Here is a 57,671-nt window from a genome sequence, read left to right as displayed (position 1 = left end):
TTCCAGTAGTCAGGGTTGCCGTCGAAACGAATCGTCGCGTCTTTCGTGTAGCTGACAAAGATGAAAGGACCGGTGCCAACGGGGTAAAGGTTGATGTCGGACGCCTTGCCAGCCTTCATCAGCTGATCAGCGTATTCGGCGGAGATGATGGATGCGAATGGCATTGCCAGTTCCGAGAGGAAGGGCGCGGTCACAGTCTTCATGGTAAAGCGCACGGTGTATGGATCGGGCTCTTCGATCCTGGAGATGCTCTTATCGAGTCCCATGTCTTTGAAATACGGAAACTGGACGGGGTACGCTTTGCGAAACGCATTGTTTGAGTCGAACATTCGCTCGAATGTCAGGACGACGTCATCGGCATTGAATTCGCGCGTGGGCTTGAAGAAGGACGTCGTATGGAACTTGACGCCATGGCGCAGGTGAAACGTGTAGGTCAGGCCGTCTGATGAAATCTCCCACCTCTCGGCAAGACCCGGCTCGACTTTTGTACCGCCATGCTCAAATTCGACAAGGCGGTTGTAGACGGTGTACGACGCGGCAGAGAATTCGAGGCCAGTCGTGTATTGTGCGGAGTCGAAACCCGCTGGGCTGCCTTCTGAACAAAACACGAGCGTTTGGTCCGGCAATACGGCTGCAAACGATGATGCGCTCGATATCGTTGTGACAACCCAGAAAGAAAACAAAATCGGCGCTATACGCCAAAGACTCAGCCTGCGGAGCGATGACATGGGCATTCTCCCATACGTTATTAATTCAAAGCGGTGCTCGACCATTGCATCCAACCACAGTAGCTTAGTCAATATTCATCGCCGCGCAGCGCGGATCATGCTGTCGGAAAAGGTTGCGAAACCAGGACATTTCTACATTCCGTCAGCGAACCATAAATCATGGGGTGATGGGATTGGGTCATTGGGTTTAAAACGTAAGGCCACTCAGTCTGCGCCATGTGGCGGCAGGGCAATATGCATGCGAAGCGGTCCCCTCGAACCATCTTTGTATCGGCAAACAGGCAGCAGGTACGAGCGGCCGAATCTGATAAGTTTGGCAAGCGACAGTGGAGCACAACTTCTGATCCCAAGCACCGCGCGCCGATCGTACTGGCGGCTGAGCTTCCGCTCCTGCTCATGAGCCCCAAGCGCCTGGCTCACGTCGACTTCCGCTGGGCGGCCATTCAACGCATGCAACGGTTTACGATGGCGCTCTAACGTCCTGGTCCCACATCGCCATGGAACTCCGGCATCTCCGCTATTTCATTGCTGTCGCAGAATTGCGCAGTGTGCGCTCGGCTTCCGAACAACTGCACGTGACGCAGCCGGCGATATCCCGACAAATTCAGGACCTCGAACACGCCATTGGCGCGACGCTGTTCGAACGCACGCCGCGTGGCTTGATGCTCACGGCTGCGGGCGAGGCCTACCTGTCCGAAGCACGGGAGATTCTGGCCCGCGTCGATGCCGCCAATCGCCTGGCCCGCCAGATTGCCTCCGGCTCGCGCGGCCTGTTGCGTATCGGTTTCGTCGAAAACGCAGCGTGGAGTGGCCTTGTCTCGAGCGCGTTGCGCGAATTCGAACAGGCAGTGCCGCAAGTGGCGCTGGAACTGCAGCCGATGAATACGCCGGAACAACTCGAGGCGATTGCGGCGGGACGGCTCGACGGCGGTTTCTGCTATCGGGTCGGTGTGCTCCCCGAAGGCATCGTGAGCGTGCTCGTGCTCGAACAGAATGTCCTGCTGGCCGTGCCCGACGCGTGGCCGCTCGGCAAGGCGGAGGCCGTTTCGACGACGGACCTCCGGGACATCCCATTTATCGCCTTTCCTCGACGCGTCTACCCGGCGTACTACGACCGTCTGCTGTCCGCCTGCGCCGAGCGCGGCTTGACGCTCGACATCCGACAGGAGGCCAGCACCGAAACCGCCATTCTTTCGCTCGTGTCCGCGGGCATGGGGGCCGCGATCGTGAACGCGGCCAATCGCGATCGTCCCCCAGCACGCGTGCGCTTCGTCGATCTGAAAGATCTGTCGGTGCCGTTACCACTCGAATTCTGCTACGCCGCGAACGCAGCAAACGTCGCTCTGGTTCGTTTCGTCGATCGTCTCAGGTAGGCGACGCCTTGCCGTGGCAGGTCGATGGACGAGAGCGTAGACGATGATGCCTTCAAGGCATCACCCGAACAGAAAACGGCATTGGCCAGGCGCTCTATCGTCGGCGATAGTAAGGACAACGGGGCGCCGCCTCGCTCATTACTGGTCGCACCATGTCCAATCTTCCATCGCTTATCGCCACTGACGTTGATTTTGAGCGCACGGGTTTTCAGACCGGCACGCTCAGACTGCCCTGGTCGCACGACCGTTCGGCTTACGGGCACATACCCATCCCGCTCGCCGTACTCAACGCTGGCGTGGGGACAGGCCCGACGGTTCTGCTCACGGGCGGTAACCATGGCGACGAATACGAAGGCCCCGTGGCGCTCGCCAAACTATTGCAGCGGCTGCCGTCGATGACGATACGCGGGCGCCTGATCGTGATCCCAGCGCTGAATTTCCCAGCCTTCATCAACGGCTCGCGCACATCCCCGATCGACCGCGGCAATCTGAACCGGCTTTTCCCCGGTGCGCGCAATGGGCAGCCGACCGAGATGATCGCGCATTACGTCGAGACGGAGTTGCTTCCGCGCAGTGATATCGTGATCGATCTTCACGCCGGCGGCGCGTCGTTCGACCATGCTCCCACGCTTCTCGCGTCACCGCCCGCCGAGGGCGAGCGGCGTGACTTCTACCTCGACCTCGTGCGTGCGTTCGGGGCACCGAACACGATGATCATGGATCTGCTCGGCGAGGATCGCACTTTCGCGGCGGCCGCCGAACGCCACGGCAAGCTCTTCCTGTGCGGCGAATTCGGCGGCCACGCCGGGTGCGACGCTGCCAATCTCGCTATCGTCGAGAGCGGACTGCGTCGTCTCCTGCATCGGCTCGGCATGACACCTGAAGAGCGTCCATCGCCTGCGGGCGAGACACGATTCCTGCGTGTGGAGGGCGCACGCCACTATGTGTACTCGCCGATTGGGGGCGTGTTCGAACCCGCTTTCGCGCTTGGCGATCGCGTTCGCGAAGGTCAGATCGCGGGACGTCTCTTCGATCCGCATCAGCCTTGGCAGGCGCCGCGGGAAATCCGCTTTCGCGCGGGCGCCACCGTCATGTGCATCCGCACTTTTGCGCGCGTGGAACCCGGCGACTGCCTCGCATTGCTGGCCGCGGATGCCGATGCAAACTGAGCAGAAAACCAAAGAACGACTGCGACTGACGATTCACCGACTCATCCTCCGGAGACAGTGTATGAGCGCTTATCCCACTTTGACCCAGCCGGACGAAAACGCAGCCCGGCCAGCTCCAGACGCCGTGCGATACCCCGTCTACGTCGTGCTGTTGTTCTTCACGTGCTTCGCGTTCTCGTATCTGGATCGGCAGATCGTCAGCATTCTCGTGCAGCCGATCAAGCAGTCGCTCTCGCTCACCGATACGCAAATCGGCTTGCTGCAGGGGCTTTCGTTCACGATGTGTTACGCGACAGCGGGTGTCTTCGTCGCCCGGCTCGTCGATCGAACCAATCGCGTCAGGTTGATCGCCGCTTGTATTGCGATCTGGGCTGTCTCGACGATGGCATGCGGATTCGCTTCGAGTTTTTCCGAACTGCTCATCGCCCGCGCCGGGACCGCGATCGCCGAGGCGGGACTGAGCCCGGCTGCACTGTCGATCTTCAGCGACATCTTCCCACCGCGGCGCGTGGCGCGCGCGAGCAGTGTCTTCATGCTTGGGCCGTATGTGGGAGGCGGCGTCGCGTTGTTCGGCGGCGGCATGCTGTTGTCCGCCGCCCATGGCGACAATAGTGCCTGGCTCGCGGCCCATGGCTTTGAACCGTGGCAAATGGTGTTCGTCGCGGTCGGACTGCCCGGGCTCGTCTTGGCAGCGCTGGTGGCATTCTCGGTTCGCGAACCGGTCCGCCTGGAGACGCTGCATCATGCGACAAAAGCGGAAGACGCCATGCCGTCCCTGCGGCATGTCATCGTCGAACTGTTCGTGCGTAATCGCTTCTGTCTGGCCTACTTCGCGGCTTACGTCGCGTTGATCACGGTGTTTTACTCTCACTCGGCATGGTTTCCGACTTTGCTGATGCGGCATTTTCACCTCGCGCCGAAGACGGTGGGCCAGCTGGCCGCACCGGCTTACATGATCGGCGGGACACTCGGTGTCGCGTGCGCGGGCATGCTCGCGACGCGCGTGACCGACGAAAGTACCTTGCGCAGAGTGCTGGGCTTCTCCGGCGGTGCGGTTGCTGCGCTCGTGCCGGCCGCGATTGCGATGCCGCTTGTCGCCGACAGCAGCGTTGCGGTCGTGCTGTATGGTACCTGTGCGTTCGCGGCGAGCATTGCGATGGGTCTTGCGCCCGTGCCGCTGCAGATCGCCGTGCCGAACCGCATGCGTGGGCGCTCGCTGGCCTTGCTCGTGTTCATGACCAACGCGATCAGCGGAGGCGTCGGTCCTCTGGCCGTCGGCTTCCTGAACGAGCGCCTCGGGCACACCGACAACAGCCTGGGCGTGGCGCTGGCCGTGACCGGCGGGGTGGCTGCACTGATCGGTGCCGCGCTTTACCTGTTGGCCATGCGGCGCGTGCCGGTCGCGCAGACGATGACTGTAGCGTGAAGGACTACCATGACTTACGACAATCCAACATCGCCATTAAAGACGCTTCCAATACCCATCTCGTGGGCGAGGCAAGGATCACCCGGGTCGACGAAACGGCCTTCGCACTCGCTCCCGATGTCTTGTTTCCCGACTGGGATGCCGCAAGCGGCCAAGACCTGGAACAACACTGTTCTACCGCCAGCCTCGATCTGACCAATCGACGGGTATCGCTGAAAACGCATTTGTGGGTCGTGGAAATCAACGGCCTGACTATCGTCGTCGATACGGGAATCGGCAACGGGAAGGCGCGGCCATTTAGCGCGCTTTTCGATAAGCTCGACAACCCGGTGCTTGAGCGCTTCGAAGCGGCTGGCTTCCGGCGCGAGCAAGTCGACCATGTATTGCTCACGCACTTGCATGTCGATCACGTGGGCTGGAATACGCATTGGCAAAACGACCGCTGGACACCCGTGTTTCCGAACGCCACCTACGTTTTCAGCAAGCGCGAACGCGATTATTTTGAAACGCCCGAAGGGCAACCGCGGCGCATGGTATTCGAGGACAGCATACTTCCCCTGATCGAAGCCCAACAGGCTCGCGTCGTGTCCGATGAAGGGGAGGAGATCATCGACGGCATTCGCTTTCTCCCGACGCCGGGCCATAGCATTGGGCACATGGCTATCGAAATTCGCTCGCAGGGACAGACGGCGTTGTTCTCTGGGGACGTCATGCATAGTCCGCTGCAGGTCTATCGTCCTCAGTGGAATTCAACTTTTTGCCTTGATCAGCCGCAGGCGCGAGCATCAAGACAATCGCTACTCGACCATGCGGCGGCAACTGGGGCCATCGTGTTCCCCGCGCACTTTCCGGAAACGTCTTGCGGTACGGTGCATGAAGGCCCACGCGGCTTCGAATGGCACTACCTGGATGGCGCGAAATGAAAAGCGCTTGAGGAACGAAACGTTGCGGCTTGGGGGGTGTGCCATTTGATGAGCGCGGCGCCCGCAACGCAGCGGTCTGCGCGTCACCAACCGTTGTGCCAGTGGTGGTGTTCCCAGCCCCTGTGGCAACCGCCGCCCTGGCAACGACCATAGCCGTCGCCGATCAGTGGTCCATACACAACTGGCGGTGGACAGGACTGCTAGACATAGGTATCTGGCGCCCCAAAAGGCATCCGGGGGTGTCCGGGTAACGAGGCTCGGCGTTGCGGTGCGCAATCGATGTCAGCGCTGGTCCGCTACGTTCGGCGGCTTGCCTCGTGCTCTATTGCGCCCCTGTCGAATCGATCAGTTCGTCCGCCTTGCGATTCAATTCTTCAGCTTCAGCCGAACGTTGCGTGTGGGTTAGCAGCGCGCTGAGATTTCGCAAGGTGCGTGCTTCATCCTGCCGCCAGGCCGACGGATCGTCTTGTGCGAGTTTGCGGTACAGATCGAGCGCACGGCGCCACGCGTCTTCCGCTTCGCGCGGCCTGCCCGTGCGGCTGTAGAGGACGCCCAGATTGTTCAGTATCCGCGCCTCGTCAGGCTGGTACGTCGCAGGCATATTTCGTGAGAGGGTATGATCGATTTGCAGCGCTTGCTGATACGCCTGAACCGCTTTGGCCGGCTGCCGCTCGAGGCGGTACAGCACGCCAAGATTACCCAGAGTACGCGCGACGTCGGGCTGGTAAAGCGCAGGGCTTTCGCGGGCGAGTTGCTGGCGGATCTCCAGCGCATCCCGGTAAGCGCGTTCGGCTTCTGGCAGCCGCCCGTTTGCGCTGTAGAGGTTGCCGAGGTTGTTCAGCGTGCGCGCAAGCGCCGGACGCCAGGTCGCGGGATTGTCGTGTGCAAGTTCGCGTTGGATGCCGAGCGCTTCGCGATAGGCGAGTTCCGCATCGCGCGTGCGCTGTGTTGCATTGTAGAGAATGCCGAGATCGTTGAGCGTCGACGCGACCGCGGGCCGGTACATGGCCGGGTCCTGTCGGGCCAGTGCGCGGTCGAGGGCGAGGGCTTCGCGCCACGCGTCTGTCGCATCCTGAAGACGTTGCGTGTCGCGATACAACGTTGCGAGCCTGTCGATGGTGTCAGCCACTGCAGGACTATATGCAGAAGGATTTATCTGCGCCAGCGCCCAGTAGATTTCGAGCGCGTGCAGCCACGCGTCTTCGGCTTCCTTGTGCTGCTGCCGCATCACATACAGACCGCCGAGTTTGCCGAGGGTGAGCGCGATGGACGGCTGCCATATGGCGGGCTTCTGTTGCGCAAGCGTGCGATAACGGATCAGCAGGGCCTGATACACCGGCTCCGCGCGCTCAGGCTCGTGCTGAACGAGCAGCGTGTCGGCGAATGCGGTGGCAATGCCCACGTCGTCGGGTTGCAGCGCATGGGCCTTCTCCAGGTACGGCAGCGCGTTCCATGGCATGAAGCGAAGCAGTTCGACGACCGCCGCTTCGTAGCTGAGCGCCGCTGATAGCTGGGCGGCTGCGGGTGCTTTGGCAATTAGCCGCATGAGTAGCGCAGATGCTTCATCCAGGTCGAGGCGCCTCACGGCTTCCCCGAGCTGCAGCTCGATGGGATCCGCACTGCGTGTGATCGACAATCTGCGCAGCAGATCTTCGTAACGTGTGTTCCATTTCGACGCTTCGGCTCTGGTGTCGAAATCGGTGCGCGTCCTGATCTGCGACGCCAGGCCTTCGAGGATCAGCTCGAAGTTGATGAACGCGACTGCGCTTCCGGGTTCGCCGTGATCTGCCTGCGAGACGACCGCGTGCAGCATCACGTTGGCCGCTGTCGCAAGCGCAACACGTTGTGCTGCGGAGAGCCCGTCGCTCTTCACCGTGCGGTTCAGGCGTTCAGTGACACGCGCGAGCGCTGGCGCGGAGATAGTGCAGCGGGTCCGGATTTCGAGTCCCTTCTGGACGTCGACCTCGGAGAACGATGGCAAACACGCATCGGCCACCCCCGCAGCGGCGCACGCCGTGGACAGCGCGGCTATTGCGATGCCGCACAGAATCTTGCCTGAACTCATTTCCGGGCAGCTTTGCAGGGTTACTCGTAAGGCTTGCGCGACGCATTGATTCGCCTTGGACTCCGCAATGCCATCGCGTGTGCTTATTCTATTGAGAACGGTTGAGCCATTTTAAGCAGTACCTCGCATAGCAACTTCGCTCGCCTCGAGATCCTTGCGATGACAAAGCCCTTGACGGAGTCGATTTCGTATAAGCGACTGCATTCGATGAGTGGCGTGGATCAGCAAAGTTGTTCTCATACCGCCGGCTTCCTTCATCAAACTGCAGCCAGGACCGCCCGCCAGGACCCCATACATAGCGCACCCACCGCTGCCACCGGCTTTGCGGCGGCGTCTGCGAGTTGTGCGCAGACTGCGCTTCGCGGTCGCGCTGGACGGACTTCTGCACCTGTGCGTGGATCTGCCGCAAAGTCATGCCGCCAGGGCCCTTGAGTTTGTCGGGATCGGGAACAGGTTCGCGATCGGGATCGTCTGTCATGAAGGTCGACTTGATCTTGATACAGATGCGTAGTGGCAGCAAGCCGGACGCGGATTGCCGGCCGGCGCGTAGTCCGACAGGCCTTGCCGGCGCGCCGTTCGTGAAGTAGATTTTTTCAATGAGGTCCGAGGCTGGGGAACTGCCATGGAACTGAGCGTGGAACTTGTCGATGTTTGGGCCGCTACGATCGACGACAAACCGGGCGGCCTTGCAAAGGTATTAAGCGTGTTGCGGGATGCGGGTGTCGACTTGCAGTTCATCGTGGCACGCCGCGCGCCGGAGGCGTCGGGTAAGGGGGTCGTGTTTGTCGCTCCGATAGAGGGAGACAGTGCGATCCGTGCCGCCACAAAGGCGGGGTTCAGCGTCACCCCTGGCCTTCACTCCATCCGGGTAATGGGTCTGGACCAGCTGGGTGTCATCGCACAACTTACCTCGATGTTGGCTGATGGGGGAATCAACCTCCGCGGGGTCTCGGCCGCTGTACTTGGCACGCAGTTCGTTGCCTATCTCGCCGTCGACTCGTTGGGCGATGCCGAAGAGGCGATTGATATCCTGCAAAGGGCCTGAAGCGATAAGGCGGCGCGGCGGGGTCAGCCTGATTTCCTTCTGGTCATTTCCGCTCCCTGCAGAGCGACGAAACGCACGCGCGCCCGCGGCCGATCGCGATTTGCGGCATTCACGATTGCGGCTCCCATGGCCGCGGACGCGAGCGACAGGATCGCCGTTTCGGTGCTGGCCTCCTGCCGGATGTCGAGTGTGAGACTGCGCTCCGAGATAGCGTCACCTTCATCATTCGTGATCCTGATTGTTTGAGCGGGTCGACTGCGACCACCCCGACGCGAGTCGGCAACACGGGCGCACACATCGCCTCGTGGGTCGTGGTACGGCGAGCCAAGCCGTTTCCTTCGAAGCGAGAAGAAAGACGGATCGCAACTCGTTTTTGCTGCATTGCAAACAGTTGTTATACGAATTTTGGCCTTTGCGACGAGGGCGCATCCTGTGTGCGGGTTTATACCTGGTAAATGCCTGCACGTCAAAGCCGACAAGGCGTTTGCCGATGCGCTTATGAGACATGAAGCGGCTCCCACGAACAAACGATTGACATACGGCAACTCGACCTTAGAATGGTATTGTTGCATCGCACCACCGACTGCGTTCTGTTTTATTGTCCGTGAGCGGCTCTTGTGGCATTCGGACACTTTCGTCTTTTATGGAGCCATTGATGGGCACTCTGATCAATTCTACGATCCCGTAATATTAGTAGTACTTTACATATCGACATTGTTCGCTCCTCCCTACTGCGAGAAAGCCTGAGGCGCAGGCCCGAGTTCCTCGCGACGGCCACTACCATCAATTGATGATATGACATTACTGATTGGCATTCCTCTGGAGACAGCCACCGGCGAGCGGCGCGTTGCGACCGTGCCCGAGGTGGTCGAGAAACTGATCAAGCTGGGGTTCGCGGTAGCCGTGCAAAGCGGCGCCGGCGCAGGTGCGAACTTTGACGATGGTGATTACCGTGCTGCGGGTGCCGAGGTCGTCGCAACGGCCGCCGAACTCTGGGGCCGCAGTGACATCGTTTTCAAGGTGCGCCCCCCGAGCAGCGAGGAAGTCGCGCTGATGCACGAGGGCAGCACGTTGATCGGCTTTGTGTGGCCTGCCCAGAACCCCGAACTGATGCAGCAGTTGGCCGCGAGGCATGCCACCGTGCTGGCGATCGATTCGCTGCCGCGCACGCTGTCACGCGCGCAGAAGATGGATGCGCTCACCTCGATGGCCGGCATCAGCGGCTACCGTGCGGTGATCGAGGCAGCCCATGCGTTCGGCCGTTTCCTGAACGGTCAGGTCACCGCCGCCGGCAAGGTCCCGCCGGCCAAGGTCTTCATTGCTGGTGCGGGCGTGGCCGGCCTGGCTGCCATCGGCACCGCGGCCAGTCTCGGCGCGATCGTGCGCGCCAACGACACGCGCGCCGAAGTGGCCGATCAGGTGAAGTCCCTTGGGGGCGAATTCGTCAAGGTCGACTACGAGGAGGAAGGCTCGGGCGGCGGCGGCTACGCCAAGGTCATGAGCGAGGGCTTCCAGCAGGCGCAGCGCGCGATGTACGCTCAGCAGGCGAGGGACGCGGACATCATCATTACCACGGCGTTGATTCCCGGCAAGCCGGCTCCGAAGCTCATCACGGCCGAAATGGTGCAGTCGATGAAGCCGGGCAGCGTGATCGTCGATATGGCAGCGGAGCAGGGCGGCAACTGCGAGCTGACCGTGCCCGGCGAGGCGGTGGTGCGCCACGGCGTGACCATCGTCGGCTACACCGATCTTGCTTCGCGTCTGGCGAGGCAGTCGTCCACGTTGTATGGCAACAACCTGCTGCGCGTGGTCGAGGAACTGTGCAAGACGAAGGACGGCACGATCAACGTCGATTTCGACGACGACGCCATCCGCGGCCTCACGGTCATCAAGGAAGGCAGCATTACCTGGCCGCCGCCACCCATCAAACAGCCCGCCGCCGCGCCCAAACCCCAGCCCGCGGCTGCCGCGGCGGCGGCCGCGCCGAAGAAGGGCCACGGCAGCAGCGAGCCGATGTCGGCGAAGTCGCTGGCCATCGCGTTCGGCATCGGCGCGCTGGCCTTCCTGATGGTGGGGCTGTTTGCACCGGCCACGTTCCTCTCGCACTTCACGGTGTTCGTGCTGGCCTGCTTCGTCGGCTACATGGTGATCTGGAACGTCACGCCGTCGCTGCATACGCCGCTGATGAGCGTGACCAACGCGATCTCGTCGATCATCGCCATCGGCGCGCTGGTGCAGGTCGCGCCGCCGCTGGACGGGTCCGCCGTGGGCGACCGGCCATCGGGGCTGATCCTGGGCCTCGCCGTGGGCGCGTTGGCACTTACGGCCGTCAACATGTTCGGCGGCTTCGCAGTGACGCGACGCATGCTGGCGATGTTCCGCAAATGAGGGAACGACAACAATGACTTCCAACCTGACTACCGTTTCCTATATCGGCGCGGCGATTCTCTTCATCCTGAGCCTGGGCGGCCTGGCCAATCCCGAGACCGCGCGCCGCGGCAACCTGCTCGGCATGATCGGCATGCTCATCGCGGTGCTGGCCACGGTGCTTGGTCCGCGCGTGTCGGCTGCGGGCATTCCGTACGTTGTCGCTGCACTGGTCGTCGGCGGCGCGGTGGGCCTCCTTGCCGCGAAGAAAGTGCAGATGACGCAGATGCCCGAACTGGTCGCGCTGATGCACAGCCTCGTGGGTCTCGCGGCCTGCCTGGTAGGCTTTGCCAGCTACGTCGATACGTCGGTGCAGTTCACCGGCGCAGAGAAGGCTATCCACGAGGTCGAGATTTACGTCGGTATCCTGATCGGTGCAGTAACGTTCGCGGGCTCGGTCATTGCGTTCGGCAAGCTGTCGGGCAGGATCGGCGGCAAACCGCTGCTGCTGCCGGCGCGCCACTGGCTCAATCTTGCCGCGCTGCTGGTGGTGATCGTGTTCGGCAGGGCGTTCCTGCATGCAGAGACGATTCAGGATGGCATCACGCCGCTCGTCGTGATGACGGTGATCTCTCTGCTGTTCGGTGTGCACATGGTGATGGCGATCGGCGGCGCCGATATGCCCGTCGTGGTGTCGATGCTCAACAGCTACTCGGGCTGGGCGGCGGCTGCCACAGGCTTCATGCTCGGCAACGACCTGCTGATCGTGATCGGCGCGCTGGTGGGCTCGTCGGGCGCGATCCTGTCGTACATCATGTGCCGCGCGATGAACCGCAACTTCATCAGCGTGATTGCCGGCGGCTTCGGTGCCGGCAGCGGCGCGTCGGCACCGGCGGCCGGCGGCGCACAGCAGCCGGCCGGCGAGGTGGTGGCGGTGAGTTCCGCCGAAACCGCGGAGCTGCTGCGCGACGCGAAGAGCGTGATCATCGTGCCCGGCTATGGCATGGCGGTGGCGCAGGCCCAGCACACGGTGTACGAGCTCACCCGGGTGCTGCGCGAGAAGGGCGTTGACGTGCGCTTCGCTATTCATCCGGTGGCGGGGCGCATGCCGGGCCACATGAACGTGCTGCTGGCTGAAGCGAAGGTGCCGTATGACATCGTGCTCGAGATGGACGAGATCAACGCGGACTTCGCCGAGGCGGACGTTTCGATTGTCATCGGCGCGAACGACATCGTGAATCCGGCGGCACAAGAGGACCCGGCGAGCCCGATCGCCGGCATGCCGGTGCTGGAGGTCTGGAAGGCCAGGACCTCGATCGTGATGAAGCGCAGCATGGCCTCGGGCTATGCCGGCGTAGACAACCCGCTCTTCTACAAGGACAACAACCGCATGTTATTCGGCGATGCGAAGGCGATGTTGAGCGAGATCTTCGGGGTGTTGAAAGCCTGAACGCGGCGGAGCGGGACTCGTCGAAGCACAGCGAAGCGAGTCGGAGCAGGTCATGGCGCTCAGCCGGGCCTGCGCTTGCGGCAGCATGCTCGCGCGCCCGCAGTGGCTATGGCACTGCGACGCCGCGGCAGGCTATCGACGCAGGTCTTCACCACCTCCCAGAGCTCGCGCTCGACGAGACGCGTCATGTGTGGTGCGGTGCGAGGTGCGCGCTGGGTTTCCGTCGACTTCAATCATTTCGCATGCGCTCAACCAACGCTAGCAGGCGAGTACTCATTTCCCCGGCCGGCAAGTGCGTGAACCAACCGTGACCCGGAAGCAGCCATTCGAAACGATACGCGGCCAGCTTGCCGAGCGATTCGGTGAGCTTCGACCATGAGTACCAGCACGCGTCCCTGAACGCGACGAGGTCGCGCTCGCGTGGGCTCCAGGCGAGCGAATCACCCGTGAAGAGCACGCGATCATCGAGGAGGTATACGACGCTACCCCGAGTGTGCCCGGGCATCGGGATAGCGCGGACGCCGGCCGCAATGCCCGGTGCGGAACGGTCGTCGAGCAGATCCGTAGCATAGGGGGCAGCCGAGCTGTCCTCCCGGTGAATCCAGACGCGCGCGCCGAATTGACGTGCGTATTTGTCGGCGTCTGCAACGTCGTCACGATGCGACAAAAGGATGTGTGCAATGCCACCGGCGGCGTCAAACCATTTCACGAGTTCCGCCGCATAGCCCGGTGAGTCGATCAGCAGATTGCCGTCCTGACGCGCGGCAAAATAAGAATGTGCGCCAAACGATGACCGCGAGTTGAATCCGCAGCGCCACACACCCGACGTGATCTGCTGCGGAAAGATCGTGGCGTTCGGGCGGGGCTGCTTCGTTTCGCTGCGTACCGATGCTGTCGGACATACGAGCACCGCACGCCAGGCAGCAAGCTGCTCTTCCTGCGTGCCGGGCTGCCGAACGAAGACACTCTTGTCGTTTCGTTCGACAATCAGCCCAGGCGCGACGTGACGCGATGCACCGCAATTGATGCAGGCTGTGTCGATGTACCACTGCCCTGGGGCGGAGTCGGTATTGCGTAGCGGCTTCATTCGACGCTCAGGTTCCGATAAGTCATGGCGACCTCACTGGTCACCATGATAGAACTTTCAGGCACCCTCCGCTGACGCCCAGCAGCCGGCCAGTGCCGGCGGTCTAAATCGTGAACCACCAGTTGCGCGCGCCGAGCTCAGCGACACTTTCCAGCCATGACAAAAGCAACAGGGTTGCAGCGACCATCCCGGTTTCTGAAAAAGTACTGCAGTCCATCGGGGTCCGCGGCGTTCCCTCATTCCCCAACGTGCACATTGCACTTCCCGGCAATCTCCAGCAGCTTCGGAATATCCGGCGGCCCTGGCGGGACTTCCGCATCTATCATCGTGAAAAGCGACGACGCCGTGCCCGTGTGTCCCGTAACCGAAAGCATCTCGCAACCGTCTGCGCCCATCGTGAAACTGTGAACCGCGCCAGCCGGTACATGAACGAGCGTGCCCGGCGTCGCAGTCGTAGTCCTTCCGTTGCAACTGATCTCGACACTACCCTTGATGACATAGAACGACTCATCCCAGTCATGACTATGGGGCGGCGGGCCACTACCTTCCGGGCCTTGCTGGAGGAAAATTTCGTAGCCCTGCGTGGCCTCACGCGATGCCAGTACGGTGATCCCTTCGCCAAGAACGTTCAGAGCACGGGGGTAGTCGCCCGGCTTCACCACAAACGGTTGCGGATTCATGGCTGTGGTCTCCTTCGATGGTCGAGCCGTCGCGTGCGTAAGGGCAACGCCGTCAGCCGCAACGGCTCAGAATTGTGAGAGGAATGACGGTGGGTCCGAACACCGCTCCCTGGTGGGTGTCGACGCAGGGCGCAGGCCGGGCGCTGCTACAGGGAGGCTTACTCACGAGTATATGGCCTGGCGTACGCAAGGCAAGAATGCGACGAGGGGGACGTGGCTCACGGCTTCATCGATGAACCGTTAGTCGTCCACCAGAGAGAATTCGATTTCCGGCGCGCTCTCCCACAGCACGAGTTTGTCGAACGCCTCAAGATGCTCACGGGCTTCGAGCAACGTAAAAGAAGTGGTTGCCGGCAAGCTGGCCCACTTTGCTCGCAAAGACTGAGCTGCGATAGTCGAACAGCAGTTCAGTTTCGCTGAATCCTCTGGGGTAATACTGTCTCCTTTCGGCTCCCCTCGGATGGGCGCCTTGCATGCAACGCCATCCGACACGAGGGATCAGCGTTCAAAACTATGGACGTGCGCCAGTTGAGCGTTTCCCCGCTTTCGCTGACTAGCTGATCCATGACTGCCGCGATATCCACATCGGCCAGCGGTGCAGTGGGCGGTGGTGCGTCCGGCGCGGCGGCCTGGGGCGCAGCAGGATCCGGTATGGGCTCGGTTGCTGGAGACGGCTGATCCGGTTTCGCCTTGCCAAATAGTTTGCTGACGATATCGGGCGGATGGGGCGTAATGTCAAATTTCATCATGTGCAACGGACATGGTGACCATAGAACGAACGCGGGGGGCAGGGGCACTCTCGCAGGCGTCATGGCGTTTGTGCAGCAGGTGTTGGCGGCTGGCTCCGACACCAGTAACGCAATTACCGGCGCACACTGGTTTCCCTCGGGCGCCGCCCACGCAAAAGCCACATGAGGCGCAAGTGCGCGTAGATTAGGATCTTGTTGCGACCCGCCACTGTGTCTTCGAATCGGTCGCTATCCGAGTCAATCCTGAAGTTACACAGGAGCCTGCATGAGCACGAAGCACAGCAAGATTGGTCATCTTGAAGCTGCGGCGTCACACCACGAGCACGCCGCGCGACACCACCGCGAAGCGTCACGGCTTTTCGAGGAGGGACGAGACTTTGGCCACGCCGCACATCAGGCTATGATGGCCCATGGTCACACGTTGCATGCGATCGATCAGGCACACGACGCTGGCGCGCACAGCGCTAATACGCCATCAATAGCGCTTCCATCGACCGGTTCGGCCGTAAGTGCCGCGGACGTGGCAAAACATCATGCGGCGGCCGTTGAGCTTCACACTCAGGCGGCGCAGCATATGCGCCACGCCGTCAAGCTCTTCGATCAGGATCGAAGCGCGGTCTCTCACGACGCACAACTTGCACTCTCCCTTGCACTGCGCGCTTTGTCGCATGGCAACGAAGCAGCCAGGCTATTTGTCAAGCTCGCGGCCAGTGGTGCTTCGTGAGTCAACGTTGGCATGAATTCATGCCGGTCACATCTTGTTTGGTGCAGTATTCGGAGTGGTGCGGTATCCGTTTATACCGCTTGTCGAGCGCGCCGAAAGCTGAATTGCTTTCTGCGCGGCAAGGACGCCGTACCGCACCAGGCTGTCGCGCAGAACTACGGTCGTGGTCCTCCCGTACAGATCCGCGCATCGCCAGGTATGACGCAATCCAGCGTGCCACTCGCGACTAAGCCTTTCGCTCCAGCAGGTCTGTCGCGAAAGACTTCGCATGCGCTACGGCCTCTTGCGCGTCGAGGAATACACCGAGCTGCTCCCAGTGCTCTTCGACCGCGTACGTTCCTTTCACACCGAGTGCCCTCTGAACGCGCAATTGCGCTGCGTATCTACCGTCCGCCAATGGTCGAGCGGTCGCTATTACCTTGTGGGGAAGGTCGGATCTTTCTGGCTGAACCAACTCGACAGGGCCACCAGGTGCGCCGATATCTTTCAACTCGTTCCTGACTTTGCAGTCCGGGCAGTAGAAGCACCACTGGCAACGGGGTTCGAATGAAAATACCAATGGACTCCTGAGGCAGTACTTCCCGAAAGGTATCGATCTGTCGGTGTACTCACAGGCCAAACTCAATGCCGTGGCAAGAAGGCTGAACGAGCGTCCAAGGAAGACATTGAATTACGAAACGCCGGCTGAACGGTTCCAGAAAACTATTGCATCGACCGGTTGAATCCGCCGGCTGCGACGGACGCCGCAATGTCCGGTTGACGCTCACGGTTAATGACGCATGGTGGCCGAAAGTGGCTCTTCTCTTGAGCCAGCGTTGAAGCTTCTCCAGATCCGTATGCACTCTCGCATGGGCTTCTTCTTTTTTACGCCCGGATTTCAGCGCGTGCTGTCGCAGCGATGCGCTTGATACGACGCCCGATCGATCGGCGCATGTCCTGGATTGATACTCGCCATGAGGAGCTGGGTGGGTCGCCCATCGGGCACATACCAGACGAAGGTCGCCGTGTTCTCTACCCCTTTCGTCGAGGTCCACCAGCGCACCATGCGAACCTGCTGGTGATAGCAGGTTGTCAGCGCCTCCCGGTCGAGCGCGATCGCCCCTTCACGGGCATAGTCGTCCTTCATCTCCGAGATCGTGGCGTTGTGTCGAAGCCCCAGCCTCAGCTCATCCGCGGCGCCGTCATAAATGTCATCGAAGTGCTGGGCATTGAAGCTGCGCACCAGCGCCGACTCTGCGGCCTGAGCATCAGCAGGGTCGGCAATGGCGGCCCCGCGATGGCGCGGCGTGAGCGCGAACACCGTTGCACCTAGGGACAGGGCAATCGCCACCGCGATCGCGAGCTTCCCGATACTTTTTCTCTTCGACCCCGACACCATTCTCGTCCTTTTGATACGCTGCTTATGCGCGCGATATTATGACTGAAGATGCGCTGCAGGTTTCAGTTCCAGCAATTCACGCCGAGCCGTGGACACCGTGCTTGGGAGACTAAATATGCCGTTCCGTATGGGCCGGTGAAGGCGAAGGAGCGAGCGCCAAGGTCGAGACCTTGCCGTCGTTTTCAATTTCGACAAAACCGATTCTCCTGTACCAGTCATAGGCAGCTCGGTTGCATACGAAGACATTCAGGTACAGCTGTTTTTGTAAATAACTGGACAATGTCATCACCTTGGCAATCGTTGCACTGCCGATCGACTTGTTTTGCATCTCCGGCACGATACAAAGCATCCTCAGCCATACGAGATCCGGTTCGACCTCCCAATGCACAAACCCGCATCGGGTGCCTTCCCACGTGACGATTTGACAAGATCCTTGTCGAAGGCTTTTCGCAAACCCCGCTTTTTGCAAGTCCTCGTCCCAGCCATACGCTGATGTAACGAAACCTTTCATCGTTCGCCGGTACGTGTCAAATAGCCATTCCGAATCTCCGGCTGCGGCCTGTCGAAAATCTAGATTCATCACCGGCAATCGCGATAAGGAAGCCTTCGTCAGAGTACCGGGGAGCGACATCAATCCGGCGGGTGGGGGCCGGCGAACGACGACCGATGCGAAATACCGCTCAACGGACAGTTGAGCTAACAAACCGCTGGTCAATCCCGGGCTCGCAACGAACCGCCGAAATCGACCCTCTCCGGCCATTCAAGCACCGCTGAGGTCGATGGCGGTTTTGGGGCGAGCTCTCGTCGTCCAGCTCTGCTTCTCCGGCGAGCTAATGTCCTGCGGCGGGGGCGCCTCTGCGTCAGTGCGGGATGAACGGCGTTCAGCCTCGATGGCTTCCCGAATCGCATGACGATGAGCGATAAAGGTCCGAAGAATTGCATGCATCGTGAGGAGCAATTCCCCAGGCAATTCAGTGTCCAGACCTGCAGCCCTGTATCGCGCGAGCCGATCCTCCTGCGCGGATATCAGGTATACAGCAGTGCGCAGATGAGAATTTTCGTCAAGGAGCGCGGCCATGGGAGTTCCGAATTTCGCTGCATCCGCGACGTGTTATGGCCGGCTACTGATGATCCGTTCAGAAGTCCAGGCTGAAAACGGCGTACGCCATCACCGCCTTAGCAAAATGGCAGGAGCTGGACAAGAGTTGCGACGCTCTCGACAAGACGGTCGTACAGCCGTTCAGAGTCGGCTGCGTTCAAGCCACGGCTCCGCAATCGCCCGGTCCTAAACGCTTGCGCATGCATAAGCTCAATGCCCCGGCAAATCCGGGCGGCGCACTCTGTATTGCTGGGCTGACCGAGCGAGGCAATCGCCAGCGCCCGATCCCACCCTTCGTCGCGAGCGGTGGCGCGCATTGGCAGGCTTTGAGATGGTGCTCCTGGCGATGCGGTCGACCAGGTCACGTCTTTGATAAGCTCTAGAAGCTGTTCGGTGGTCACCGGCTTTCGGACTGCGGCGTCTGCCTGGCGTGTGCGGGACAATTCCGCGCCGGACATCAAGATGACCGGGACGCGTCTGAACATCGGCAACGCTTTCAGAATTGTGACCGCGTCCGGCCCCTCCAGCAGCGGCATGTCGACATCGGAGATGATGAGCTCGGGCTTGATCTCGACGGCTGCCCGCAGCTCCGCAATGCCGTCCTCCGCGCAGAAGACCACGTGTCCATGCGCTGCCAGGGTCGCCTGCAAGGCGTCCCGCAATTCCGCGTCGTCGTCTACAACCAAGATTTTGCACATTGCGGCCTCCACTCCGGGGCGCGCATCGAGCGTTCCTGTGATCGGCCACCGGCACGACCACGCTCCATAGTCCGCAACCCGATCCGTCTGAGCGGTCAACGGCGCGTGAGCGTCGTCCTCGCGGCTCAGCGCGGCGGCGAGGGCGAACAAGGTATCTGCACTGTGAAACGGGTTCCGGCTTCCGATGATTCGACACTTATCGTTCCCTCATGCGCTGAGGCGATACAGCGGCAAATGTAAAGGCCCAAACCGATGCCAGCGGCCATACCGCTGCGGTCGGGCGAGGTCCCCCTCGTTAGCGGATCGAACAGCGTAGGGAACGCGCGCTCTGGAATCGGATTGCCTTCGTTTTCCACGACCACGGTCATCTGTCCATCGTGAGCACGGGCTTCGACGACAATCTGCCCCGAACCGTAGCGGACGGCATTTGTCAGCAGATTGACGACCAACTGTCCGATTCGGCCGCCGTCCCATTGACCCCGGAGATCGCCCAAAAGACGTAGCTCGATGCGCGCGTCCGGATAGGAAGCACGCACTTCCTCCGCCGCATCGCTGCATATGCGCCCCATATCCTGAGGGGTGAAACTCACCGGCAGCGTGTCGCCCAGACGTGTGCGCGCAAAAATGAGCAGGTCGTCAATCAGTTGCTTCATGCGCCTCGCGCCGCGCTGTACAAATGCAAGCGCCCGCAAGCTGCCTGCCGACAGGCCTTCGTCGTGCAGCAGCACTTCACTTGAATTCAATATTGCTCCAAGCGGTGACCGGAGGTCGTGTGCAAGTACGCCGGCAAAAAGATCCCGGATGCGCTCCGTACGCGTCACATAGTGTCGGACCGATTCTGCGAGCACCTGGTCAATGGCCTCGTTGAACCGGATCATTTCCTGAAATGCCCTAGCGCCGGCCGGTGAAGTCTTCTGCCAGCGGCGCAGCACCGTGGCGCGCAAGGTGCGGAACTCCGCGACGACATCACTGATACCGAAGCCGTGTGAAAGGCGGTCCTCTGCGTGCAGGCGTGCGACCTGAGTGAACCGGGAGCGCGGGACATCCTTTTCACCGCGCGACTTGCTCTGTTGCAGCGCCGCATTTTGCGGCTCGCGCATGTCTGCGGCGATGGCACCCAGTATGTCGGGGGCAGAATCGCGCAACTGGCTTTCAGTCAGGTGACTGTCCTCCTGTTTTATCGCAAGGGCATATTCCGCCCAGTCGTCGACCAGGGCCTGAATGTTGGCCTCAATGAAGTCCGCCAGGTCCATTTAAGCCTCCTATCAGTATGCGGGGTTCCCTCCCTCCCGCGTCCAACAGATGTTGCATCGGGATTTTACGCATGCAATTCGGTCTTCGCGGGGATGTCTGCTGAAGAGGGTGGAACTGACCGCCGAATGTCCGACTGAGGAGGCTTGTGAGAGGCTGTTTGTGGCCGGGTAGAGGCAGTGCCATCCGCGATTTGCTCGCCGCAAAGCAGTCGTTGAGCGAGGGCCTACGTGGCCTCGGGACATAGAAACTGGACGACAACGTCGAACGGCCGTTCATGGCCGAATTGGTGCGTAGCCCGTCCGTCTGGTTTTGGAGGCTCGCGGCCGCTCCAACGGCAGGTTCCCAGACCCTTGCCGGTCGGCGGGAGTTGGCCGCGGGTCCGGGCATTGAGAAGTACGGCACAGTCGAGTGCGCCACGGACGACCAGGCCTTTAGCAGCTCTGCTGCGAAAGATTTCGCAGCGCGATTGCCTCTTGTGCATCGAGGAACATGCCAGGTTGCTCCCAGTGCTCTTCGACCGCGTAAGTTCCTTTGATACTGAGTGCTCTCTGAACGCGCAGCTGCGCTGCGTACCTACCGTCCGCCAATGGTCGCGCTGTCGCGATGATCTTGTGTGGAAGACCGGATTTTTCTGGCTGAGCAATGCTGTCAATTCCTTGACGCGGTTGACATCGGCCCACCGGTACATCCGGCTCATGTGGCTCCGGTCGCGGAGACTCGTCGCGCTGTGGCGATCACCGCCGGGTCAGCAGGCGATGCGCGTCACGAATAGCAGGGCCTCGCCAGCAGACATTTCGAACACGCCGCAGAGCGGGTCGTGACCGTCACGCCGGATTCTTCCAGCAACGTGCGGCGGAACATCAGTTCGCTCTCAGACGTCCAGCGCGACCACTCGCTTCTGTCAAACAAGTCGACCGGCCTCTTTCTTCTCGTCAAGGATGTAAATGCGTTCCCTCCTCTGCGTGACTGAGCGGGATTTCATGGTTCAACGGGAGAGCGAGAGCGGGAAGCCGCTCGCTTCCCGCCACCAGGTGTCGTCGACGCGGCCGATCCACTCGTCATCTTCGGGCGCCTTCAGGACCATCAGATTTGCTGGGTTGCCCGTGCGTAGTTGACACGGCCGCGCGGCAGGCAGCATTGTTGCTGCGCGTCTTGACGGCGCCGAAGTACAAATGGCCCCGGCGGACTGGACCGGGGCCATCAGGCCGGTTAGTGCAGTTGTCGCTTCAGGTCAGAAAGTTCGGAGTGCATTGAACTGACTGCATCCTTGATCCTGGTGTCGAGGCGTCCGGCCTTTTGGCACGCGCGCTCTGCACGATCCCCGATCCGTTCGAGATCGTCGACGCACTGCCGGATTCGATCCTCGTCCCTCGACGTCATGACGCTTTTTGCAGATTTGCACTCCTTATCAAGCTCATCAACCCAGTTCATCAAATCCTTTGGAACCGTCGTGTCCGAATGGCAGGTCCGTGATGCCTCACTGACGGTTTGCTGCAGATGGGTAAAGCGCTTTTGGATTTCACTGGCTTGCAACATGATGTCCCCCTTCTTGAACATCAGTTCCAGATGAACTCAGGCAGCAGATACGTATGTTGCCTGTGCCGTGGCCATTCGCCCGCCTTGACGGTTGCCAGCGACGTTGCGTTGCATCAAAGCTGCACCTGGGCAAGCGAAGGACGCTCTGTAGTGTAGGTCAGAATCGCTCGGCTGCTCCGATGTGTCCCCGACGCTCAGGCGTTCGACTTTCAACGAATGGCTTCCTGCGACTTTGGGTTCGGTCAGCGTTGCGCCCCGGCGTTGTGAAACCCGTGGCAGGAATCCGACGTGAAAGCTGGACGTCGCGCAAGAGGGGCGTTTCTGGCGGTCGCCCCAGCGCGCTGAGCGGCGGGGGTTGACCACTGGAACTGTGCAGCCTTTGGGGTGGCCACGCGGCACCAGCGGCACGGCGCCGATGGAAAACGAGCCTTTTTATTCCTGTCGGACGGACGTTATCGATGTTGCCCGCGGCGGCAACAGCGCGTGCGAGGCCAACTGCGAAGCCTCGGAGGAAGCGGACAGCGTCATGACGCCGGGGTTACACTGGTAGATAGCAGGCCTTAGCAACAGGAGGACGCCATGACTGACCTCGGCCCGGAAAGCACATTCCGGGGGTTGCCTTTGACTCCCGAGCAGGATGCGGAAGTGAAGCACTACATCAAGGTGCAAATGCAGCGTCATCTTCCATGGGACACGCCCGAGTTGCACGCGATGCTCAAGGAGATGATCCGGCCCCCCGAGGTCAACGACGGGGAACCTGAAGTCGAGGCAGACGAAGCAAGGGCGACTGCCGAGCGCGCGAGTGCGTCCATTGACGAGGCGATGGAACCGTTCGAGGCGAGCGAGGAATGGCACGCTGCCATCGACTCGGAAAACATGAAGCATCCCAGGGAATGAACCGGCGGCAACGCCGCTGCCAACCTTCCAGGAAGTCTGCAAGAATCGTCGCTGTCACTGGCGGCGGAGCGAAATCGTCTTTGGCTGGCACTTTCTCGACGATGGACGCATCGAGTGCGACCTGTGTCGCCGCAAGTGCCACCTGCATGATGGGCGGCGCGGCGCCTGTTTCGTACGCCAGCGAATTGACGACCGCGTGATACTGACCACATATTGTCGCTCATCGGGGTTCTGTGTCGATCCGATCGAAAAGAAGCCGCTCAACCATTTCTATCCCGGCACAAGCGTGTTTTCCTGCGGGACGGCGGGGTGCAACCTCGCCTGGGCCACAAACCTATAATGTTATTGATGGCCGAGACCTCTTCGAGCCCCTCGGCAACGAATGGCGGCCAGTGCAGGAGCAGTGGGGGCGGGTATGCATTTCGAGGCGTTTTCCTTCGGGTCCATCCGCATAGACGGTGTGACTTACCAGCATGATGTGGTGATCGACCGCGGACAGGTTCGCAAACGCAAGAAGAAGCCATCCAAGGTGTTCCGCGAAGCGTTCGGACATACGCCGCTATCGATGGTCGAAGCCATTCCGTGGAATTGCCGGTGCCTCGTGATCGGCACAGGCGCCGGAGCGTTGCCGGTCATGGATGAGGTAAAGCATGAAGCCGAGCGCCGAAAGGTCAAACTGGTTATCGTGCCGACTGAGGAGGCCATCGCGAGACTGAAGAAGGAGGCTCGCGGAACCAACGCGATTCTGCACGTCACGTGCTAGACGCCTCCTCCGGCACGGTGTTTCATGCGGCGGTCAGCCAGATCGAAACACCGTGCATTCGCCAGTGCGCCTCGTTGCGAAGCGCCGGTGAGCGCGCTCGTTCCGTCGCTCTTTAAATGGATCGTCGACGAGTAACGCCAGTTTCCATGAGAGATCCATGCCAGACGAACCCGATCGCGATCCTGCTTCGGACCCCGACAAGCTGAAAGGCCCCGGCGGCATGACGCTGCGGCAGATCTACGAACAGGTGCAGAAGTCCGTTCAGCGCGATCGCGAAGTCCAGACGGCGCACAAGTTGCCCGTACCGAAAAGCCGGTGGCAGCGATGGGTGCGTTATGTATGGGGCCGCAGCGGGCGGCGCTAGTCGCAATGCTCGTTGCTTGTCCGCTATCGTGCGGCTTAGTCGCAGGTCTGTTCGACGGCAAGCGTGGACAGCCGAATGTTATCCGCAGTGGAGTGCAGGCGGTCAACGGCTCATGACCCAACCCGGACGCTCGACCGCGCGCAGCATGACAGGCGCCCCTCCCAGGTGCGCAGCGGCCTTTCGTCCAGTGTAACGATGGTTGTTTCGGCGATGAACACCGCGGGCATCGCGACGTAGTCCGCAGAACTGCAGATCACAGAAGTATGAGCCGCACGGCGCCGACTTTCCGCTCGAAGGTTTGCGATTAGCGGCGCCGCGCTTCAATTTCCCCAAAGCGGCGGGCTCATAAGGGTGTCATAGTCGGCGAACATGATGTTGAAGCTGACGCTCACGCGTGCTTGCGCGCTCGTGTTCGCCGATACGGAATGCGGTAGCCAGGCTGGAAACACCAGCAATGTGCCCTCGCTGACTGGCAATACCACCTGATCGGTGTTGTAAGCCGTCAACTCAGTGACGGGTGGACGAATGACGATCGTCTGTGGCCGCGGATCATGAAAATTGATTGTGTCAGCGCCAGCTTGCGAGCGCAGGTAATACACGCCACTCAGGAAATTGTTGGGATGACTGTGCATCGCGTGTGTCCCACCTGGATCCAGGACATTGACCCAGCATCCAGTTATGTGAAACGGGGCATCAGCGACCTTGAGAAACGTGAGTACGTCGCGTACAGCCCGTTCTATATGCGCAATCAGCACAGCAAACTCTGGCCTTTTATGTTGCTGGTGACCAGATTGCCATGCGGCGCCGGTACGAGTGCCGACGCCGCTGGAGATCAACGTGTCGACATACGCCATCAGTTCCCGATCAAGCGGTTCGTAGCACTCCTGCTGGAGGCATTGCCGCCACAAGAAAGTCGGGAAAAGTCTGATGATATCCGCGGCGGAAGCTTCCATTGCCGGTTGCGCAACGCGCTAGTCAGGATGCTCAATCATCACTATAGGCCCGGACGCGGACTAAAGAGGAAGCGGACTAAAGCGTCGCGCGGAAGAAGATTGTTGGCGACCTGTTCTAACACGACTGGTCCACCTGTCCGCTCAACAACGGACGACTATGCGACCCTTTGCCTGTGCGGCATCTCTCCGGAAACCTCGGACCCACGTCGACCATTACGACAAAGATTGGTTGAAAAACGCGCATCGCGATTCAACTTTACTAGACGGCCGGCTCGACGTCGGAACTACGACGCTTCATCGAGTGACGTGAGTCCCATGCGACCGCTTTCAGCGCCGTATCAGATATCGAAGTACAGATAAAACTCCCATGGATGCGGGCGTAGCCTGACCGCATCGATCTCACGCTTGCGCTTGTACTCGAGCCACGTGTCGATGACATCTTCAGTGAAGACGTCGCCTCTGCGCAGAAACTCGTTGTCGGCCTCCAGCGCTTTCAGGGATTCATCGAGCGAACCCGGCACCTGACGGACGCTCCTCGCTTTCTCGGGCGGCAGGTCGTAAATGTTGACATCGAGCGGGTCGCCTGGGTCCGTCCTGTTTTCGACGCCGTCGAGCCCGGCCATCAGCATCGCTGAGAATGCGAGGTACGCGTTGGCCGACGGATCGGGACACCGGAACTCGACGCGCCGCGCATTCGGCGAATCGGAGTACATCGGAATGCGCGCGGCCGCCGAGCGGTTGCGTTGCGACATCGCCAGATTCACCGGCGCTTCGTACCCGGGCACGAGACGCTTGTAGGAATTCGTCGTCGGCGCACAGAACGCCATCAGCGCCGGCGCATGCTTGAGCAGGCCGCCGATGTACCAGCGACACATGGCTGACGTGAGCGCCCAGCCATTTGCGTCGTAGAACAGATTCTCGCTGTCCTTCCACAGGCTTTGGTGGCAGTGCATGCCGCTCGCATTGTCGGCGAAGAGCGGCTTCGGCATGAAAGTCGCCACCTTGCCGTGCTGGCGTGCGACATTCTTGCAGATGTACTTGTAGATCATGACGTTGTCGGCCATCCGCGCGAGCGTGGAAAACCGCATGTCGATTTCGTTCTGTCCCGCAGTCGCCACCTCGTGGTGATGCACTTCCACCTGCACGCCGGCCTGCTGCAGCAACAAGACGATCGTAGAGCGGATGTCCTGCAGCGTATCGTGCGGCGGCACCGGGAAATACCCCTCCTTGTAGCGAGGCTTGTAACCAAGGTTGCCGCCGCCATACGCTCCTTCGTCACGTCCCGTGTTCCAGTCCCCTTCGGCAGATTCGACATAGTAGTAGCCGCAGTGGGCATCCTGGCCGAAGCGGATCGAATCGAATATGAAGAACTCGAGCTCGGGTCCGAAGTAGCACGTGGTCGCAATTCCGGTCTGCTTCAAGTATTCTTCGGCCTTCCTCGCGATGTAGCGCGGATCGCGCGAGTACGGCCGATGCAGCACGGGATCGATGACGTCGCAGATCATGGAGAGCGTGGGCGTTTCGCTCACGGGATCGATGAACGCGGTTGTCGGATCCGGCTTGAGCAGCATGTCGGATTCCTGAATTTCCTGAAATCCGCGAATTGATGAACCGTCGAAGCCGATCCCGTTGGCAAAGAGGTCTTCGTGCACCTCGGGCAACGTTATGGAAAAGTGCTGCCAGAGACCGGGCAGATCGGTGAACTTTAGGTCGACGATCTGGATCTTGTGCTCGCGCAGTAGTTCGATAACCTGCTGCGGGCTATCAGGACGCGAAACTCGATAACTGCCGGCATCGACGGATACATCGAACGCGGAGGCGCCTTGTGGACTGGACATGTGGACTCTCCCTGCGCAGCTACTGATCGTGCGCGAGCGCGTCGAGACGAGCGTAGCCCGCGTCTTTCGCTGCGCGCTCCGTGGAGAAGGGTTCTTCGGCTACGAGCGAGCGCCGCACCTCGCGCGCATCGAAGTCGACGAGCGAGATGACCCACACCCAGCCGCCGATCTGTTCGGCCGTCTGCACGAATGCGCGCACATTGCCTTTGTCCTTGGTCTTCATTTGACCTCCTCAATGGAAAAACACGAAGCGTCACCGTTGCGACAATCGCGCGGGATACAGCTCTGCTACGCCTGACCCCGCACGACACTTTATTTGAGGCAACGCGTTGGCGCGTTTGATCGACGGGCTGCCTAAACCGTAGCCAGCCCCCGTTCCTTCAGCCAATCCAGATTGAAAAGACGGGATCGGTATAGTTCGCCGCCGTCGCAAAGCAGCGTGACGATCGTATGCCCTGGGCCCATTTCCTGGGCAAGCCTTACAGCGGCCGCAACGTTGATGCCCGTCGAACCGCCGACATAGAGTCCCTCTTCGCGGAGCAATCGGTACACCATTGCGACGCATGACTGGTCGTCGATCTGGTAAGCGTCGTCGATCGGCGTGCCGTCGAGATTTGCAGTAACGCGGCTGGAGCCGATACCCTCGGTAATCGAATTGCCTTCTGCGTGAATCTCGCCCGTCTTCACGAAGCTGTACAAACCGCTGCCGAACGGATCGGCCAGGACGATCCGCACATCGCTCTTCTTCTCCTTCAGGAAGCGGGCGACCCCAGCCAGCGTGCCGCCGGTACCTGTGGCGCAGACGAACGCATCGACCGTGCCAGCGGTATCACGCCAGATCTCAGGTCCGGTGGTCTCGTAATGGGCCCGGCGATTGGCGAGGTTGTCGAACTGGTTCGCCCAGATCGCGTTGTCGAGTTCCTGCGCGAGCCGTCCGGCGATCTTCTGGTAGTTGTTCGGATCCTTGTATGGGGCGGCCGGTACAGGGTGCACTTCAGCACCCAGCACGCGCAGCAGTTCCATTTTCGCGGGAGACTGCGTCTGAGGAATGACGATGACGCAGCGATAGCCACGAGCAGCGCAAATATGGGCGAGGCCAATGCCGGTATTGCCCGCAGTACCCTCCACCACCGTGCCGCCGGGCCTGAGTTCGCCTCGCTGCTCGGCGTCCTGGATAATGTAGAGCGCAGCTCGGTCCTTGATCGAACCGCCCGGGTTCATGAACTCGGCTTTAGCGAGAATCTCGCAGCCGGTCTCGTCGCTCAGCCGCGCGAGCCTCATGAGCGGCGTGTCGCCCACGCACCCGACAAAACCCGTCCGAACACCCATATCTCCCCCACAATCGCACGGCCGCCAACAGGCCGCTGTTACACCGGAAGGATAGGCAAAGATCCGGCGCACTTCCCAAGGTTTGTTTCTCGAGTTGAGCCAGTGCGGCCGACAATGACTAGAATCAAGCATGGTCGCATTCCCCGAGGAGGCTGCCATGACTCAGTCAATGATCGGCTTTTGGGTTGGCCTTGTGGTTCTGGTTGTCGTTGCCATGGCGCTGTCGCGTCGCTTCTACAGGCGCGAACACCATGGGGAGAGCCTGAACCAGTGGCTCGACACGCACCATATGAGCTGGATGCATCGCAAGCACTAGCTGCCGGCGCGAGGTGACGCCGAGGAGCGCAAATGGCCTTCACCCTCACCTCACAAGCTTTCCACGATGGCGGCGAGATTCCTCGGTGCTACACCTGCAGGGGTGCCGACGTCTCGCCGCCGCTCGCATGGTCCGGGGTGCCCGCCGACGCGAAAAGCCTCGTGCTGATCGTCGACGACCCCGACGCGCCCGACCCGGCCGCACCACGCATGACATGGGTCCATTGGGTGCTTTACAACATTCCGGCGACGGCGCCTGGCGTTCAGGAGGGCGTCGCTGCGAGCGCGCTTCCCGCAGGCACGCCTAAAGGCACCAACGATTTTCATCGCACCACGTATGGCGGCCCATGCCCGCCCGTTGGCCGTCATCGGCATTTCCACAAGCTCTTCGCGCTCGACATCGCGCTGCCCGATCTTCGAGGCGGCCTTGGCAAAGGCGATGGAAGGCCATGTCGTTGCACATGCCGAACTGCTCGGCACATTCCAGAAATAACCCGCAGACCTTGCATTACGCCGCCTGCCATGCCCGCGTGCCGTCCGTGGAATAGATTTTCTAACGAGATCCGATTCGGGAGGGACTGCCATGGAACTGAGCGTGGAACGTGTCGATGTTTGGGCAGCTGCCATCGACGACAAACCGGGTGGCCTTGCAAAGTTATTAGGCGTCTTGCGAAAGGCGGATGTCGACTTGCAGTTCATCGTGGCAGGTCGCACGGCGGAGGCATCGGGCAAGGGGGGAGTGAAGGCTCGGGTAAAGCTGAATCCCACCTGCTCGCAGCGCGCCTTCGCGTGCACCGCGCGCAAGGCATACGCTGCGTACGTCGTTGCATGACGAGCGCGGCACCGTATCAAAGTAAAGCAAGGGACAAGGTGGGCTGCGATGGGTTCAGGTTCGTTTGAACGGCTGCACCGGGCCTACGCACTGCGGGGCCGCGCCCGTTGCCCACCGCGGCATGAACGTTGCTCGCTATCTCATGGGACCGCTACTATCGGAGCAGGAGATGAGACGCAGCATGCTAAGGATTGTGTTCGCAGTGCTGGTGGCACTGCTGTCGGCAGCAGGATGCAAACGCGCAGACAATACCAGTGCACAGGGCAGCGACACTGGCATGAGCAGCACACCGGCTGCGGCAAGCAGCGCCACTGGTGCCAGTCAGTGAGGGAATGAGTGCCTGTTTTGCACGTATTCTCAGCGGTGAGCCCAGCGCGAATCGTCGCCGGACACCGAGAGAGCGTTCGGGAATGGAGGCCTCGCGTATAGGTGTCGACGACGTTGAACCGGGGCGCCGGCCCGTAAGAGACCGACGTCCAGTGTCTCCGTCTGCCCACGACCGGTGAAGCGGGCTGGTACAACTTGCAACGCGGCACCAGGTCTTACAAGGGCGGAACGGCACTTTCGGCCGCTCTGGCGTGCCATTGCCCGCGGGAACTGGCGTGAACGCTGCGGCAAATGGACAGCGCAATTGAACCGTTGGTGCTCAAGCACGACGGATGCCCGTTTTCTGGCGTCCTCGCGGCGCGCGCCTTGCGCGCTGGCGCATTGGCGGGAGCACGGGCCCATGGAATCGGCGCCCGCACCGTTCCTGAAGTCCATCTTCCCTCTCCGTCAATGGTTCTCGTGAGAACAATCGCGCAAGGTCGGGCAGGCAAGCCCGCCATTGTTCGTTGTCGCTCGCCGGCGAACTGTCCGCGCCGTTCTCCGCGCAGTCCGGTCCTCATCGGACTTGCGTGCAGGCCCGCGAAGAAACTTTAAGGGATTCCATTCTTTTCGGATCGTGGTTCATCGCGAATCAGTCTTCGCTCGGACGGCGCCCGCTTGTGCATTCGATAGGCGCATAAACCGCATCGAGATTCGCAGCGACGGCAAAAGAGCGTACATACCATTGGACTGTTTGAGCGGGAATCATACTGTCCGGGGACGCCATAAATCATCCGTTTCGGACAGGACCATGACCCGTTTCGCGGCATAGAATGTACCCTTGCCCACCAAGGAGCGAGCGCCTTTCGTCGTTCAACGTATTGAGGTTTAGGGCCGCAGGCCGATATGATGCGCTGGATGCGGCGCTAACGGCCGCGCATCTTCGTGTGCATGAATGCACGTCGAGGAAGGGCGCGTGCCTTAGGTGATCTCCGGAAATGCGTCAGCAGGGTCTACCAGTGCGTACGGCAAGCCGTACCCCGGCCTTCGTCGCTCTTCGATGTGCCGCGTCGCGCCCGCAGCATCGTGCCGAGGCCGAAAAACCTGTCGTCGGCAAGCGCGATAAGCTTGCGAACGACCCGGCGAAGCTGCTGCGCCGCGAGCGGCAATTCGACCAGCCTTCCGCGTAACGTTAGAATGACGAAATGAGACTCGTACCAGCTCTTCCGGCTTGCCCAGCGCTCCTTGTAGGTGGAAAAGAACGGGCGAAAGTCCACATCGCGGCCGCTTTCGTGCGCCCAGCGCACGATGCTGTCGACGAGCAGATTGCCGACCGAAAACGCGGCGTACGACTCGTCGTAGGTCGTGATGAAGTACTCGATGCAGCGCGGTCCGACCAGGTTGACCGAAGCGGCAACCGGTTTGCCGTTCAGTTTCACAAAGAAGACGAGCGGCGTTGCCACGAGATCGATCCGTCCCGCGACGTCGATGAAAAAGTCGCGCACCCGGTCATCCATGAGAAACGCCGTGCCAAAACCGCGCGCAATAGCCCAGCGACGCTTGTTCGCAAATAGCCAGGTCAGCACCTCGCGGGCGTCATCGGCGTCCTGACACCAGCCGTACTGAACTGCACCGTGATCGGCGAGACGTCTCGCGCGGCGGCGCAGCGACCCACGCAGCGATTCCGGCCGCGTGGCGATAAAGGCGTCGTAGCTAGGGAACGCAGAGAGGCCGATCGAGTAGCTGTCCACGCGACGCCAGCGCTCCGGTATCGCGCGCGTCACCCACGACTGCGGCACATGCGCGAGCGCGGTTGCAAGGGGGCTGTCGCGTTCGACAAAAACCATTTCCAGCACGTCGGCGCCGACGCCGGACAACGCTTCGAGGGCGGCCGAGTAGAGCCCTACATCACCTGGATCGGCGACGATCGGGCCGGCGTACTCCTGGTCGTTCCCGCAGCCGAGCGCGCGTGCAACCCGGTACGCGCCCCGGCGCACGATCATCACCGGACAGAGGGCGACGAGCACTGCGCCGTCGTTCACCAGCGCAACGCTGACGGTCGCCCCCAGCGCGAAGGCGCGGGCCGCAGCGACTTCGCAATAGGTGAAATCGAGGCCCGGCGGACAGCTAGCGGCCAGTGCGTCCCACGCTGGGCGCAGGCGTGCGAAGTCCGCCGCCGACCTGCACACCCTGATGACGTGGTGAATTCGGGTTCCCGCTTCAGCAGGTGCGGTTTCCGGCACGCAGAGGGCTTCGATCGGCGTATCCTGCATGGCAGCCTCCGACAATTCAGTGCGGCCTGAGCATCAAGATGATGCTGAGGGCCTCGCCAATAGCTTCTGGTTAGTATTGCAAAGCGAATTTGATGCGTGCCCCTCCCATGTGGACAAGATAGCTAAAACATGACGTGCGCGAAACGTCCTTGCTTGATTTTGGCGGCGAACGACTTGTGGCTGCTTGACGATCAGGGGCTACCGGATTGCCTGGTGTAGCTGAACTGACGGGCAGGAGTTGCGATGCGTTTTCTGGGTTCCATGTGGAGCTCAATCGCTCGAATGCGGCTTCGTACGGGGACATGGTCCATCTCCAATGGAGTCCAGGTTTCCGTCCTGCCTTTGCGGCTCAGTTTTACATCGGCGCTAGCAGCTCACGATGGATTCCTCCCCACCGCTCATTGACGGAGAGCGCCCGAAAACAGCTTTCGACGATTTCAACAGTCAGATTTTATGGAGACTCGTCGAACTGGTGCTCCTGGCCGCGAGCCGTCCGGCAACTTGCGTGCACGAAGCCGAATGCGAGGGAGGAGGGAGCCCGGCGCACCGCCTCCTTGATACCGTAACGTCGTGCCCGGTACGAACGTCGGCATGATCGTGACTGGATCTGGTGGACTGTCGAGTGCACTCGTCGATCTGGATTAAGATCAGATCCGCGCATATGACGTGCTCCGCCGAACATGTAGGCATTGCGGCGGGTACCGGCGGATCAAGGATTGGCGTATCCGGACTTTCGCGACCGCCCTCGGCAAAGTAAGGGTGAAAGTCGCGAGAGTGACAGCGAACTCACACCGGCCAGCTTGAATTCGAATGTCAGAGGCGCTCTCGCGTAACAACGCTCGCTGTTCAACGCCCATCCGAGAGGCGATCTGACAAGCCGGTTTGCACACTTTCCCGTCATGAGGCACGTCATACGCGCGGATATTGTCGAGACACGGGACTCTTCGGAGTTGCCGCCGTTACGGGTTGTTGTTTCGACTGCGAACCATGTTTCAGCGTCGCGTCGTACTTCGGTCCGAGAAATGCGAAGGGGGCAACAAGCGTACCGGTGCTTATGCCGGTAACAGGCTTGAACTCTGGCCTAAGCCGGAACTGTTCGTTTTCGACATGTTCGCCACACTTGACGGTATCGTTGCGGACCGTGGTGTGCGATAACGCCGGAAGTCCCGTGAGATCCGCGACGTGACCGGCCGCTTCGTCTTTGCAGCGTACTGGCGCTGGCTCGGGATGGGGCCTTCGGGCTGCCGGTGAAACCGTCCATGTCAGTGAAGCGGGAGCGGCGAACGATGCTCATGGTGATCTGCAGAATCCTTCGCGCGCTGATCACAGTTTGTTTGTTTTGCGCTGGCCTCCAGGCACCCGGTGGTTTGAATGCGATTCGTTCTGGCCTCGCGATTCCTGTATCCGGCTTGCACAATAAAGTTGCATTAAATTGACCCACAATAGTGCTTTGGTCATATTCCGCCAACAATGCCTATTTTTCGGACAATGCTCAAACGAGATTGGCCATTCTTCGCTATGCTGCAGCGCAGCAGCACATAAAATAGGCTTGATGCACGGCTAATAGCGGTTTTCTGATGGATCGCCGTTTGGGTTAGCCGTGGTAGGGCTTTTAGGGGTGAATTGGCTCCGGCGGTGCCCCTTTTTTCAAAATGCTTTTTATTGCATATGCATATCTAATAAAACTCCGATGTCAATCGAATAAATAATTTTCCTCAGTGCGGAATGAGACGTAAAAAATCCTCGGAGTTGCGTAATGGATCAATCGTATTCGGATGCATTCCGGGAGGTAGTGCGGCCACCAGTAAAGACTGTTTAGTTCAATGAAGGGCGATCGGCGCAACGTTCAAGCGAATACATGGAGGGCGTAAATCATGCAGCCTGGTGTGTGTACGTTCGACGACTAAACGGACTTTTCCAGGGCGACTGCCTTAGGGGTGACCGTGTCGCGGGTCGACGAGGAGTCGACGGCGCACGGGAAACCGACCTCGGCCGTAACGCGCTACCTCTGCAGGCCCAAGGCGCGTCTGATGTTCCGTCGATCGAGGCAACAAGGTTGCGTTATGGGTTAACAACCCCTACGAAGTCTTCTTGACACCGTTCCTAAGGGAGGAGAAGGAGGTAGCGTTATTTTCAGGTTCCTCTTGCAGTGCTCGTCGAGTGCACAGCGTACGCGGCGGTTCGCCCGCATAACAGGGGTAAATCAGATGGAGCGCCTTTCCAACGTCTTCGGCACGGTGTCTGATCGCGCTTGCGGCCCGCGCAGCGCTCGCACGGTCAGACAGATCGGCATCACGCTGTTCAACGGTTTCGCGCCACAGGAAGCCATCGCAGTCGCGCGTGCATTCGAGGTGGCCAACGCGCTGTCGCGGTCTTCTCGCAGCGATAGCGTGATTTACAACCTGCGGCTGCTTTCCGCGACAGGCGGGGTGATTGCGAGCTCGTCTACGACGGTCATCTGGACCGAGAGTATCGAGGCGTGCTATTACGACGAAGGCTTTTACGCGCTATTTATTGTTGGGGGCGTCGGCGCCCACCACGCGCTTGGCGATAAGCGGCTGGTCGGCTGGTTGCGCCAGGCTGTGCCGCGCTGTCGGCTGACCTTTCCGATCGCAGAGGGACTGCTGCTGCTTGATGCGGCCGGCGGCGCGCCATCGAATCGCGGAGGGCCGTTCAGCCATGGCTCGCGCAATGTGATGCCCCAATCTATCCTGGCGTCCACGTATGCTAGCTTCGTGGGGCCGCTGCGCATGGCGCTCGACGTGATCCAGACCGATCTCGGTGCGGACATCGTCAATCAGATTGCGATGGCCGTCGCTCCCCCCGTCGAGACGCAGTTCGCAGCGATCGTTCACAAGAACGCCGAGCACTTTGTGAGCGAACGTATCCGGGCGTCGGCGCGCTGGATAGTTGCGAATGCAAACCGTCATCTCCTCATGTGCGAGGCGGCACGCGTGGCCTCCATGAGCGAACGCAATTTTTTGAGGCGGTTCAAGATCGAGATAGGTGTGACGCCTTCGGAGTATCTGACGTACGCGCGGCTCGACATGTGCTGTCGCCTGCTCGTCGAAACGAACCTGCCCGTGGACAAGATCGCGGAGCGCTGTGGAATCGGCTGCGGCGGCCGGCTTTCGAAGCTATTGCGCCAACATCTTGCAACTACGCCGACCGCTTATCGCGCCGACGCGCGGCGCATGGCGGCCGAACCGCCGCAGTTCCCGGCGAAGGACGTGGCGCCGCTGCTCGCGCCGCGCATCATGCAGTCGGTCCGTTAGGCGCGCTCGCATGTCGCTGCGCCTTCAAAGGCATGCACCGCTGACCTGAACGGCAAACAAGCAAGCGGGCAAACGGGCAAACGGGCAAACGGGCGGCTCATGCCCGTCTGCGGACCTCAGAAAGTGAATGAAACGCCCGCGAAGATGGAGTAGCGCACGAGGCTACCGAATTCGGTGCTGCTCGGCCCGAACGTCACCGACGGCACGAAGTAGATCAGCCAGTTTTGTCCGACTTCATATTCGACATCGGACAGCAACTGCGTCGAGTGATCGTTGAGGTCATGGATCACGCGCACGGTGAGGCTCACATTGCGCACGAGCTTCGTGTCGACGTATTGGAGAAGCAGATAGTCGCGGCGCGGGTAGGGGTTGGTAGGATCGATGGCGAGCGGAGATATGCATTGCGCGATGTTCTGATGGGTGCAGCCCGCGTTATGGTGGAAGTATTCGCCCGTGATCATCGCGCCGTTCATTAGCGTGTAGGTCGCGCCGGCCAGCACATCATAGTCAGGGTGCGGGAGTGCCGCATTCGTGGAGAGCGCCGCACTGCCTTCGCTGTAAAGAAGCAGTGCGTCGGAGACATTCCAGCCGGCGAAATATCCGATGCGCCAAGGCGTCGTATCGCGCTTGGAGACGATCAGCGAGAAGTACGCCTTCTCGCCGGTGTAGTCGAGCTTGGTGGCGTAGGCCTTATGGAACGGGCCGCTGGCCTCGCCGCTGGCGTTCAGTCGGCCCGCGCCGGTGTTGGCGATGAACGAGCCCGTGAACGAGGCGTTCGGTATCGCGACAACGCGCGCATAGTCCAGTCCCGGCTGCTCGATCGCCGGATTGTTCTTGCCGTTGTTCTGGTTGAACGGATTCGACGGCGAGAGCAGTTGCGATGGTCCCCATTGCAGATTCTCGCGGCCATAGCTCACGAGCAACTGGTCGGTGACACGATAGCGTGCAATCCATTCGTTGATGTACGCCGTCGCGGTCGTGAGGTCCGTGTCGCCATGGATGCCGTTCTGCACGCGGCTCCAGTCGGCTTCGAATCGCGGCTTGATGCCGAGCTCGAGTCTCCGGAAGTTCAGGCTGAAGTCGGGGCGCAAGGTGAGTTGCGACTGGTATCGCGGGATCGCGAGCGCGTTGTCCGGGTTTAGCGCCGAGTTTACCGGGTCCTGGATAATGCCGTAGCCGAGCACGTTGATGCGCGAATAGAAGCCCGCGATTAACTCCTGTGCGAGCGGTGAGGAGAGCGCGGGCTCGTCGACGCCGGTGGCGGCCGCGGTGGCCAGGCTTTCGGCCCGCGCTCCGGCGGATGAGGCCGCAGGGACCGTTGACAGTGCGTCGGGTCCGGCGGCGAGTGTGCCCGCCCGCGGTGGCGGGGCGGCTTTCTCCGCCGCGGCGCCCGCGGCGTCCGCTGCCATCTCGGCCTCTGGCAATGGCGACAGGGTGAGCGGAATCGGCTTGCCGTCGATCGGGGGCGCCTCGCTGCGGTCGTCGGCGAGTCCCGGCGGCAACTTCGATGCACGCGCATCAACGTCGTCCACATCGTCGGCGTTGTCGCTGTCGTCGGCGTCGAGATCGTTTTTAGCACCATCGCCCGGCGATGTGCCGGTGGCTTCGTGTGCCTTTGCGGGTGTGTCGCCCGCGTAGGCTTCCTGATCTTCCTCGGCGTTGCGAGGCCGCCGCGCCTGGGTGGCGATGGCGTCGGCGCCAGGGTTCGCCTGCGCGAGCCGCGCCACGGCGCTCGGCGGCAGCGCGAGCGCATCGGCCGCCGCTGGCGCAGACCGCGGATCGACGGGATCGGCTAGTGCCGTGCCCGGCGCGGCGAGCGTCACGCCCAGCGCAAGTCCCGAGGCGATAAAAAGCGGTAAGGTCATGACGGTCTCCCAAGCAGTTCACCCTGCGTCTCAGAACCGGTAATCCACTTTGATGCTGCCAGCCTTGATCGACGCGTTCGCGGTGTGGAGCAGGGTGTCGAAGGCGGCCGATACCCACAACGAGCGCGTCACCCGCATATTCAACGAGATGCCTGCCGTAACGAGGTTGCGTGGCAGCGGTACGCCATTGGCCGTGAACAGCGTCCCGTCCTGCGCGCTCACCGACACTGCCCGATTCGTGGTGCCCGCTTCGTACGCGTAGCCCACATACGCTTCCATGTTCGACGGCGTCGACGCACTGCCGAACGCGTAGCGCAGCGCCAGTTGCGCATACGGCTGCACGCTCTGAATGTTGTCGGTGCCGACCGACAGATTTTGCGCACCCGCTCCCGACTCGCTGAACGCATCGCCGTGGAAGTACGCGAAGCGCAAGCCGGCGCGCGGAATCAGCACGAAGCCGCCAAGCGAGGGCAGGGGCATGCTTGCCTGCGCAGCGGCGGTGACTTCAAGGCCGTTGTGGCTGCCCGACGCGGTGCCCGTTGCGGTGCCGAACGGCCGCTTCTGGTCGATGAAGTCGTAGCCGAGACCGATGGTGGCGGCCAGGTTGACCGGGCCGGTCCACATCGCGCCGTAGGCGGCCCATCGCAGGCTGTCGGCCGTACCCGTGTCGGGCGTGTGCGCTTCGCTTACGTCGACATGGCTGTATGCAAGCGTTCCGCCCACGTCGTAGCGTCCGATGCGGTGGTCGTAGCCAGCGATGAAGCCATACTGGTGCGCCGAGTAGCCCGAGACCCCGCCTTTGTTGTCGGTGCGCGAGTAGTCGCCTGTGGCCTTGATCCACACGTTGTCAGTGCCGGCGATGCAATTTCGCCCCTTGTGGGTGCGGCACAGGTGGCTGAGCCGATCGAGGATCGCCGCGTTCGTCGCCTGGGCGACCTGCGAGACCGCAGAACCCATTGCGGTGAAAATGCTCGTGTCGTTCGGTGTCAGGAGGAGATCCACTTCGTTCGCCTTGTAGGTGACGCTGGGTGTCACATAGCTCAGGTTCGCGCCACTTTGGACGATCGCGAGCGGTGCGCCCGAGAACCTGCCGTCGATGGACGACGCCTTGAGCAGCTTCACACTCCCTGGTCCATAGACGCTGGAAGCGCCGTTGCTGCCTGCGTCGTAGACAACGGCGAGCGTGCCAGCGAGTGTCGCGTTGCCCATCACGTCGAGTTGCGAGGCCGACGTCGGGCTGATCTCCACTTGCAGCGTGGCGTTGGCCGCCTGCTGGTAATCGCCGGCGATCGTCGTCGTGCCGATCGAGCCGCCCGGGCTCACGATCCCGGCGTTGATGACGCTGCCGCCGATCGTGCCGTGCCCGCGCAAGGTGCCGGCCTGGCTCACGACGACGTCTCCCCCGAGCGTGGCCGATGTATGCGCACTGTCGCCGACTTCGAGCGTGCCCGCGACCACCTGCGTCGCGCCGCTGTATGCGTTGCTCGCGCCGTTCAGGATGAGCGTGCCGGTATGGGCATCCACGAGGGTGCCGCTACCTGTGAATGCGCCGCTGTACGTGTAGGTGCCGGCGAGGTTGAACACGATCGTGCCGTCGTTGTGCGTGTTGCCGGCGAGCTTGCCCGATGTGCCGCCCTGGCCGACCATGAGCGTGCCGCCGCTATCGACTGTTGCGCTCACCACTGTGCCAAGCACGTTCTGCTTGCCCCCGCTGTTGACGACGGAGCCGCTGGTCACGCCGCCCGCCATGACGACCTGCAAGCCGCCGTTGTTGATCACGGTGGCGTTCGTGAGCGCGCCGTCATTGACGGCCTGGAATCCGGCGGCGTTGACCATCGTGACGTTGGCGAGGCCGCCGGCATTGACGCTTTGTACGCCGCCGTTGAGCGTTGTGTTGGCTGCGAGGGAGCCGTTCGTCAGATACTGGGCGCCGCCCGGGTTGACCGTCGTACCGATGACCGTGCCGCCCGCGCCGACAGTCTGCATGCCACTGTTGACGGTCGTGGAAACGGCCGTCCCCGCGCTCGCTACGTACTGCACGCCGCCGTTGTTGATGCTGTTGCTGGTGGCGATTCCGCCGCTTGCGACGATCTGTGCCCCGCCGCGGTCGATGGTGTTGCCATTCGCCGCGCCGCCCACTACGTATTGGTGACCGCCACCGCCGACCCACGTTTGCGTGGCCGTGCCCGAAGCCGCCACGTACTGCGCGCCTTGCGCGAGCACCGTATTGCTGGTGGCGAGGCCACCGCTGGTGATGGTCTGCGTGCCGCCATCGACGACGTTGATGGTCGCCGCGCCGCCCGCCACATACTGCTCCCCTCCGCTGGAGACGACTGTGTCGACTACGCCGCCGCCGCTCGTGACGTATTGCACGCCGCCATCGTTGACACTGTTCCGGGTGGCGATACCGCCGCTCGCAACGGTCTGCGTGCCGCCGCTGTTGATCACGGTGCTGACTGCGCTGCCGCCCAGGACTTGCTGCTTGCTGGCGGAATTGACGGAGGTCCCGATGGCCGTGCCACCGGACATGACGCGCTGGACACTATGATCGAGCGTCGTTTCTTTGGCGGTGCCGCGGTAGCCGATGTCCTGCGCGCTGAAGTGGAGTGTGTTGCTTGTCGCGGTGCTTGCGTAGCCAATGAACTGGTAGCTCGCCGTTAGCGCGTTGCTCGTTGCCGTTGCGCCGGCATCGAGGCACTGGACGCCGCCCAGGATCGCGACGTGGCTCGCGGCGCCGCCGTTGTCGATGACCTGCACGCTGCCGATGAGCGAGTTGCGGGTGGCGGAGCTGCCGCTGCCGTTGACGATCTGCACCCCGCCGGCCACATCGTTGTCGAATGTCGTGCCGCCGCCATTCACGAGCTGAACACCGCCAATGATCGTGTTGCGGGTCGCCGTGCCGCCGCTATCGACGAATTGAAGCGCGGCGTCGAGCGTTGCGCTCCGCACCGACCCGCCCGAGCTTACGAGAATCGTGACGCCGTTGGGCGCGGAGGGAATTGCCGAAATACGCAAGGCGCCCGGATCGACGGCGGTGAGCGTGATCGCGCCAGGCTGGGCGATGGCCGGTGCGGCGCCCAGGCCACTGATCACGGTGTCGGTGGCGCTGCCGCCGCTGGCGATGTACTGGACGCCATTGGAGAGCGTTGTCCCGGCCGCCGTTCTCCCATCGACGACAGTCTGTGTTGTTCCAATGGCAGTGCTGCTTGCTCCTTGCTGTTTGGCTGCGCCGTTCACAACGGCCGATATCGCCGTGCCGACGCTCATCACCCACTGGGCCTGGCCTGGACCGGTCGGCACGCCAGCGCCCATCGCTGTCTGCCCCGCGCTGACGACTTTTTGGGCGCCCGCGGTCCCCGGCCAGGTGTGAGCCATGACGCTCGACAGGAGCAGCGCCGTCAGGCGGGAGATCCGCTTCGAGCGCCGGCCAAACCTGTGTACACAGAATCTGCGGCGATAGGTGATGAGTTTCAACGTGGTCTCCCTGCTGATTCCGGACTGACGCGCATTAAACGGAACGGATCTTTGCCGCACTCACCATTCCGTGATAAAGCTATTTCGCATAACGAATCAAATGAGCCGGAGGACGTCGCCGTGAGGCGACACGGCTCGCGCGATCTCGTTATACGCATCGCTATTCCTGGATTGTCCGGACCCATTGCCGTCGAGCGCGTGTCGACATGTGAAGATTTGGCCCGTGGCGCGTCGGCTCAGGCGCCAGCGTTGAGGGTCTCGATCAAGGCGCCCGTTACGGGGCGCTCGCGCGCCAGCGCGCGGTATTCCAGCGGCGAAATAGACAGGTATTTGAGGAAATAGCGGCGTAGCTGGTCGCCATTGAATAGCCCGCAGCGCCTCGCGATCTTGTCGACGGGCAGGTCGGTTTGCACGAGCAGGATCTGCGCATTTTCGAGCCGCACGCGCGCGAGATATTCGCGAGGGGTTTGTCCGACCTCAGTCTTGAAACGTCGCAGGAAATTTCGCTCGCTCATGGAGGCGCGCCGCGCTAGCTCGGAAATCGACACGGCGCCGGAATGATTGCTCTTGATCCACTGGAGCGAGGCTTCGATGCGCTCACTGAGCGCGAATGTCCCGTGGATGTTCGCGGTTCTGGCGCCGTTGGTAGTGGCGGGCAGGTTTGCGCGCAGCATCTCACTGCGGATGCGCACCAGTGTGCCGAAGTCGCGCTCTGCCATCGCGAGCACGCGCTCGGCCGCCGCCATGCCGCACATCTTCTTTTCGGTGCTCCGGCTTGCCGCATCCCTGGAAGGCGGGCGCACCTGGGTAAGCAACGCCTCGGCGTTATTCGACAGGGCGATCAACTCCACGTCGGGGCCGGCCAGTATGAGCCAGTCGATTACACGCGGCTTGAACGTGGTGTTGCCGATTCCAACGAAGATCGCCTTGAACATGCGCGGATCGTAATCTTCGATACTCTCGGTGAGGAGCCGGATCGACGACGCACAGGCGATACTGCCTTTTTCCGCGGAAAGTACGCAAACATGATAGCGATGCGCGGCTTCGTCCGACCATGACAGTGCCTCGTTGACAAGCTGCCACGTTTCCGCCACCCAGGCCGCTTCGCTGAGCCGACATGCATCGAGAATGAGTATCGCGATGCGGCTCATTGTGTAGGCGGCGGACGGAGTGGCTGTCTCTAGTTGCGAGCTGCGCCCCGTCGTGTCGAAGTATCTCAGGCTCATCGCGGTCTCCCATTGAGGCGCGCAATCTTGTTATCCGCTGCGTTGCATCATACTGGCCACGTTTTTGGGGATCGCGACTTCGTCGGAAAGAATGGTTTTTTTGGCGGAATCTCACATCAAGGACAAAAGCCGCCGGAAGCAGCCGGGATCGCTTGAATCTCTCGCTGGACAAATCATGGCATCAGCGAAGCCGGTGACCGGATTTCAGCGCGTGCTGACTTTTGAAACTATCGATATGCCATGCGGAAATCGCGTCTGAAACTTTAGTGAATATGGCGGATGCAGGCGCATCGATCCAATAATATCCAGTACACCGATTCCCCACGGACAGGCAGGCGAATGCAGATGGCATCGCGATCAGAGGGGCCCGGATAAAACGTCCATCGCAGTGTAACTGGGAGGGCATTCGCACCGGAAGGGCAAGGACGCGCGGCGAAAGGCAACGGGAGCAGGGCGGCAATGCGCGGAGAATGTGTCCATTAATTAATTAGGATGGTTTAGCAATGAGCGAGAGCCAGCTTGTCATCATGAAAATGCGCGACACGTTTAGCCAGATCGAATACACGGGAAGTGTCGAAGATTGCCTGAGCGAGCTGGCGGTGAAAGCCGGGGAAGTGCTTGATGCAGCGTGCGCGATCGTCATGCTAAGCGAATCGCAGGTGCAGGAGATTGGGTTACGGCCCGGCACGGATTTCGGCGACGTGCTGGAGGGTCGCGTCGACGAAGCGAAGCCGAACGACTGCGGGACGCCGGGCGCATCGTGCGATGCAGTGCTGCCCGCAGCCCTGAGTGCTCCTTCGCTGGCGAGCATGCGCATGTTCTCCGCGATCGAGATGCAAGGCAAGGTGATCGGCGTGATCCGCGCGCATCAGCGGCTGCCGGCGCGCTGCTTCGATGCGAACGATCTGCAGCTCTTCGGTCTGCTGTCCCTCGTCATCACGCGATCGATCCAGGTGATCCAGATGCAGCACATCCTCAAGTCTCGATTCGCGCAACTGGCGCTGACGCGCAGCACCCAGAAGACGATCGGCGAAATCGTCGTCGAGTCGGCGCAGTCGCCAAACCAGATGGCGCGCATCCTCGCGAAGTCGTTCTATCGCGAAATGATCAGTGCGGGTTTTAGCTTCAATCAGATCGTCTATGCGGCGGGCGAGGTCATCTCGGAGCTGACCGACAACATGCGCAAGCACAAGAACGCGTACCGGCGCCGCATGGCGAAGACGAGTGCGCCGGAGCTGGAGGGGGGCGCTGGCCCCGTGGCGCCGGTCGATGCCATTTGACGGTCGCACGCAAGGCAGGGTTGCGGCGCCGGACCGTCGCACGTAAGGGGAATGGCCATGGATGTGAGAGCGGACGTTGACAGGTGGCTCACGGAGCATCACGTCGTGATGAATGGCGATGCGCTGATGTGCCGTGTGCCGCATAGCGCACGCGACTGGACGATGCTTGAAGAGATCATTCTGCATCCCGTACAGAACGGCACCCCGATACGCGAGCCGCAGCGAGATTCCGCGGCACGTCGTGCGCTCACGCTCGCGCACTTCGCGCCAGAACCCATCCAGCGGCGTTTCGAAGTCTGCGCGCAGCTCAATCCGGGCGCACGCGCAGTGAAGTTCGGTGAAGACGAATTGACCTACGGCGAGCTCGACAGCCAGGCCGACGGCCTCGCCGCCATCCTTCAGGAACAGGGCCTGGCCCCGCGCGAGGTATGCGCGGTGGTGATGCCGGAGTCTCTCGCGATGGTGCGCGCGATCCTCGCCGTGCTCAAGGCCGGCGGGGCATGCCTGATGCTCGATCCCGCCAGGGTGGATGCGCGCCTCGCCGCTGTGCTGAGGGCGTCGGGTGCGAGAACTGTGATCACGCAACGCGCGCAGCTGCAGTGCTTCGAGGACGTGGGTGCAAACGTGGTGTGCTGCGACGCCGATACCGGCCCATGCCACGCGAACTGGCCGACCGACTGCGCGGCCGATGGCGTGTCGCCGGCCTGCGCGGTGTGCCGCGAGTCCGAGGGCGATGCGCCGACCATTGTGTTTCAGCAGCACGTCGACGTTCTCGACCGGCTGGAGTCGATGCAGGCGATTGCGCCGATCGGGCAGGGCGACTCGCTACTGCAAGGCGCCGAACATCCGCTCGATGAGGCCGTCTGGCAAACGTTGTGGCCGCTCACGCATGGCGCGCGGCTCGTGATTCTGCCGCAGCGAGAAAGGATGGATCTCGAGCGCGTGCGCCGGCTCATCGAGCAGGAACACATCACCGTCATGCACGTCAACTTCCGTGGATAGGGGCCTTCCATGAAAGCAGCCCGGAAAAAATCGGTCGAGGTGATGGCCGTGACCCCGTCTTGCTGGCTCACCCCGGAAATTGCCATCGCGGCCTGCCGCGCGGGCGCCACGGGTGTGCTGGATCTCGGCATCGGCAAGGCGCGCGCGGAAGTCGAAGCGGCGCTCACCCGGTTCAGAGCAGGCGTTTCGCAGCAGGCGTCCTGGGGCGTGCGCTGGGATGCCTGCGCGGATGCGTCAGGCCGTCTCGCGGCATTGTCCGCGTTGCTCGGCGACGCCCTGCCGGTGCCGCTGCTCGTGCTGGCGGGACTAAACGCAGGCGACGCGGCGCGGCTCGCCAGCGAGGTGCGCGTGCTTGCGGTCAGCGTCATGCTCGAAGTGCACGATCTGCGCGGTGCGAAGGCGGCGCAGGACGCCGGCTTCGACGGCGTGATCGTCAAGGGCCACGAGGCGGGGGGGCGGGTGAGTCCGCACGCCTCGTTCATCCTGCTCCAGGAATTCAGCGGGCAGCTCGACATACCCTGGTGGATTCAGGGGGGCATCGGCTTGCACACCGCAGCGGCAGCGGCCCTTGCCGGCGCGTCGGGCGTGGTGCTGGGCGAGGCGCTCTGGCTCGCCGAAGAAGGACCCTTCTCGAATCCGGCACAGCGCATGAAGTGGTCGAAGCTCGACGGCAGCGAGACGGTTCTGATCGGGGCTGGCGACACGCTCTATCGCTTCTTCAACCGCGCGGGGCGCGCCCATATACGTGAGCTCGAAGTTGCGCTCGCGAGAGGCGAAGCCTGGCAAGAGACGCTTGAGCGGAGAATGTGCGTTGACGACGGACTGGTCGCGCTCGGTCAGGACATTGCGTTCGCACCAATCTTCGCCGAGCGCTACGGAACGGTGGGCCGCATGATCACCGCGTTGCGCGAGCATTCGATGTCCGCGATCGAGCAGGCGGCCGCACAAACGCCGCTCGCTCCGCACGCGGCGCTCGCGAAGCAGCACGGCACGCGTTACCCGATCGCGCAAGGTCCGATGACGCGCGTGAGCGACGTCGGCGGATTCGCAGCGGCCGTGGCCAACGGCGGCGCGTTGCCGTTCCTCGCTCTTGCGGTGCTGCGTGGCGAGCAGGTGCGGGCGCTGCTCGAAAGCACGGCGGCGCAGATCGGCGAGCATCCTTGGGGCGTTGGCATTCTCGGCTTCCTGCCGCTGGAGCTGCGACAGGCGCAGCTCGAGGTCGTCCGTGAGTTCAAGCCACCGTTCGCGATCATCGCGGGTGGACGGCCGAGTCAGGCGCGGGAGCTGGACGAGGCGGGCACTGTCACGTATCTGCACGTGCCGTCGCCCGGGCTCCTACGGGGCTTTCTCGCGGACGGCGCGCGGCGCTTCGTGCTCGAAGGCAGCGAGTGCGGCGGACACACGGGCCCGCGCACGAGCTTCATTCTGTGGGAATCGGCGATCGAACTGCTCGCCCATGCGGACATCAAGGACGCCGCTTCCGTGCAGGTGCTATTCGCGGGCGGCGTGCACGACGCGCTATCGGCCGCAATGGTCAGTGCGATTGCGGCGCCACTCCTCGCGCGCGGCATGAAACCAGGCGTGCTCATGGGAACCGCGTATCTATTTACCCATGAGATCGTCTCGCAGGGCGCGATCGTCGAGGCGTTCCAGCGGGAGGCCGTCGCCTGCGAAGCGACGGCGCTGTTGCAATCGGGTGTTGGTGTCTACACGCGCTGCGCGCAAACGCCGTTTTGCGACGAATTCGAAAAGGTGCGCCGCGATCTCATCCTGTCCTCGAGTTCCGACGAGGACACGCTGATAAAGCTGGAAATGATGAACATCGGGCGGCTGCGCATCGCGGCGAAGGGCATCGCGCATCGCAGCAATGCGGAGCTTGAGCGCGGCGACGACCGCTATGTCGAGGTCGATGAAGCCACGCAGCACAACGAGGGTATCTACATGCTCGGCGAGGTCGCGCGGCTGCGTTCGGCCACCTGCAGCGTCGCCGAACTGCACGAGAGCGTTTCGGACGGCAGCGAAGCGCTGCTGCGCCGCCGAGCGCGACAGGTGTCGTTCCCGGGGCGCACGCGACGGGAGGACATTGCCATCGTCGGCATGGCGTGCCTTTTCCCCGGTGCACAGAACCTGCGCGAATACTGGCAGAACATCCTGCGCGGCGTGGATGCGATTCGCGAAGTGAGCGACGACCGCTGGCGCGTGGCCGATCTGTTCGATCCAAAGCGCGGCACGCCGGACAAGATCTATTCGAAGTGGGGCGGCTTTCTGGACGACATCGCATTCGATCCGCAACGCTATGGCATCCCGCCCGCCAGCATCAAGTCGATCGAGCCGGTGCAACTGCTCGCGCTCGAAGTCTCGCGGCTTGCGCTGGAAGACGCCGGATTCGATCGTCGAGGCTTCGCGCGCGAACGGACCGCGACGATTTTCGCCGTGGGCGGCATGAACGATCTCGGCACGATCTTCAATTTCCGGGCGCTCTTGCCGCACTATCTGCGCAGCGTGCCCGGCTTTTCCGACACGGTGCGCGAGCAGATCCTCGCATCGATCTACGAGACGGTGCTGCCCAAATGGACCGAGGACACGTTTCCGGGCATTCTCGGCAACGTGATTGCGGGACGCGTGGCCAACAGGCTCGATCTCGGCGGCACGAACTTTACGGTGGACGCGGCCTGTGCGTCGTCGCTCGCCGCACTCGATACGGGCGTCCGCCTGTTGCGCAGCCATGATGCCGACGTTGCACTCGTGGGCGGGGTGGACGGCACGAACGGCCCGCTCGGCTTCATGTGTTTCGCACAGACCTATGCGCTTTCGCCGCGCGGGCGCTCCCGGCCGTTCGACGAAAGCGCGGACGGCATCGCGATCAGCGAGGGCGTGGGCGCGGCGGTGCTCAAGCGCCTGGCCGATGCGGAGCGCGATGGCGACCGCATCTACGCAGTGGTCAAGGGCGTCGGCAGTTCGAGCGACGGACGCAACCGCAGTCTCACCGCGCCGCATCCGCCCGCGCAGGTCCTGGCGCTCAAGCGCACCTACGCGGACGCGGGCATCGAACCCGCCGACGTGACGCTCATCGAGGCGCACGGCACTGGCACGGCGCTCGGCGACAAATCGGAGATCACATCGCTCAATGTCGCCTTTGGTGAGGCATCGCACGGGCGCCAGGTCTGCGCCGTGGGGTCGGTGAAGTCGATGATCGGCCATACGAAGGTTGCCGCCGGCATGGCCGGGCTCATCAAGGCGGCGCTTGCACTACGGCATCGTGTACTGCCTCCCACGCTCGGCGTAGAGCGGCCCGCGAGCGCCATCGACTTCGCCACTTCGCCGTTCTACGTGAACACGGAATCGCGTCCCTGGCTGCATGAAGGACGCTCGCATCCGCGCTACTGCGGCGTGAGTGCGTTTGGCTTCGGAGGAACGAATTTCCATACGGTCCTCGCTGAATACGCTGGCCAGTATCGCGAAAGCGATGCCATCGATCTGAACCCCAGGGATGTCGAAATATTCGCGTTCGCCGGGCCGAACAGGGGGGAGATCGAAAAGGCGGCCCGCCGCCTGCTCGAGGGTCTCGCTTACCCCGAGCAGATCGATCTGGCCCAGCTCGCGTGGTCGCTTTGCCGCGAGCAGAGTGCGGTCGAGCGCGTGAACGGCTCCCATTCTTGCCGGCTCGTACTGCTGGCGACGTCTGTCGACGACCTGAAGAGCAAGCTTGCGCACGCGCTGGACAGATTGCCCGGTTGCGCAGAGATCACCATGCCGCCTGCGCTCTACTATCGCGAGAACGTGGAAGGCCCGCATGGCGTGTGCTTCCTGTTCCCGGGACAGGGATCGCAGCGCGTCAACATGCTGCGCGATCTCGTGACGGCGATGCCTGATCTGCATTCGTGCTTCGGCGAAGGGACCGGGGGTGAAGGCGGCGCCCTCGAAGCGCGGGTGGCACCGCATATTTATCCGCTGCCTGTGTTCAGCGATGCGGATCGAGAGCTTCAGCAGCAGGCACTCAACAACACCGCCGTCGCGCAGCCTGCGCTCGGTATGGTGGGCATGGCCGCATTCGAGGTCCTGACGCATTTCGGCCTGCGCGCTGACTTCATGGCCGGTCACAGTTACGGCGAATACGTTGCGCTGTGTGCAGCCGGGGCGATGTCGCGGAAAGACTTGATTCGTATTTCGAAGGTTCGGGGCCGATTGTCGGCGGCCGCGCCCGAGGGTGCGATGGCCGCGCTCGAAGCGCAGGGGCCGCGAGTGTCCGCGCTGATTGAAACACACGGACTGGACGTCACCATCGCCAACCTGAACGCGCCGGATCAGACCATTGTGGCGGGCACGGTGGAAGCCGTCGATGCAGCGTTGCCCGTCCTGGCGGCCACGGGCATGCGCGTGAAGCGGCTGCCAGTGAGCGCGGCGTTTCATTGCGCAATCATGGCCGCGCCACGCGATGCGTTGGCCGCGGAACTCGCGGGCGTCGAATTCCAGGCGCCGCGTGTGCCCGTGTACAGCAATACGACAGCCCAGCCGTATCCGGAATCCGGCGATGCGGTGCGCGAACTGCTTGCGCGCCACATCGCGGAGCCCGTGCGATTCACGGACGAAATCGAAGCGCTCTATGCGGCCGGCGCCCGCGTGTTCATCGAATGCGGTCCGGGGCTCGTGCTCGGTGGCCTCGTCGAGCGCGTGCTGGGCGAGCGTCCACACGCGATACTCGGGCTCGACGCGCCAGGCCGTCCGGGCTGGCTGCAACTGGCACAACTGCTCGCGCAGGCCCTGGCGCTCGGACTCCTCGTGCGGCTCGACGCGTGGTTCGCGCATCGCGGCCTGCATGACTGGACCGTCGCCGAGGTCTTCGCCGAGGCGGCGAAGCGCGCCGCGCCTGGACCGCTCGTCTGGCGTGTCAGCGCCGCGCGCGCGGTGCCATGGCACGCACCTGAGAAGCCGGCCGCCCGGCACCCGGCTGAGCCGGCTAGTGCGGTCTGCGACGGCACGGCCTTCGCTGCCGGCGCGGCCGATATCGCATCGGGCGCACCGACCGTGGCCGCTGCCGCCTGCGCCCCGCCCGCTGCCCCCAAGGCCGCGGCCGCCGCCACCGCAGCCGCACCGGCCGTGGTGCCGGCGCCGCCGCCAACGACACCCACCACCAGCGACAGGAGAGCCGCGATGAAAATAGAACACCCTCCCGGCGAAGGGCCGGCGGCGATGCCGGTCGCCGCGATGAACGGGGGCGCCCGCTGTTCGGAAGCCGAATTCGCCCAAATCCAGTATGGCGTCGCGCGTCTGCTCGAACTGCAGTTCGAACAGCAGCGCAGTCTGAGGTACTTCATTGACTTTCAAACGCAGCTTGTCGGCGCATCGCCGCAGCGGGTGCCGATGGCCGAGCCGGTTTTGCCGAGCGCGCCATTTGCACTGCATGTTGGCGTGCCGGCCCCCGCGGCACTCGCGCCTCAAGTCTTGCCCCAGGCGGCACCTCAAGTCGCACTCCACGCAGCGCAGCCCGGCATACCGCAAATACTCGGTGGCGTACCGCCCGCGCCGGTCTTGCCGAGGCAGATTGCTGCGGCCGTGGTGCCCGCCGCAGAGGTCCTCGCCTTTGCTCCGTCGACCGGATCGATCGAGCCCGCCATCGTGGTGCCCGAAGGCGTGCAAGCGCCACAAGCCGTGCAGGCGGTGTCAGAGAAGACGTCCGCGGAGAAGCTTGGTTCGCCGGACGAGTTCAGGGCCGAGTTGCTGCAGGCCGTCTCCGAACGCACGGGCTATCCCGTCGACATGCTCGACCTCGACGCGCACATGGAAGCGGATCTCGGCATCGACTCGATCAAGCGCATCGAAATCTTCAGCAGCCTGATGGTGAAATACAACCTGCTCGGCGAGCGCGACGAGGAAGCGGTGATCGAAGAGCTGTCGGGTCTGAAGTCGCTAAACGAGATCGTCGCGTGGTACACGCGCATGACCAGCGACGCAGCGGAAGCACCCGTTGCCGATGCGGGAGGGCCTTCGTCAAAAAAAGCACCGGCTCCACCGTCTTCACGCAGTGAGGGGGTGGAGCCCGAACACGGCCATGCACACGCCGACCCGGTGCAGTGCTATGCGGTGCACGCGGTGGCCGCCGGCCTCGACGCGCCGGGCGAGCCAGGCGGTTTCCCCGCCGGGGAAACGATCCTGCTCGTCGGGGACGGGCCGCTTGCAGACGCTTTCGCGCACGCGTTGCAGTCAAAGGGCGGCCTCGTGACACGCATCGTGCCGGGAGCGGTTACACGCGTGCTCGACGACGCGACGCGATTCGAGTGCGACTTTTCCGCGCTCGAGCCCGTGAAGGCGCTGCGCGAGCGGGTCGCCGCCGCCTTGCCGGGGCCTTGCGGCGCGCTCATCAATCTGATGGGCGCATCGGGTGCGGCGCACGAGCACGACGCACGCGCGCTCTTTCTGCTGCTCAAGGCCTTCGAAGCAGATTTGAGGACCGGCGTGAATGGTGGTGCCTGGATCGTCAATGTGACGGCATTCGACGGGCAGTTCGGACTGAGCCGCTCGCGTGCGTTCGAGGCTCGGAGCGCGGGCGTGCTTGGCGTCGCGAAGTCGGTGGCGCGTGAATGGGCCGGCGCCAAGGTCAAATGTGTCGACTTCGACCCGGCGCTCCTGCCCGAAACACAGGCGGCGCATGTGATCGCCGAAGTGCGCAGCGCTCAGCCCGGAATCGAGGTGGGCTACACCGGTGAAGGCCGCTGGCTACTCGACCTGAAGCACAACGACGTCGTAGGGCAGGATCTCTCGCGGCTCACGCTCGATCCCGACGCGATCGTGCTCGTGACCGGCGGCGCGTGCGGCATCACCGCCGACGTAACGCGCGCGCTTGCCGAGCGCTATCACCCGCGGCTCATCGTCGTGGGCCGCAGCGCACTGCCCGAGGAAGAGCACGGGGCGATCGCCGGCATCGAGGACCCGGCCGAGCTCAAACAGATCCTGATCCGCGATATGCGTGCGAGCCACGAGAAGGTGACCCCTGCGGAAATCGACCGCGTCCACAGGCGCATCCTGCGCGACAGGGAGATGCGCACCAATCTGGCCGCGATGCGTGCGGCCGGATCGGAGGTGGAGTATCACAGCCTCGACGTGCGCGATGAAGAACGATTCGCAGCACTGATCGATGATATTTACGCGCGGTGGGGTCGTATCGACGGCGTACTTCACGGAGCGGGCATCATCAGCGACAAACTGATTGCCGACAAGCCGCTCGAGTCGTTCGACGCCGTGTTCGACACCAAGGTGACGCCCGCGCTCGTGCTCGAACGCAAGCTGCATCCCGAGGGGCTGAAGTTCATCGTGTTCTTCTCGTCGGTGACGGGGCGTTTCGGCAACGTGGGCCAGAGCGACTACAGCGCCGCGAACGAGGTCCTCAACAAGCTCGCCGACCGGATGTGCCACAACTGGCCTCACGTCCACGCCGTCGCGATCAACTGGGGGCCCTGGGACGCCGGTATGGTCAGCGACGAGCTGCGCCGCCTCTATGAATCGCGCTCGATCCGTCCGATTCCGGTCGAGCAGGGCAGGCGCCACTTCATCAAGGAACTGGAACGTGGGGCGAGCGGCGAGCCTGAACTGGTCATTTCGTCGAGCATCCAGCAGATCGCCATGCTGCGGCTTGGCAACGAAAAGGGGAGCGTATCCAAATGAACACTTTTGACAAGCCGGTGCTCGTTGACTTCTGGCCAGCAAAAATCGCGAAACCCGTGCCGCAACGCGTCGCGCTGGAGGTTTGCGCGTATGGAATCGCCAGAGGTTACTGCAAGAGCCACGATATCAAAAGCAAGGAGGGCGTTCGTCAGGCGATTCATGAGGTGAAGGAAAAGTTCGCCAGGTACGCCGTTTCGCCGGACCAGATCAGGAGAAGGCAGCTGGTGTTCTTCCCGCGCCTCAGGGATATTCGTATTTCCGATGGCGAGCTGGTTCTGGCCGAACTGCCTCCGGAGCACAAGCACCTGCGGATGTACTCCTCCGATCCGGCGGATTTCAAAGGCGCGGATCTCAAGGAGCGCCACGAAAACTACGAAAAGGTTGTCAGTGGCTGCATGGCCGAAATGTACGATGGCATCACCACCGCACCGAATGACCTGATCCACGTGACCTGCTCCGGCTATCTCGCGCCGAGTCCGGTGGAACGCATGGTCGCGCACAGGGAATGGTTCGATACCACGGTCACGCATAGCTATCACATGGGCTGTTACGGGGCCTTTCCGGCCATCAGAATGGCGCACGGTTTTCTGTCCTCCTCGCATTTTGGGGTAACGCCACGCAAGCAACGAGTCGATATTGTCCACACCGAGCTTCTCTCGGGTCACACCAACCTCGAGGATTTCAGCGTGGAGAACATCATCGTGACGACCCTGTTCGCGGATGGGTTCATCAAGTATTCGGTTTGCTCGGACGACTATGTGCGCGCGCAAGGACTCCGTGGTCTCAGGATTCTCGCGCTCCACGAGCATCTGCTCCCCGATTCGGCCGACGACATGACCTGGGTGCCCGCGTCGCATCAGTTCCAGATGACTCTCTCAGTGAGAGTCCCCATCCTCATCAAGCAATACGTGCGCGCATTTGTCGTATCGCTGCTGCGCAAGGTGGATATCGATTTCGAACTGGAGAAACATTCGCTCATGTTCGCGATCCATCCTGGAGGACCGCGGATCGTCGAGCACATTCAGGACGAATTGGGTTTGCGTGACGAAAACGTCGCCATCAGCAAGCAGGTCTTCCGCGACAACGGCAACATGTCCTCGGCGACGATCCCGCATATTCTGAAAGGCATCCTCGAAGAGAAGGCGATCCCGCCAGGCACGCGTGTCGTCTCACTCGGCTTCGGACCCGGGCTGACGGTGACGGGCCTCGTGTTGGAGAAGGTGTGATGGTGAACCACCATGAACCCGGGCTACCCATCATTGCGCGGCTTCACGAGGTGCAGTCCGCCGCGGAACTCGCGGCAACGGAGGGGTTTGAGCGCGCGCGCGGGCCGGCGCCGCCGGTGGCGCGCCCGCCTTCCAGGCAGCACGAAGCGCACGCACCCGAGCGCTTTCGCGCCGTGCCCGAGGCGCGTTGCGCGCTGCCGTTCGTGGGCGAAGTCGTGAGTCACGAGCCGGGCGTGGCAGTGACGATCGAGTGCAGGCTGTCGCTCGATGAAGACCTGCATCTGGCCGATCACCATTTCATCCACGCGCTTGACGTGAAGCCGCTCTCGGCCTGCTTCCCCGTCGTGCCGATGACGATGAGCCTCGAGATCATGGCCGAAGCGGCGGCTTGCCTGGCGCCGGGCTATGGACTGACTGGATTCGAACGCGTTTCTGCGGCGCGCTGGATCGCGATGGCTGATACGGACACGCTCACGCTGCGCGTGACGGGGCGCTTGCGCGATGTCGACGCTGTGCGTGAAATTCGCCGCATCGACGTGGAAATTGTGGCACAGGGCGAACCGCGCCCTTCGATTACTGCGACCGTTCTGTTCAGTTCGCACTACCAGCTCGACCTCGATTTGCGCTTTGGCGCAGTCACTTCGAGCCGGGCACGCACGTTGAGCGCGGCGTGCCTTTATGAAGCCCGTGAGCTATTTCATGGCCCGCGCTTTCAAAGCCTCGTGGGCGATTTGCTCGTTGGAGAGCGTGGCGCGCAGGCGGAATTACTCGTGCGCGCGCCGGTCGATCTGTTTCGTTCGACGGCTCAGCCGCAACTGCTCAGCGATCCCGCGCTGCTCGACGCGGTGGGTCAGGTCATGGCGATCTGGACGCAGCAGCAAGGCGACGTTGCGTTTCCGATCGGCCTCGGCAAGCTTGAACTTTATCAGGCCACACCCGCTCCGGGAACGCGCGTGCCGATGCGCCTGGAAGTGACGGGTGAGATTGGCAAAACGCCTACGGCCAACGTGGAGATACAGGACGGTCAGGGCGGCGTATGGCTGCGGATACAGGACTGGCGCTCGTGGCGGTTCCGGTGGGACCGCAGGCTCGTGGCGTTTCGGCAGTGGCCTGCGCGCCACCTGTTGAGCGACGCGCTGGCGCTGCCCACGAGCGCCGCGCAGGCGGATACCGTGTGCCAGCGCATGACGAAGGCCCGACTTGCCGGCTTCGACGCGGATCTGCTCGCGCGCGATTATCTGCATGTCGCGGAAATGCCGGCTTATGCAAGCAAGACGGGCGGCGGGCAACCGATGCAGTGGCTGCTCGGGCGCATTGCAGCGAAGGATGCGTTACGCGCGTGGGCGCTGCGGCAGGAAGGTGGTGGCGAGATGCTCCATCCGGCGGCCTTCGCGATTACGAACGATTCGTGCGGCAAGCCCGGGGTCACGCATTGGCCGTATGCCACGATTCCGGAGGTAAGCCTCGCCCATAGCGGCGAGGAGGCTGTGGCAATCGCACAGCGCGCGCCCGTCGGCATCGACCTGGAACGGATTGCGCCGCGCGGCGCGGATTTCGTCAAGGCGATCGCGAGCGCTTCCGAACGCGCACTGCTCGAGACGCTCGCCGCAGAGCCGAGCGACGAATGGGTCACGCGCCTGTGGTGTGCGAAGGAAGCGTTCGGCAAACTGTTCGGCACGGGCGTCGACAGCACGCCGCACCGCTTCGAGGCTGCGGCCATTGAAGCGAGCGGCCATTTGCACATGCGGCACCGGGACAGCGGCCGCGAAGCACAGGTCGTGACGCTGCGCGATGGTGGCTTTGTCGTCGCCGTCGCCAAAGGCCACAAGGCCCAAACACACTGATCGAGGAGCTGGGCATGTCCGTATTTCCCTTTACGCCGTTTGCCGAACCGCTCGTCGAGCTGCGCCAGGTCGTCAAGCAGTATCGGCTAGGCGAATCGGTGATCACGGCGCTCAAGCGCGTCGACTTCTCGATCCAGGCGGGCGAGTTCGTGGCCGTCTGGGGCCCGTCGGGTTCGGGCAAATCCACGCTCTGCAACCTTGTTGGCCTGCTCGACGCGCCCACCTCGGGCAGCGTGCTCTTCAACGGGCGCGATGCGGCGTTGCTGAGCGACAATGCCCGCAGCGTGGCGCGCAACCGCGCCATCGGCTTCGTTTTCCAGGGATTCAATCTCGTGCCGGTGCTCTCCGCGCTCGAGAACGTGCTGCTGCCGTTGCAGATTGGCCGCCGAGGCTCGCGCGCGAGCATTGAGCTGGCGCAGCGGCGTCTCGCGGAGGTGGGCCTCGCGAGCTTTGGCGGCCACCGTCCGGCGAAGCTTTCGGGCGGCCAGCAGCAGCGCGTGGCTATCGCGCGCGCGCTGATCGCAAATCCGTCGCTCGTCGTGGCCGACGAGCCCACCGCCAACCTCGATTCGGAGAACGCGCATCGAATCATCGACCTGATGCGCGAAATCAGCCGCAAGGAGGGCACGACCTTCGTATTCTCGACGCATGACGAACGCCTGCTCGAACGTGTCGACCGCCGCATCATGATGCGCGATGGCGAGCTGATCGAAGACCAGCGGCTCGAAGCGCCGAAGCACTGTGTGAAGGGGAGCTACTGATGAGCACGTGGATCAAGCTCGCATTCAGGAATCTGCTGCGCAATGGGCGTCGGTCGCTGTTCACGATCCTTGCGATCGGCGTGGGCTTTCTCGCCGTGAACACGCTCGGGGGCTTTACGCGCTATATCTTCCAGAGTCTCAAGGACAGCTATATCTACGCCGAGGCGAACGGAAATCTCACCGTCTTCAAGCAGGGCTTCCTCGACCACGGCAAGCTCGAGCCGACGAAATACCTGCTCGACACAGCCGAAGTGAAGACGATGCGCGAGATCCTCGCGCGCCATCCCGAGGTGCTCGTCGTCACGCCACAGCTGCGAATCTCCGGGCTCATCAGCAACGGCAAGGTATCGACGATCTTCTTCGCGCCCGGACGCGTGCCCTCTGATGTCGCGGCCATCTCGAGTCATGCGGTGGGGGTGATGGGGCGGGCGAAACTGTACGACGGCAAGCCGCTCTCGGACGCGCTGGGCTACGGCATCGGCATCACCAAAGGTCTCGCGCGGCAGCTGAACGTGGCGCTGGGAACGGGTGCCGTGGCCATGTCGCCGACCGTCTCGGGGCAGATCAACGCGCTGGACGCGCAGATCGTGCAGTTCGTCGACGCGCCAGACGAGGCGCTCGAAGACACCTTTGCGACCGTGCCGTTGAAGTTCGCGCAGGATCTCTATGACACGAAGAGCGTCGACCGCCTTACGATCCTGTTGCGCGACGACGCGCAAACCCTGCCGATGCGGGCTACGCTCACGCGCGAGTTCGCCGCCGCTGGGCTTGCGGTTGACGTGAAGACCTGGAACGAACTGTCACCGTTCTACATGAAGGTGAAGAAGATGTTCAATGTGATCTTCTTCATCACGTTCCTGATCGTGTTCACGATCGTGGTGATGAGCATCGTCAACACCGTGACGATGGCGATCATGGAGCGCACGCGCGAAATTGGCACCTTGCGCGCCCTGGGTGTCAAGCGCAGGGGCATTGTCGGATTGTTCGCGATCGAAAGCCTGATGCTCGGCGTATTCGGCGCGATGCTCGGCATCATGTTCAATCTCGCGGTGCTCTGGGCGGTCGACCGCATCCAGCCCGTCTGGATACCACCGCAGGTGAGCCGCGAGGTGCCGCTGCAGATCTACTTCGTGCCGGACTATTGGCTGTATAGCGTGGTCACGCTGCTCTTGCTGTCACTGGCGGCTTCGTTACTGCCGGCGCGCAAGGCGGCGCGCATGGTGATCGTGACTGCGCTTGGCTACGCGTGAGCGCAGCGGGATCAGCCGGATTTTTTGAAGGGGAGAAGGATCATGAAGCGCATCTTCTGTGCCGCCGCGCTGCTCGCCAGTCTCGTGATGGCGACCGCGGCGGACGCTTCGCTTACGCCGCACGAGATCCTCAAGGCCGCCGACGAGGCGCGCGGGAACGTGGCCGGCGTGTCCTGGCAGGTGAACATCCAGTCCACGGAAAACGATGAAGTCATCGATAACATGTCATACGAAATCAAGGCGCGCGGCTTCGACGTGTCGGGGCTCTCGCTCGCACCGCCGAAGTATCGCGGGCAGAAGTTGCTGATGCTGAGTTCCAGCATGTGGTTCTATAAGCCGGGCCTCTCGAAGCCAGTGCCCATTTCACAGCGCCAGAAATTGCTCGGCGACGCCGCATACGGCGATATCGCCTCGACAAACTATGCTGAGGATTACGAGGCAAATCAGCTGGCCGACGAGACGATCGACGGCGAGGATTGCTACGTCTTCGACCTGAAAGCGAAGAGTGACAAGACGACCTACGACCGTATCAAGTACTGGGTGTCGAAGAAGCGACTGCTAGGCGTCATGGCCGAGTACTACACGGTTTCGGGCAAAAAGTTCAAGTCTTCGACGATGGACTACGACAACCGGGTCAAAATCGATGGCAAGGCGCGCCCGTTCATTTCACGCATCACCTTTCACAGCACGCTCATGAATAGCGATATCACGTATCTGAACCTGAGCAACCCACACATCGCGCCGCTACCTGATTACGTGTTCGACCTGAATCTTTTCATGCGCTGAATCAGGCGATGGCGGGTCGCATGTCGCGACCCGCGGAAGGTGCTGAAATGATGCGAGGTCCCGATTGCGCTCACCCGATTGAGAGGATGCCTCGCGAGAACAGCACTAGTGCGATGAGGGAGACCGCCGCCAGGATCGCCGGCAAAGCTGCCTCAAGCAGTGCCAACCAGCTCGCTGTGCAAGTGAGAATCCGTCACGTGTTCTTAGGACGGCCGGAGTCCGGCGCCCCCCCCCGGGGGCATGCCGCCTGTGCATATTTCGGTTCAGCTGCTGAACCGAAACAATTCGCGTCTGGGCGCTCGGCTCCTGCATCGCATCGCCTGCGAGCGACATATCTTGCGAGCACTTGACTGCACGCCTGCTGGGCTGACTTCGGCCCACCCACGTCAGTCCGCCTTGGCT

The 57,671-nt window shown here is 62.2% G+C and carries 40 protein-coding genes and 7 pseudogenes (1 of these 47 running past the window's edge); 24 read left to right on the top strand and 23 right to left on the bottom strand.

The window, feature by feature from the left end:
* Positions 1–728, bottom strand: the 5' portion of a protein-coding gene (locus VSR34_RS14760; RefSeq protein WP_342962774.1) for an ABC transporter substrate-binding protein. Its footprint begins 907 nt before the window's first position; 728 of the gene's 1,635 nt are visible here — the first part of the coding sequence; its start codon is at positions 726–728; its stop codon lies off the left edge, out of view.
* Positions 729–1,225: 497 nt separating this feature from the next.
* Between VSR34_RS14760 and VSR34_RS14755 the strand changes: the two genes are divergently transcribed.
* The 4 genes from VSR34_RS14755 to VSR34_RS14740 all read left to right on the top strand — a co-directional run bounded on the left by VSR34_RS14755 (position 1,226) and on the right by VSR34_RS14740 (position 5,619).
* The gene (locus VSR34_RS14755; RefSeq protein ID WP_028232672.1) at positions 1,226–2,101 is read left to right on the top strand and encodes a LysR family transcriptional regulator; all 876 of its coding nucleotides are present in this window, start codon (positions 1,226–1,228) and stop codon (positions 2,099–2,101) included.
* 152 nt (positions 2,102–2,253) lie between these two features.
* Complete coding sequence (locus tag VSR34_RS14750) at positions 2,254–3,270, top strand: succinylglutamate desuccinylase/aspartoacylase family protein (protein ID WP_028232673.1); 1,017 nt, start codon at positions 2,254–2,256, stop codon at positions 3,268–3,270.
* Positions 3,271–3,331: 61 nt separating this feature from the next.
* Positions 3,332–4,696 carry an MFS transporter gene (locus tag VSR34_RS14745; RefSeq protein WP_028232674.1) on the top strand — a complete coding sequence of 455 codons (1,365 nt, stop codon included), beginning with the start codon at positions 3,332–3,334 and terminating at the stop codon, positions 4,694–4,696.
* Between the two features lie 35 nt (positions 4,697–4,731).
* The gene (locus tag VSR34_RS14740; RefSeq protein ID WP_342962838.1) at positions 4,732–5,619 is read left to right on the top strand and encodes an MBL fold metallo-hydrolase; all 888 of its coding nucleotides are present in this window, start codon (positions 4,732–4,734) and stop codon (positions 5,617–5,619) included.
* Between the two features lie 322 nt (positions 5,620–5,941).
* Here VSR34_RS14740 and VSR34_RS14735 read toward each other — a convergent pair whose 3' ends face one another.
* Positions 5,942–7,684 (bottom strand): tetratricopeptide repeat protein, encoded by a 1,743-nt coding sequence (locus VSR34_RS14735; protein WP_342962773.1) that lies wholly within the window; start codon positions 7,682–7,684, stop codon positions 5,942–5,944.
* Positions 7,685–8,306: 622 nt separating this feature from the next.
* Here VSR34_RS14735 and VSR34_RS14730 point away from each other — a divergent pair.
* Complete coding sequence (locus tag VSR34_RS14730; protein WP_028213691.1) at positions 8,307–8,729, top strand: ACT domain-containing protein; 423 nt, start codon at positions 8,307–8,309, stop codon at positions 8,727–8,729.
* Positions 8,730–8,785: 56 nt separating this feature from the next.
* Here the strand turns inward: VSR34_RS14730 and VSR34_RS14725 are convergent.
* A pseudogene (locus tag VSR34_RS14725) lies at positions 8,786–8,941 on the bottom strand (LysR family transcriptional regulator); the annotation flags it as partial.
* A gap of 583 nt (positions 8,942–9,524) precedes the next feature.
* On the opposite strand from VSR34_RS14725, the gene VSR34_RS14720 reads away from it, so the two are divergent.
* Together VSR34_RS14720 and pntB are read left to right on the top strand one after the other, a co-directional pair.
* A complete protein-coding gene (locus VSR34_RS14720) occupies positions 9,525–11,117 on the top strand; it encodes a Re/Si-specific NAD(P)(+) transhydrogenase subunit alpha (RefSeq protein WP_028232676.1) in 1,593 nt (530 codons plus the stop codon).
* A gap of 13 nt (positions 11,118–11,130) precedes the next feature.
* Positions 11,131–12,546, top strand: coding sequence for a Re/Si-specific NAD(P)(+) transhydrogenase subunit beta (pntB, locus tag VSR34_RS14715; protein ID WP_342962772.1), 1,416 nt, complete (start codon positions 11,131–11,133; stop codon positions 12,544–12,546).
* A gap of 229 nt (positions 12,547–12,775) precedes the next feature.
* Here the strand turns inward: pntB and VSR34_RS14710 are convergent, their stop codons facing one another.
* The 3 genes and pseudogenes from VSR34_RS14710 to VSR34_RS14700 form a co-directional block, all read right to left on the bottom strand.
* On the bottom strand, positions 12,776–13,633 hold the full coding sequence (locus tag VSR34_RS14710) for an MBL fold metallo-hydrolase (protein WP_342962771.1): 858 nt from the start codon (positions 13,631–13,633) through the stop codon (positions 12,776–12,778).
* A gap of 236 nt (positions 13,634–13,869) precedes the next feature.
* Positions 13,870–14,313 carry a cupin domain-containing protein gene (locus VSR34_RS14705; protein WP_028213686.1) on the bottom strand — a complete coding sequence of 148 codons (444 nt, stop codon included), beginning with the start codon at positions 14,311–14,313 and terminating at the stop codon, positions 13,870–13,872.
* Positions 14,314–14,822: 509 nt separating this feature from the next.
* A pseudogene (locus tag VSR34_RS14700) lies at positions 14,823–15,059 on the bottom strand (DUF3597 family protein); the annotation flags it as partial.
* Positions 15,060–15,327: 268 nt separating this feature from the next.
* On the opposite strand from VSR34_RS14700, the gene VSR34_RS14695 reads away from it, so the two are divergent.
* Positions 15,328–15,786, top strand: coding sequence for a hypothetical protein (locus tag VSR34_RS14695; protein ID WP_154671449.1), 459 nt, complete (start codon positions 15,328–15,330; stop codon positions 15,784–15,786).
* A gap of 226 nt (positions 15,787–16,012) precedes the next feature.
* On the opposite strand, the gene VSR34_RS14690 is transcribed toward VSR34_RS14695, so the two are convergent.
* Positions 16,013–16,345: a hypothetical protein gene (locus VSR34_RS14690; protein ID WP_028213685.1), complete on the bottom strand. Its 333-nt coding sequence runs from the start codon at positions 16,343–16,345 to the stop codon at positions 16,013–16,015.
* Here VSR34_RS14690 and VSR34_RS14685 point away from each other — a divergent pair.
* Positions 16,317–16,508: pseudogene (locus tag VSR34_RS14685) on the top strand (IS30 family transposase); the annotation flags it as partial. The gene VSR34_RS14690 and the pseudogene VSR34_RS14685 overlap by 29 nt on opposite strands.
* Before the next feature lie 155 nt (positions 16,509–16,663).
* On the opposite strand, the gene VSR34_RS14680 reads toward VSR34_RS14685, so the two are convergent.
* The 8 genes and pseudogenes from VSR34_RS14680 to VSR34_RS14645 all read right to left on the bottom strand — a co-directional run bounded on the left by VSR34_RS14680 (position 16,664) and on the right by VSR34_RS14645 (position 21,751).
* On the bottom strand, positions 16,664–17,164 hold the full coding sequence (locus tag VSR34_RS14680) for a hypothetical protein (RefSeq protein ID WP_028232108.1): 501 nt from the start codon (positions 17,162–17,164) through the stop codon (positions 16,664–16,666).
* 109 nt (positions 17,165–17,273) lie between these two features.
* On the bottom strand, positions 17,274–17,879 hold the full coding sequence (locus VSR34_RS14675) for a GNAT family N-acetyltransferase (protein ID WP_244145357.1): 606 nt from the start codon (positions 17,877–17,879) through the stop codon (positions 17,274–17,276).
* A 45-nt stretch (positions 17,880–17,924) separates the two neighbouring features.
* Positions 17,925–18,242: a hypothetical protein gene (locus tag VSR34_RS14670; protein ID WP_342962770.1), complete on the bottom strand. Its 318-nt coding sequence runs from the start codon at positions 18,240–18,242 to the stop codon at positions 17,925–17,927.
* Positions 18,243–18,340: 98 nt separating this feature from the next.
* Positions 18,341–18,961: a response regulator gene (locus VSR34_RS14665; RefSeq protein ID WP_156123876.1), complete on the bottom strand. Its 621-nt coding sequence runs from the start codon at positions 18,959–18,961 to the stop codon at positions 18,341–18,343.
* A 125-nt stretch (positions 18,962–19,086) separates the two neighbouring features.
* Positions 19,087–20,214 (bottom strand): HAMP domain-containing sensor histidine kinase, encoded by a 1,128-nt coding sequence (locus VSR34_RS14660; RefSeq protein ID WP_342962769.1) that lies wholly within the window; start codon positions 20,212–20,214, stop codon positions 19,087–19,089.
* Positions 20,215–20,635: 421 nt separating this feature from the next.
* Positions 20,636–20,859 (bottom strand): annotated as a pseudogene (locus VSR34_RS14655) (hypothetical protein); the annotation flags it as partial.
* A 107-nt stretch (positions 20,860–20,966) separates the two neighbouring features.
* Positions 20,967–21,197, bottom strand: a pseudogene (locus VSR34_RS14650) (hypothetical protein); the annotation flags it as partial.
* Positions 21,198–21,424: 227 nt separating this feature from the next.
* A complete protein-coding gene (locus VSR34_RS14645) occupies positions 21,425–21,751 on the bottom strand; it encodes a hypothetical protein (RefSeq protein WP_028215148.1) in 327 nt (108 codons plus the stop codon).
* Between the two features lie 579 nt (positions 21,752–22,330).
* On the opposite strand from VSR34_RS14645, the gene VSR34_RS14640 reads away from it, so the two are divergent.
* From VSR34_RS14640 to VSR34_RS14630, 3 genes are all read left to right on the top strand, one after another.
* Positions 22,331–22,648, top strand: a complete 318-nt coding sequence (locus VSR34_RS14640) for a hypothetical protein (protein WP_028215147.1) — start codon at positions 22,331–22,333, stop codon at positions 22,646–22,648.
* A gap of 415 nt (positions 22,649–23,063) precedes the next feature.
* Positions 23,064–23,411 carry an MTH938/NDUFAF3 family protein gene (locus tag VSR34_RS14635; RefSeq protein ID WP_028215146.1) on the top strand — a complete coding sequence of 116 codons (348 nt, stop codon included), beginning with the start codon at positions 23,064–23,066 and terminating at the stop codon, positions 23,409–23,411.
* 157 nt (positions 23,412–23,568) lie between these two features.
* Positions 23,569–23,775, top strand: a complete 207-nt coding sequence (locus VSR34_RS14630) for a hypothetical protein (RefSeq protein ID WP_028232111.1) — start codon at positions 23,569–23,571, stop codon at positions 23,773–23,775.
* A gap of 320 nt (positions 23,776–24,095) precedes the next feature.
* Here VSR34_RS14630 and VSR34_RS14625 read toward each other — a convergent pair whose 3' ends face one another.
* The 4 genes from VSR34_RS14625 to VSR34_RS14610 all read right to left on the bottom strand — a co-directional run bounded on the left by VSR34_RS14625 (position 24,096) and on the right by VSR34_RS14610 (position 27,895).
* Positions 24,096–24,728, bottom strand: coding sequence for a 2OG-Fe(II) oxygenase family protein (locus VSR34_RS14625; protein WP_028215144.1), 633 nt, complete (start codon positions 24,726–24,728; stop codon positions 24,096–24,098).
* Positions 24,729–25,066: 338 nt separating this feature from the next.
* A complete protein-coding gene (gene glnA, locus VSR34_RS14620) occupies positions 25,067–26,566 on the bottom strand; it encodes a type I glutamate--ammonia ligase (RefSeq protein WP_028232113.1) in 1,500 nt (499 codons plus the stop codon).
* Between the two features lie 19 nt (positions 26,567–26,585).
* Complete coding sequence (locus tag VSR34_RS14615) at positions 26,586–26,789, bottom strand: hypothetical protein (RefSeq protein WP_028215143.1); 204 nt, start codon at positions 26,787–26,789, stop codon at positions 26,586–26,588.
* A 131-nt stretch (positions 26,790–26,920) separates the two neighbouring features.
* The gene (locus tag VSR34_RS14610) at positions 26,921–27,895 is read right to left on the bottom strand and encodes a cysteine synthase A (RefSeq protein ID WP_028232114.1); all 975 of its coding nucleotides are present in this window, start codon (positions 27,893–27,895) and stop codon (positions 26,921–26,923) included.
* Between the two features lie 157 nt (positions 27,896–28,052).
* On the opposite strand from VSR34_RS14610, the gene VSR34_RS14605 reads away from it, so the two are divergent.
* From VSR34_RS14605 to VSR34_RS14595, 3 genes and pseudogenes are all read left to right on the top strand, one after another.
* Entirely contained in the window at positions 28,053–28,211 is a 159-nt protein-coding gene (locus VSR34_RS14605; protein WP_167334437.1) for a hypothetical protein, read from the top strand.
* Between the two features lie 32 nt (positions 28,212–28,243).
* Positions 28,244–28,703 (top strand): annotated as a pseudogene (locus tag VSR34_RS14600) (YbhB/YbcL family Raf kinase inhibitor-like protein).
* 90 nt (positions 28,704–28,793) lie between these two features.
* A pseudogene (locus tag VSR34_RS14595) lies at positions 28,794–28,946 on the top strand (amino acid-binding protein); the annotation flags it as partial.
* Between the two features lie 1,415 nt (positions 28,947–30,361).
* Here the strand turns inward: VSR34_RS14595 and VSR34_RS14590 are convergent.
* A complete protein-coding gene (locus VSR34_RS14590) occupies positions 30,362–31,621 on the bottom strand; it encodes a GNAT family N-acetyltransferase (RefSeq protein WP_051381504.1) in 1,260 nt (419 codons plus the stop codon).
* Positions 31,622–33,972: 2,351 nt separating this feature from the next.
* On the opposite strand from VSR34_RS14590, the gene VSR34_RS14585 reads away from it, so the two are divergent.
* Positions 33,973–34,896, top strand: coding sequence for a helix-turn-helix domain-containing protein (locus VSR34_RS14585; RefSeq protein ID WP_342962768.1), 924 nt, complete (start codon positions 33,973–33,975; stop codon positions 34,894–34,896).
* A gap of 116 nt (positions 34,897–35,012) precedes the next feature.
* On the opposite strand, the gene VSR34_RS14580 is transcribed toward VSR34_RS14585, so the two are convergent.
* From VSR34_RS14580 to VSR34_RS14570, 3 genes are all read right to left on the bottom strand, one after another.
* Positions 35,013–36,761, bottom strand: a complete 1,749-nt coding sequence (locus VSR34_RS14580; protein WP_051381505.1) for a hypothetical protein — start codon at positions 36,759–36,761, stop codon at positions 35,013–35,015.
* 30 nt (positions 36,762–36,791) lie between these two features.
* Positions 36,792–40,235 carry an autotransporter domain-containing protein gene (locus tag VSR34_RS14575; protein WP_342962767.1) on the bottom strand — a complete coding sequence of 1,148 codons (3,444 nt, stop codon included), beginning with the start codon at positions 40,233–40,235 and terminating at the stop codon, positions 36,792–36,794.
* 236 nt (positions 40,236–40,471) lie between these two features.
* Positions 40,472–41,461 carry a helix-turn-helix domain-containing protein gene (locus VSR34_RS14570; RefSeq protein ID WP_081723524.1) on the bottom strand — a complete coding sequence of 330 codons (990 nt, stop codon included), beginning with the start codon at positions 41,459–41,461 and terminating at the stop codon, positions 40,472–40,474.
* Between the two features lie 503 nt (positions 41,462–41,964).
* On the opposite strand from VSR34_RS14570, the gene VSR34_RS14565 reads away from it, so the two are divergent.
* The 8 genes from VSR34_RS14565 to VSR34_RS14530 are packed head-to-tail and all read left to right on the top strand — an operon-like array spanning position 41,965 to position 57,269.
* Positions 41,965–42,741, top strand: coding sequence for a hypothetical protein (locus VSR34_RS14565; protein ID WP_342962766.1), 777 nt, complete (start codon positions 41,965–41,967; stop codon positions 42,739–42,741).
* A 57-nt stretch (positions 42,742–42,798) separates the two neighbouring features.
* Positions 42,799–43,743, top strand: coding sequence for an AMP-binding protein (locus tag VSR34_RS14560; protein ID WP_342962765.1), 945 nt, complete (start codon positions 42,799–42,801; stop codon positions 43,741–43,743).
* A 9-nt stretch (positions 43,744–43,752) separates the two neighbouring features.
* Entirely contained in the window at positions 43,753–51,402 is a 7,650-nt protein-coding gene (locus VSR34_RS14555; RefSeq protein ID WP_342962764.1) for an SDR family NAD(P)-dependent oxidoreductase, read from the top strand.
* Entirely contained in the window at positions 51,399–52,628 is a 1,230-nt protein-coding gene (locus tag VSR34_RS14550) for a 3-oxoacyl-[acyl-carrier-protein] synthase III C-terminal domain-containing protein (protein WP_342962763.1), read from the top strand. The genes VSR34_RS14555 and VSR34_RS14550 overlap by 4 nt, the downstream gene beginning before the upstream one ends.
* Positions 52,628–54,472, top strand: coding sequence for a 4'-phosphopantetheinyl transferase superfamily protein (locus VSR34_RS14545; protein ID WP_036046154.1), 1,845 nt, complete (start codon positions 52,628–52,630; stop codon positions 54,470–54,472). The genes VSR34_RS14550 and VSR34_RS14545 overlap by 1 nt, the downstream gene beginning before the upstream one ends.
* Before the next feature lie 14 nt (positions 54,473–54,486).
* Complete coding sequence (locus VSR34_RS14540; protein WP_028214703.1) at positions 54,487–55,233, top strand: ABC transporter ATP-binding protein; 747 nt, start codon at positions 54,487–54,489, stop codon at positions 55,231–55,233.
* On the top strand, positions 55,233–56,483 hold the full coding sequence (locus VSR34_RS14535) for an FtsX-like permease family protein (protein WP_342962762.1): 1,251 nt from the start codon (positions 55,233–55,235) through the stop codon (positions 56,481–56,483). Before VSR34_RS14540 ends, VSR34_RS14535 begins: the two co-directional genes overlap by 1 nt.
* A 42-nt stretch (positions 56,484–56,525) precedes the next feature.
* Positions 56,526–57,269: an outer membrane lipoprotein-sorting protein gene (locus VSR34_RS14530; RefSeq protein ID WP_036046157.1), complete on the top strand. Its 744-nt coding sequence runs from the start codon at positions 56,526–56,528 to the stop codon at positions 57,267–57,269.
* Positions 57,270–57,671: the final 402 nt, after the last annotated feature.

The organism is Paraburkholderia sp. JHI2823, from assembly GCF_038900695.1.
Classification (GTDB): domain Bacteria; phylum Pseudomonadota; class Gammaproteobacteria; order Burkholderiales; family Burkholderiaceae; genus Paraburkholderia; species Paraburkholderia mimosarum.
Note: the sequence above shows the minus strand (reverse complement) of the source record. Positions and strands in the feature narration are given on the sequence as shown.

Coding starts and splice junctions, on each gene's coding strand:
- VSR34_RS14640 (WP_028215147.1), top strand. CDS start 22,331: ATGACTGACCTCGGCCCGGAAAGCACATTCCGGGGGTTGCCTTTGACT.
- VSR34_RS14570 (WP_081723524.1), bottom strand. CDS start 41,461: ATGAGCCTGAGATACTTCGACACGACGGGGCGCAGCTCGCAACTAGAG.
- VSR34_RS14710 (WP_342962771.1), bottom strand. CDS start 13,633: ATGAAGCCGCTACGCAATACCGACTCCGCCCCAGGGCAGTGGTACATC.
- VSR34_RS14755 (WP_028232672.1), top strand. CDS start 1,226: ATGGAACTCCGGCATCTCCGCTATTTCATTGCTGTCGCAGAATTGCGC.
- VSR34_RS14705 (WP_028213686.1), bottom strand. CDS start 14,313: ATGAATCCGCAACCGTTTGTGGTGAAGCCGGGCGACTACCCCCGTGCT.
- VSR34_RS14565 (WP_342962766.1), top strand. CDS start 41,965: ATGAGCGAGAGCCAGCTTGTCATCATGAAAATGCGCGACACGTTTAGC.
- VSR34_RS14560 (WP_342962765.1), top strand. CDS start 42,799: ATGGATGTGAGAGCGGACGTTGACAGGTGGCTCACGGAGCATCACGTC.
- VSR34_RS14635 (WP_028215146.1), top strand. CDS start 23,064: ATGCATTTCGAGGCGTTTTCCTTCGGGTCCATCCGCATAGACGGTGTG.
- VSR34_RS14610 (WP_028232114.1), bottom strand. CDS start 27,895: ATGGGTGTTCGGACGGGTTTTGTCGGGTGCGTGGGCGACACGCCGCTC.
- VSR34_RS14555 (WP_342962764.1), top strand. CDS start 43,753: ATGAAAGCAGCCCGGAAAAAATCGGTCGAGGTGATGGCCGTGACCCCG.
- VSR34_RS14750 (WP_028232673.1), top strand. CDS start 2,254: ATGTCCAATCTTCCATCGCTTATCGCCACTGACGTTGATTTTGAGCGC.
- VSR34_RS14535 (WP_342962762.1), top strand. CDS start 55,233: ATGAGCACGTGGATCAAGCTCGCATTCAGGAATCTGCTGCGCAATGGG.
- VSR34_RS14645 (WP_028215148.1), bottom strand. CDS start 21,751: ATGTTGCAAGCCAGTGAAATCCAAAAGCGCTTTACCCATCTGCAGCAA.
- VSR34_RS14605 (WP_167334437.1), top strand. CDS start 28,053: ATGACTCAGTCAATGATCGGCTTTTGGGTTGGCCTTGTGGTTCTGGTT.
- VSR34_RS14590 (WP_051381504.1), bottom strand. CDS start 31,621: ATGCAGGATACGCCGATCGAAGCCCTCTGCGTGCCGGAAACCGCACCT.
- VSR34_RS14735 (WP_342962773.1), bottom strand. CDS start 7,684: ATGAGTTCAGGCAAGATTCTGTGCGGCATCGCAATAGCCGCGCTGTCC.
- VSR34_RS14670 (WP_342962770.1), bottom strand. CDS start 18,242: ATGGCCGCGCTCCTTGACGAAAATTCTCATCTGCGCACTGCTGTATAC.
- VSR34_RS14720 (WP_028232676.1), top strand. CDS start 9,525: ATGACATTACTGATTGGCATTCCTCTGGAGACAGCCACCGGCGAGCGG.
- VSR34_RS14730 (WP_028213691.1), top strand. CDS start 8,307: ATGGAACTGAGCGTGGAACTTGTCGATGTTTGGGCCGCTACGATCGAC.
- pntB (WP_342962772.1), top strand. CDS start 11,131: ATGACTTCCAACCTGACTACCGTTTCCTATATCGGCGCGGCGATTCTC.
- glnA (WP_028232113.1), bottom strand. CDS start 26,566: ATGTCCAGTCCACAAGGCGCCTCCGCGTTCGATGTATCCGTCGATGCC.
- VSR34_RS14745 (WP_028232674.1), top strand. CDS start 3,332: ATGAGCGCTTATCCCACTTTGACCCAGCCGGACGAAAACGCAGCCCGG.
- VSR34_RS14615 (WP_028215143.1), bottom strand. CDS start 26,789: ATGAAGACCAAGGACAAAGGCAATGTGCGCGCATTCGTGCAGACGGCC.
- VSR34_RS14660 (WP_342962769.1), bottom strand. CDS start 20,214: ATGGACCTGGCGGACTTCATTGAGGCCAACATTCAGGCCCTGGTCGAC.
- VSR34_RS14625 (WP_028215144.1), bottom strand. CDS start 24,728: ATGGAAGCTTCCGCCGCGGATATCATCAGACTTTTCCCGACTTTCTTG.
- VSR34_RS14540 (WP_028214703.1), top strand. CDS start 54,487: ATGTCCGTATTTCCCTTTACGCCGTTTGCCGAACCGCTCGTCGAGCTG.
- VSR34_RS14630 (WP_028232111.1), top strand. CDS start 23,569: ATGCCAGACGAACCCGATCGCGATCCTGCTTCGGACCCCGACAAGCTG.
- VSR34_RS14550 (WP_342962763.1), top strand. CDS start 51,399: ATGAACACTTTTGACAAGCCGGTGCTCGTTGACTTCTGGCCAGCAAAA.
- VSR34_RS14545 (WP_036046154.1), top strand. CDS start 52,628: ATGGTGAACCACCATGAACCCGGGCTACCCATCATTGCGCGGCTTCAC.
- VSR34_RS14665 (WP_156123876.1), bottom strand. CDS start 18,961: ATGTGCAAAATCTTGGTTGTAGACGACGACGCGGAATTGCGGGACGCC.
- VSR34_RS14695 (WP_154671449.1), top strand. CDS start 15,328: ATGAGCACGAAGCACAGCAAGATTGGTCATCTTGAAGCTGCGGCGTCA.
- VSR34_RS14530 (WP_036046157.1), top strand. CDS start 56,526: ATGAAGCGCATCTTCTGTGCCGCCGCGCTGCTCGCCAGTCTCGTGATG.
- VSR34_RS14680 (WP_028232108.1), bottom strand. CDS start 17,164: ATGGTGTCGGGGTCGAAGAGAAAAAGTATCGGGAAGCTCGCGATCGCG.
- VSR34_RS14580 (WP_051381505.1), bottom strand. CDS start 36,761: ATGACCTTACCGCTTTTTATCGCCTCGGGACTTGCGCTGGGCGTGACG.